The organism is Sciscionella marina DSM 45152, from assembly GCF_000379465.1.
GTDB lineage: Bacteria > Actinomycetota > Actinomycetes > Mycobacteriales > Pseudonocardiaceae > Sciscionella > Sciscionella marina.
In genome coordinates, this window is record NZ_KB905384.1 from 1 (window position 1) to 57671 (window position 57671).

At 63.7% G+C, this 57671-nt stretch carries 46 protein-coding genes and 5 pseudogenes (1 of these 51 running past the window's edge); 33 read left to right on the forward strand and 18 right to left on the reverse strand.

The genetic code is table 11. The features are described from left to right. The coding region (locus tag A37U_RS49535) for a transposase (protein WP_169526847.1) at nt 1-289 on the forward strand (289 nt) is incomplete at its 5' end. Nucleotides 290-335: 46 nt separating this feature from the next. Here the strand turns inward: A37U_RS49535 and A37U_RS53550 are convergent. Continuing rightward, a pseudogene (locus A37U_RS53550) lies at nt 336-1611 on the reverse strand (IS256 family transposase). Nucleotides 1612-1926: 315 nt separating this feature from the next. Between A37U_RS53550 and A37U_RS43270 the strand changes: the two are divergent. From A37U_RS43270 to A37U_RS0112065, 8 genes and pseudogenes are all read left to right on the forward strand, one after another. Next, on the forward strand, nt 1927-2469 hold the full coding sequence (locus tag A37U_RS43270) for a transposase family protein (protein WP_157182766.1): 543 nt from the start codon (nt 1927-1929) through the stop codon (nt 2467-2469). A gap of 263 nt (nt 2470-2732) precedes the next feature. Continuing rightward, nucleotides 2733-2963: a hypothetical protein gene (locus tag A37U_RS0112040; protein WP_020496898.1), complete on the forward strand. Its 231-nt coding sequence runs from the start codon at nt 2733-2735 to the stop codon at nt 2961-2963. An 87-nt stretch (nt 2964-3050) separates the two neighbouring features. Continuing rightward, nucleotides 3051-4724 carry a class I adenylate-forming enzyme family protein gene (locus tag A37U_RS0112045; RefSeq protein ID WP_020496899.1) on the forward strand — a complete coding sequence of 558 codons (1674 nt, stop codon included), beginning with the start codon at nt 3051-3053 and terminating at the stop codon, nt 4722-4724. Next, nucleotides 4714-5520 carry an enoyl-CoA hydratase/isomerase family protein gene (locus tag A37U_RS43275; protein ID WP_020496900.1) on the forward strand — a complete coding sequence of 269 codons (807 nt, stop codon included), beginning with the start codon at nt 4714-4716 and terminating at the stop codon, nt 5518-5520. The genes A37U_RS0112045 and A37U_RS43275 overlap by 11 nt, the downstream gene beginning before the upstream one ends. A gap of 6 nt (nt 5521-5526) precedes the next feature. Continuing rightward, nucleotides 5527-6447 (forward strand): enoyl-CoA hydratase-related protein, encoded by a 921-nt coding sequence (locus A37U_RS0112055; RefSeq protein ID WP_020496901.1) that lies wholly within the window; start codon nt 5527-5529, stop codon nt 6445-6447. A 649-nt stretch (nt 6448-7096) separates the two neighbouring features. Continuing rightward, nucleotides 7097-7636, forward strand: a pseudogene (locus A37U_RS53555) (hydantoinase/oxoprolinase N-terminal domain-containing protein); the annotation flags it as partial. A gap of 57 nt (nt 7637-7693) precedes the next feature. Next, nucleotides 7694-9166, forward strand: a complete 1473-nt coding sequence (locus A37U_RS0112060; RefSeq protein WP_240437575.1) for a hydantoinase/oxoprolinase family protein — start codon at nt 7694-7696, stop codon at nt 9164-9166. 38 nt (nt 9167-9204) lie between these two features. Then, nucleotides 9205-11160, forward strand: coding sequence for a hydantoinase B/oxoprolinase family protein (locus A37U_RS0112065; RefSeq protein WP_020496903.1), 1956 nt, complete (start codon nt 9205-9207; stop codon nt 11158-11160). A 289-nt stretch (nt 11161-11449) separates the two neighbouring features. Here A37U_RS0112065 and A37U_RS0112070 read toward each other — a convergent pair whose 3' ends face one another. From A37U_RS0112070 to A37U_RS52875, 4 genes are all read right to left on the reverse strand, one after another. Next, on the reverse strand, nt 11450-12184 hold the full coding sequence (locus A37U_RS0112070) for a TetR/AcrR family transcriptional regulator (protein ID WP_026197132.1): 735 nt from the start codon (nt 12182-12184) through the stop codon (nt 11450-11452). 4 nt (nt 12185-12188) lie between these two features. Beyond that, the gene (locus A37U_RS51400) at nt 12189-12332 is read right to left on the reverse strand and encodes a hypothetical protein (protein ID WP_157182768.1); all 144 of its coding nucleotides are present in this window, start codon (nt 12330-12332) and stop codon (nt 12189-12191) included. A gap of 162 nt (nt 12333-12494) precedes the next feature. Then, nucleotides 12495-13529 carry a transposase gene (locus tag A37U_RS43280; RefSeq protein WP_169526849.1) on the reverse strand — a complete coding sequence of 345 codons (1035 nt, stop codon included), beginning with the start codon at nt 13527-13529 and terminating at the stop codon, nt 12495-12497. Between the two features lie 637 nt (nt 13530-14166). Further along, the gene (locus A37U_RS52875) at nt 14167-14511 is read right to left on the reverse strand and encodes a group II intron maturase-specific domain-containing protein (protein ID WP_205622913.1); all 345 of its coding nucleotides are present in this window, start codon (nt 14509-14511) and stop codon (nt 14167-14169) included. A 64-nt stretch (nt 14512-14575) separates the two neighbouring features. On the opposite strand from A37U_RS52875, the gene A37U_RS52880 reads away from it, so the two are divergent. Further along, complete coding sequence (locus tag A37U_RS52880; RefSeq protein ID WP_020496907.1) at nt 14576-14827, forward strand: hypothetical protein; 252 nt, start codon at nt 14576-14578, stop codon at nt 14825-14827. 21 nt (nt 14828-14848) lie between these two features. Here A37U_RS52880 and A37U_RS0112095 read toward each other — a convergent pair whose 3' ends face one another. From A37U_RS0112095 to A37U_RS51410, 4 genes and pseudogenes are all read right to left on the reverse strand, one after another. Beyond that, nucleotides 14849-15838 (reverse strand): tyrosine-type recombinase/integrase, encoded by a 990-nt coding sequence (locus tag A37U_RS0112095; protein WP_020496908.1) that lies wholly within the window; start codon nt 15836-15838, stop codon nt 14849-14851. After that, entirely contained in the window at nt 15835-16764 is a 930-nt protein-coding gene (locus A37U_RS0112100) for a tyrosine-type recombinase/integrase (protein WP_020496909.1), read from the reverse strand. The genes A37U_RS0112095 and A37U_RS0112100 overlap by 4 nt, the downstream gene beginning before the upstream one ends. Next, nucleotides 16761-17213, reverse strand: a complete 453-nt coding sequence (locus A37U_RS49080; protein WP_020496910.1) for a tyrosine-type recombinase/integrase — start codon at nt 17211-17213, stop codon at nt 16761-16763. The genes A37U_RS0112100 and A37U_RS49080 overlap by 4 nt, the downstream gene beginning before the upstream one ends. Before the next feature lie 370 nt (nt 17214-17583). After that, nucleotides 17584-17754, reverse strand: a pseudogene (locus A37U_RS51410) (IS30 family transposase); the annotation flags it as partial. Here A37U_RS51410 and A37U_RS49555 point away from each other — a divergent pair. From A37U_RS49555 to A37U_RS43285, 3 genes and pseudogenes are all read left to right on the forward strand, one after another. Beyond that, nucleotides 17755-17931, forward strand: a pseudogene (locus tag A37U_RS49555) (IS30 family transposase); the annotation flags it as partial. A gap of 332 nt (nt 17932-18263) precedes the next feature. Continuing rightward, on the forward strand, nt 18264-20249 hold the full coding sequence (locus A37U_RS0112115; RefSeq protein WP_083933411.1) for an Atxe2 family lasso peptide isopeptidase: 1986 nt from the start codon (nt 18264-18266) through the stop codon (nt 20247-20249). A gap of 274 nt (nt 20250-20523) precedes the next feature. Continuing rightward, nucleotides 20524-20970, forward strand: coding sequence for an FAD-dependent oxidoreductase (locus tag A37U_RS43285; RefSeq protein ID WP_157182770.1), 447 nt, complete (start codon nt 20524-20526; stop codon nt 20968-20970). Nucleotides 20971-21051: 81 nt separating this feature from the next. Here A37U_RS43285 and A37U_RS43290 read toward each other — a convergent pair whose 3' ends face one another. Further along, nucleotides 21052-21693: a TetR/AcrR family transcriptional regulator gene (locus tag A37U_RS43290; protein ID WP_063712781.1), complete on the reverse strand. Its 642-nt coding sequence runs from the start codon at nt 21691-21693 to the stop codon at nt 21052-21054. A gap of 78 nt (nt 21694-21771) precedes the next feature. Here A37U_RS43290 and A37U_RS51415 point away from each other — a divergent pair, with 78 nt between their 5' ends. Further along, nucleotides 21772-23283, forward strand: coding sequence for a GMC family oxidoreductase (locus tag A37U_RS51415; protein WP_026197134.1), 1512 nt, complete (start codon nt 21772-21774; stop codon nt 23281-23283). A gap of 122 nt (nt 23284-23405) precedes the next feature. Here A37U_RS51415 and A37U_RS54850 read toward each other — a convergent pair. The 3 genes and pseudogenes from A37U_RS54850 to A37U_RS0112160 all read right to left on the reverse strand — a co-directional run. Next, nucleotides 23406-25645 (reverse strand): annotated as a pseudogene (locus A37U_RS54850) (Tn3 family transposase); the annotation flags it as partial. Then, entirely contained in the window at nt 25542-25790 is a 249-nt protein-coding gene (locus A37U_RS52570) for a hypothetical protein (RefSeq protein ID WP_020496916.1), read from the reverse strand. The gene A37U_RS52570 and the pseudogene A37U_RS54850, both read right to left, overlap by 104 nt. A gap of 109 nt (nt 25791-25899) precedes the next feature. Further along, nucleotides 25900-26595: a GntR family transcriptional regulator gene (locus A37U_RS0112160; protein WP_020496917.1), complete on the reverse strand. Its 696-nt coding sequence runs from the start codon at nt 26593-26595 to the stop codon at nt 25900-25902. A 183-nt stretch (nt 26596-26778) separates the two neighbouring features. On the opposite strand from A37U_RS0112160, the gene A37U_RS0112165 reads away from it, so the two are divergent. Genes A37U_RS0112165 through A37U_RS0112190 form a run of 6 tightly spaced genes read left to right on the forward strand, consistent with a single transcriptional unit; the run spans nt 26779 to nt 32247 of the window. Next, nucleotides 26779-27570, forward strand: coding sequence for an ABC transporter permease (locus A37U_RS0112165; RefSeq protein ID WP_051111624.1), 792 nt, complete (start codon nt 26779-26781; stop codon nt 27568-27570). A 28-nt stretch (nt 27571-27598) separates the two neighbouring features. After that, on the forward strand, nt 27599-28570 hold the full coding sequence (locus A37U_RS0112170) for an ABC transporter substrate-binding protein (RefSeq protein WP_157182772.1): 972 nt from the start codon (nt 27599-27601) through the stop codon (nt 28568-28570). Further along, nucleotides 28567-29316: an ABC transporter ATP-binding protein gene (locus tag A37U_RS0112175; protein WP_020496920.1), complete on the forward strand. Its 750-nt coding sequence runs from the start codon at nt 28567-28569 to the stop codon at nt 29314-29316. Before A37U_RS0112170 ends, A37U_RS0112175 begins: the two co-directional genes overlap by 4 nt. Further along, the gene (locus A37U_RS0112180) at nt 29313-30638 is read left to right on the forward strand and encodes a M20 family metallopeptidase (RefSeq protein ID WP_020496921.1); all 1326 of its coding nucleotides are present in this window, start codon (nt 29313-29315) and stop codon (nt 30636-30638) included. The genes A37U_RS0112175 and A37U_RS0112180 overlap by 4 nt, the downstream gene beginning before the upstream one ends. Continuing rightward, complete coding sequence (locus A37U_RS0112185) at nt 30635-31255, forward strand: VOC family protein (protein ID WP_020496922.1); 621 nt, start codon at nt 30635-30637, stop codon at nt 31253-31255. Before A37U_RS0112180 ends, A37U_RS0112185 begins: the two co-directional genes overlap by 4 nt. Before the next feature lie 11 nt (nt 31256-31266). Beyond that, nucleotides 31267-32247, forward strand: coding sequence for an LLM class flavin-dependent oxidoreductase (locus tag A37U_RS0112190; RefSeq protein ID WP_020496923.1), 981 nt, complete (start codon nt 31267-31269; stop codon nt 32245-32247). A 376-nt stretch (nt 32248-32623) separates the two neighbouring features. On the opposite strand, the gene A37U_RS0112195 is transcribed toward A37U_RS0112190, so the two are convergent. The 4 genes from A37U_RS0112195 to A37U_RS43310 form a co-directional block, all read right to left on the reverse strand. After that, on the reverse strand, nt 32624-33337 hold the full coding sequence (locus A37U_RS0112195) for a hypothetical protein (RefSeq protein ID WP_157182773.1): 714 nt from the start codon (nt 33335-33337) through the stop codon (nt 32624-32626). A gap of 146 nt (nt 33338-33483) precedes the next feature. Further along, on the reverse strand, nt 33484-34587 hold the full coding sequence (locus A37U_RS43305; RefSeq protein ID WP_020496925.1) for an SDR family oxidoreductase: 1104 nt from the start codon (nt 34585-34587) through the stop codon (nt 33484-33486). Then, entirely contained in the window at nt 34587-36287 is a 1701-nt protein-coding gene (locus tag A37U_RS0112205; RefSeq protein WP_026197138.1) for a GMC family oxidoreductase, read from the reverse strand. Before A37U_RS0112205 ends, A37U_RS43305 begins: the two co-directional genes overlap by 1 nt. Before the next feature lie 565 nt (nt 36288-36852). After that, nucleotides 36853-39603, reverse strand: a complete 2751-nt coding sequence (locus A37U_RS43310; protein WP_020496927.1) for a carboxypeptidase regulatory-like domain-containing protein — start codon at nt 39601-39603, stop codon at nt 36853-36855. Nucleotides 39604-39736: 133 nt separating this feature from the next. Between A37U_RS43310 and A37U_RS43315 the strand changes: the two genes are divergently transcribed. The 7 genes from A37U_RS43315 to A37U_RS0112245 all read left to right on the forward strand — a co-directional run bounded on the left by A37U_RS43315 (nt 39737) and on the right by A37U_RS0112245 (nt 49168). Beyond that, the gene (locus tag A37U_RS43315) at nt 39737-40264 is read left to right on the forward strand and encodes a MarR family winged helix-turn-helix transcriptional regulator (RefSeq protein ID WP_020496928.1); all 528 of its coding nucleotides are present in this window, start codon (nt 39737-39739) and stop codon (nt 40262-40264) included. 1176 nt (nt 40265-41440) lie between these two features. Continuing rightward, complete coding sequence (locus A37U_RS0112220) at nt 41441-42910, forward strand: LLM class flavin-dependent oxidoreductase (RefSeq protein WP_240437560.1); 1470 nt, start codon at nt 41441-41443, stop codon at nt 42908-42910. A 107-nt stretch (nt 42911-43017) separates the two neighbouring features. Further along, nucleotides 43018-44550, forward strand: coding sequence for an ABC transporter substrate-binding protein (locus A37U_RS0112225; RefSeq protein WP_020496930.1), 1533 nt, complete (start codon nt 43018-43020; stop codon nt 44548-44550). A gap of 1 nt (nt 44551) precedes the next feature. Then, nucleotides 44552-45505, forward strand: a complete 954-nt coding sequence (locus tag A37U_RS0112230) for an ABC transporter permease (RefSeq protein ID WP_020496931.1) — start codon at nt 44552-44554, stop codon at nt 45503-45505. Beyond that, on the forward strand, nt 45502-46356 hold the full coding sequence (locus tag A37U_RS0112235) for an ABC transporter permease (RefSeq protein WP_020496932.1): 855 nt from the start codon (nt 45502-45504) through the stop codon (nt 46354-46356). The genes A37U_RS0112230 and A37U_RS0112235 overlap by 4 nt, the downstream gene beginning before the upstream one ends. After that, a complete protein-coding gene (locus A37U_RS0112240; protein ID WP_020496933.1) occupies nt 46353-47990 on the forward strand; it encodes a dipeptide ABC transporter ATP-binding protein in 1638 nt (545 codons plus the stop codon). The genes A37U_RS0112235 and A37U_RS0112240 overlap by 4 nt, the downstream gene beginning before the upstream one ends. Further along, nucleotides 47987-49168, forward strand: a complete 1182-nt coding sequence (locus A37U_RS0112245; RefSeq protein ID WP_020496934.1) for an acyl-CoA dehydrogenase family protein — start codon at nt 47987-47989, stop codon at nt 49166-49168. Before A37U_RS0112240 ends, A37U_RS0112245 begins: the two co-directional genes overlap by 4 nt. Nucleotides 49169-49536: 368 nt before the next feature. Here the strand turns inward: A37U_RS0112245 and A37U_RS51420 are convergent, their stop codons facing one another. Next, entirely contained in the window at nt 49537-49713 is a 177-nt protein-coding gene (locus A37U_RS51420; protein WP_157182776.1) for a hypothetical protein, read from the reverse strand. Nucleotides 49714-50183: 470 nt separating this feature from the next. Here A37U_RS51420 and A37U_RS54855 point away from each other — a divergent pair, with 470 nt between their 5' ends. From A37U_RS54855 to A37U_RS0112270, 6 genes are all read left to right on the forward strand, one after another. Then, a complete protein-coding gene (locus A37U_RS54855) occupies nt 50184-50567 on the forward strand; it encodes a transposase (RefSeq protein WP_420806233.1) in 384 nt (127 codons plus the stop codon). Then, complete coding sequence (locus A37U_RS48250; RefSeq protein WP_020496935.1) at nt 50516-50839, forward strand: hypothetical protein; 324 nt, start codon at nt 50516-50518, stop codon at nt 50837-50839. The genes A37U_RS54855 and A37U_RS48250 overlap by 52 nt, the downstream gene beginning before the upstream one ends. Nucleotides 50840-50845: 6 nt before the next feature. Beyond that, entirely contained in the window at nt 50846-51028 is a 183-nt protein-coding gene (locus A37U_RS0112255) for a hypothetical protein (protein ID WP_020496936.1), read from the forward strand. 131 nt (nt 51029-51159) lie between these two features. Then, nucleotides 51160-52764: a TIGR02677 family protein gene (locus tag A37U_RS0112260; RefSeq protein ID WP_083933417.1), complete on the forward strand. Its 1605-nt coding sequence runs from the start codon at nt 51160-51162 to the stop codon at nt 52762-52764. Then, the gene (locus A37U_RS43325) at nt 52761-53954 is read left to right on the forward strand and encodes a TIGR02678 family protein (protein WP_020496938.1); all 1194 of its coding nucleotides are present in this window, start codon (nt 52761-52763) and stop codon (nt 53952-53954) included. Before A37U_RS0112260 ends, A37U_RS43325 begins: the two co-directional genes overlap by 4 nt. A 2-nt stretch (nt 53955-53956) precedes the next feature. After that, on the forward strand, nt 53957-57671 hold the 5' portion of the coding sequence (locus tag A37U_RS0112270) for a TIGR02680 family protein (protein ID WP_040587437.1). 383 nt of this gene lie beyond the right edge of the window; 3715 of the gene's 4098 nt are visible here — the first part of the coding sequence; it begins with the start codon at nt 53957-53959; its stop codon lies off the right edge, out of view.

Genomic DNA, 57671 nt, shown 5'->3' on the forward strand with positions numbered 1-57671 from the left:
TCAAGGATTCGCGGAAATGCTCAATCCCCGGCAACACAACAAAAACCGGTTCCAACACTGGATCACAACAGTCCGTGCTACCGATCTCTTTTACCTACACTCCTTCACCCGCGGACTAGCCAAGGACGAGGCAGCAATAGTCGCTGGCCTGACCCAGACCCATAGCAACGGCCCCACCGAAGGCAACCTCAACCGCATCAAAATGATCAAAGACAAATATACGGCCGAGCCAACCTCGACCTCCCCAGAAAACGAGTCCTCCTCGCATAGAACCAATCACGAAAAATGAGCCAGAGCCGGAACCTTTGTGGGCGGCCCGGTGATCGCCTACTTGGTTACTGGGCGTTGATGCGGTCTCCGTAGTGGAGGGGCAGCGTGTTCAACACCTGTTTCCAGGCTACCGTCTTTCCGGTGATGTTGGTACGATTTTTGAGGGGTTTTTGATCACGAGATAGAGAGCTTTCAGCGCGGCTTGTTCGGTGGGGAAATGGCCCCGCCGGCGAGTCGCTTGCCGGAACCGCGCATTCAGGCTCTCGATCTGGTTCGTGGTGTACACGAGTTTGCGAACATCGGGTGGGAATGACAGGAATGGGATGAAGTTCTCCCAGCCGCCACGCCACATGCGTATCATCGCCGGATACAAATCCTCCCATTCCGCGGCGAAATCTTCGAACAACGCTTCCGCCGCTTCGAGCGTCGCAGCGGTGTAGAAGCCCTTGACGGACTTGGTGATCTGTGCCCACTACCGTTTCGAAGCATAGCGAAGACTGGCCCGCACAAGATGCACGACGCACAATAGCACGTCGGCCCGTGGCCACAATGAATTGACCGCCTCGGGCAGGCCTTTCAACCCGTCGCAGGCAATCAGGCAGATGTCCTCGACACCGCGGTTCTTCAAATCGGACAGGTGGTTCACCCAGTCCTTAGCTCCTTCGCCGCCGGTACCCACCCACATACCCAGAACGTCCCGCTCACCAGCGGTGTCGACGCCCACGGCGACGTACACAGGCCGGTTCGCGACAGTTCCCTGGCGGATCTTGACCATGATCACCTCGATCATCACGATCGGATACACGCGTGCCAATGGACGGGCCTGCCACGATTTCAGCTCGTCGGACACCCTGTCGGTGATCGAGGAAATCAGATCACGAGACACGTCCGCGTCGTATATCCCGGCCAGGTGCCGCCGGATCTCTTCGGTCGTGAGCCCCTTTCCGTACAGTGAGATGATCGTCTCATCGAAACCTTCGATCCGGCGGGCGTGTTTCGGCGCGATCTGCGGAGTGAACGTCGCCTCCCGATCCCGCGGCACACCGATCCGCACCTCACCGATATCCGTGGAAACCGTCTTCGGAGCGGTTCCGTTCCGCTCGTTCGTTGTAGCTTTGCCCTCGCGTCACCTTTCTCATACCCGAGGTGTTCGTCCAGCTCAGCGTTCAACGCCGACTCGAGCACGGTTTTCGTGATCTGCCGCAACAACCCACCCGGACCGGTCAACGACACACCCGCATCCGGTGCCGTCTCCAACAACTCCCGAGCAATACGCACATTCAGATCACCACCAGCATCGCCCCCGATGGTCGGCGCAACAGCCTCAACTTCGTTACTCACTATGATCCTTCCGAGCCAGGGCCAAAGCCCAACCTTTCCATGATCACCAGCACCGCCCACAAACCGGCGGACACTCCCGACCCGATCACCCTGGACACTGGGACGAGCGTCTCTGGCGCTGATCTTGTGGGGTGTTTCTGCATGTTTTCTAGCCTAGCAGGGTGGATGATGATGACTGTGCATTGTAGACAGTCGAAAAGTGTTGTGGCCCAGCACATCTGGGTTGATTGTCGAGAGTGTTGAGCGGCCCGAAGGGGTATTGGCCCTGCGGGCGCTGGTGCGTGGTTTGTCAGGCCGCTGCCTGCACTGCGAACCGTGTCCACGGTGGTGCACGGGCGGTATGTGCGCCGGATCGCGGATGCGCCGGTGGCGGGGTCCCTTGTGGTGATCGAGCTGGTTGTGTGTCGTTTCCGTTGTGCTGCAAGGGATTGTGTGGCGGTGACGTTCGTTGAACAGGTCTCGGGGCTGACCAGTGCGCATAGCCGCTATACCCCGTTGCTGCGGCGCATGCTGACTGGTGTTGGGCTCGCGCTGGCCGATCGGGCCGGAGCCCGGCTGGCGGCAACACTCGGTATGGCTTGTAGCCGGGACACGTTGTTGCGCCTGGTCCGCGCCCAGTCTGCTCCGACGGCCAGGCAGGTTGCGCTGGTCGGTGTCGATGATTCCGCCTTAGGCAAGCGGCACAGCTACGCGACTGTGCTGGTCGGCATGGATAGCCACCGCTCGGTCGATGTACTGGCCGATCGATGCGTCCCGACAACAACGACCTGGTTGCGCGAACATGTCGGAACCGACATCGTGTGCCGGGGCGGTTCCTCGGTTTTCTACGTGACCGGGCGAGGTTGCGCGGTGCACTAGATGGCGCTACAGTGCTGATTGGAACGACCAGTCTATTACCGCAGCCTGGCGGCCAGTGGCAGCTTCCTCTGCTTCAACGGAAGGGGAAAGCATTCTATGACGACTAAGCTAAGAGACTCTTGCCGGCGGATCTCGTCTACCTCGAGAGAACCTGTCACCGAGGATGAGCAGCGGGTGGACATCGACGCCCCGTTTCCGGGTTCGTCGATCGATCGACGTCTGGTGGATGCCTTAACTGAGTCGTGAAAGGTTCGGGAGTTCTAATGAGCATGATCGGTGCGACTTTCATGGACGTGGTGCCCATCGACCAAGGGTCTGTCACCACGATCAAGGTGCCGACCGATGTGCGCAACACTGAACGCGGTGGCATTCAAGGCGCGTGCGAGGTCGGCACCGCCGAGGCGACCGTCTTCAACCACGCGAGCGCGCATGGGCTGAATGCGGTCATCGGGTATGGCACAGCTGAGGAGCCGAGCATGACTACGGAGTCGTGATCGTCAGTGATCCAGGGTGGTACCCGGACCGGCTGCGCATTGATGTTGAGGCACAGCGACGCGAGAAGCGCGAGAGGAGCAAAGGCGATGCGGCACGCTGAGGCGGGAGCCCAGGACGTTAGCACCGACAAGCGTCCTTGGCTCAAGCTATATGACCATCCTGAGCACGCTGAGGTCGACGTCGAGGAGGCGACTGTCTACGCAGTGATCATGGACGCCCTCGCTCGGTATCCGGACTATCCGTGCCTCCATCACCCTGGCGGTTCTCTCACCAAGGGCGAGGTCAGCTCCCTTGTGTGTGCCTTCGCCTTCGCGCTCCGGCACCGGGGTGTCAGCCCCGGGGAACGAGTGGCGCTCTACCTCCAGAACGTGCCGGAGTTCGTCATCGCGCTGCTCGGTATATGGCGCGCGGGCGCGATCGCCGTGCTCGTCAACCCAATGAACAAGCAGCGCGAGCTCGACCTGATCCTTCGGGACTCGGGGGCCGCGGCCGTGGTTTGCCAGTCGTCGCTCGCGCCCATGGTGGCGGTGGTGCGCCGGTCGCTGCCGCTGCGGCTGGTCGTCGTCGTGAATGACGTAGACGCCGATCACCCCGACGATGCCTGTGACTTCTGGGACGAGGTGCGTTCGGCGCCGGACGGCGGTGGCGAGGCCCATGCCCTCGCCCCGGGGGACCCAGCTTGCCTGACCTACACCTCGGGAACCACCGGCCCCCCCAAAGGGGCGATCAACACGCACGGCAAGATCCTGTTTAGCTCGCGAACTTTCCAGCGGTGGATGCCGCTGACGCGACAGGACACGGTCCTCGGGATCGCCCCATTGTTCCACATCACGGGGCTCGTAGGTCACGTGACGGCGTCCCTGGTCAGCGGAGCGCCTCTCATCGTACTCGGGCGCTTCACTCCGGAGGCTGCTGTCGACGCAACTGCCCGTTACAAGGCCACGTTCGCTGTCGGCGCTATCACGGCCTTCCAGGCGATCCTGAACCTGCCGGGCGTCGAGGCCAAGGATCTCGCGTCACTGAAGAAAATTTATTCCGGTGGAGGGCCCGTAGCGCCGGCGCTGACGGCCGCATTCGAGCAGAAGTTCGGCACCTCCATCCACACGATCTACGGGCTGACGGAGTCGACGTCACCGGCCATCATCACGCCGTCGCGCCTGCGCGCGCCGGTTGACTCCACGACAGGTGCTCTCTCCATCGGCGTTCCTGTCTACAACACGATGGTGCGGGTCGTCGACGAGAAAGGGCGGGAGGTCGCCCCCGATGAGAGCGGCGAGCTTGTCATCCGGGGGCCTCAGGTCGTGGATGGCTATTGGCGCATGCCCGAGGAGTCCGCCCACGCCGTGCGCAACGGATGGCTCTACACAGGCGATGTCGGCTACCGGGACACGGCCGGTTGGTTCTACCTCATCGACCGCAAGAAGGACCAGATCAACGCCAGCGGTTACAAGATCTGGCCCCGCGAGGTCGAGGACGTGCTGTACGAGCATCCGGGGGTCCGGGAAGCCGCCGTCGTGGGTGTTCCGGACGCCTATCGCGGCGAGACGGTGCGTGCTTACATCAGCGTCAGGGACGGACACGATGCCCCGACCCCGGACAAGCTCGTTGAGTTCTGTAAGGAGCGGATGGCGGCCTACAAGTACCCACGCCAGGTTGTCATCCTCCCCGAGCTACCTAAGACGGCGAGCGGCAAGATTCTCCGTCGATCGCTGCGAGACCAGGCGCGCCAGTCCGAGACTGGAGGCGAGGATGGCTGTTGACCTTACTATCGATGGCGACGGCCTCGCCATCGTGACCATCAACCGACCCGATGCGAGAAACGCACTGTCTCCTGCCGTCTTAAACACCACGCTCGAGCGGCTCACGACGGCGCGGCACAGCGGAGCGACGGCGCTGGTTGTGCGCGGTGCGGGGAAGGTCTTCTGCGCTGGCGGCGACCTCGGATACGTATCCGCGGCGCTCGACTCCACCCCGGAGACACTCCTCGGGGAGCTGGCGGACAGCCTCAACGAGCTCGTCCTCGCGCTCCGCGAGTTCCCGGGCCGGGTGATAGCGGCGATCGACGGCGTAGCCGCAGGGGCGGGAGTTGGGCTGGCATTCGCAGCCGATATTCGGGTATGCGGCCGCTCCGCGCTTCTGGTGCCTGCCTTCCTCACAGCCGGCACGACACCCGACGGTGGAACCTCCTACGCGCTAGCCCGCACGTATGGACCCGTCGCGGCCACGTCGATTCTCGCGCGGAACCATGCCATCGACACCGACGAGATGACCCGCATGGGGCTAGCGGACTGGGTTGTGCCAGACGGCGCCGCTAGCCAGCACGCCGTGTCGCTCGCCAGCGAGTTGCCGCCCATCTCGGCAACAGCGCTTCTCGAGACCAGACGACTGCTGGACCGCGCCAGCGGCATCACCCTGAGGGAACAGCTGACCCTGGAACGAGCAAGCCTCTCCCGGATGTGGCGCACCACGGACTGCCTCGAAGGCGCCCGAGCCTTCCTCGAGAAGCGCGTGCCGCAATTCGGCCCCGCCATGCCTCCTACACGACTTGGGAAATGAGTCACCATGCATAGCTACGAACACCTTCTCGTGAATCGGGTCGGCACGAGCGGACGAATATTAGAGGTCACGCTAAACCGACCCGAGGTACGCAACGCGCTGGCGCCCCAAACATTCCGCGAGTTTCTCGCCGTTCTTCAGGCCGCGGAACCCGAGCACGAAATCCGCACCGTTCTGCTCAAAGGCGCCGGGCCTGTCTTCTCGGCCGGGCACGACATCGGATCTGGGGACCTGTCCGGCGCAACCTACGCCGACGACACCCGGTTTAGAACCGCGGACCAGGCTAATCGGCCGCTGCCGACCAACCTCGCCTCTGCGCTCCGCCAGATCACCGATGTCATGCTCTACTTTTGGCGGTACCCGAAGGTCACGATCGTCCAGACCCACGGTCATTGCGTCGCCGGAGGCCTCGAGTTAGCGATGATGGCAGACCTGGTGGTCACCGCCGACAGCTGCGTGTTTGGCCATCCGGCACATCGAGGCGTGGGTGTCGCACGGAACGCGATGCTGCTCCCCCTCATCATGGGGATGCGCAAGGCCAAGGAGCTCATGTTTACCGGCGACAGCTTCACCGGGACTGTCGCCGAGGAGATGGGGATAGTTAACTACGCCTGGCCCGAGGACGAACTAGACACCCGCGCCCTCGCGCTGGCTGAGCGGGTAAGTAATCTCAGCTCAGATCACCTCGGGCTGATCAAGGCGGCGGCGAACCAGTTCTACGAGAACATGGGACTCTACAGCTCCGTGTATTCGAGCACACGGCTCGACGCGATGGCACAGTTAACCGAATCCGCGTACGAGTGGCAGGACAATCTTCATACGACTGATCTAAAGACGGCGCTGCGCATTCGGGATGAGCCGTACGGGAACTCCAGTACACGGACAAAAGATCAGGCAACTGATGACGAACACACGCCGCCAGACTGAACTCGCACCGATCCGTATGCCGCGCCGGAATATGTCCGATCATGCGTCAGCGTGATCATTCAACGCGGCCGGAAGAGTCGAGAGAGTCAACCGAACAACCTCAGCGCTCAAAATAGGCACGAAAGGAAGTGACACGCCACACCGAGTTCAGCTAAAATACATAATATCTTGACTCAGCATTCGCCTAGAGGATCCCGAAAAAGGTATACGACAAATACTTAAACACACAACAAGCCGGGCGAATCAATAAGTTCAACTGCCCGAAAATTCCGGGGACGCTCAAAGCGCACGTTCGTAGCAATTGTGGGGACGCGGATATGCACGGGTCACGATAATCTCTGGAAAGGGAGGCACAAGGTGAGGCCACACGTACGACCGGAAGAGCTACACCTCTACGTTATCAGGGAACCTGTGAAGGGTACCTGCCCTGAATGCAGCTCGCAGGAACTGGCACGCTATCCCGTACTTAGCGAAGGTGGGTGGTGGACAACTATCAAGTGCCAGGGGTGTCTTTACTCCGTAGAGCGCGAACGCGGAGGCTTGTTTGGTTCGATGTCTCTTCTTTCTGATCTTTTGTAGACCCCGACACGCCTACCGGTGCGAATCGACGAGATGCTATCCAATAGTAACAGTGCGGAGAGGACAAATTATGCCAACCCACAACCTAGTAGGTGTAGACGTCGGCGGAACGTTCACTGATTGTATCGCATTTGAGGCCGGCACGATCAAAACCTTGAAATTGCCGACAAATCCGGACCATGAGGAAGAGCCTGTCGTCGAGGGTGCGGGTCGCCTGGGTCTGAGAGATGCGGCAATGTTCAACCACGCAAGTACCGTAGGGTTGAACGCGATTCTAACGCGACGGTTGCCCAAGATTGCATACCTCACGACAGACGGACATCGTGATGTGCCGGATATAGGGCGGGCGCTGCGTCCATTGGAGGTTCTTACAGACCCTGGCTGGCGCCGTCCTCTTGGCGACGCCGGAAATCGCCCCCTCGTTCCTCGATACCTTCGGCGAGGAGTCAAGGAGCGAATCACACACGATGGCTCGGTACTGATTTCTTTGGATCGGGAACAAGCTCGTCATCAGCTGGCAGTCCTCCGAAAGTGTAATGTGCAGGGCGTGGCCATTTGCCTTATTAACAGCTACGCGAACCCTGAACACGAGCTTATTCTGCGGGACCTAGTGCGCGACGTCTTGGGATCAGGCATACCATGTTCGGTCTCTTCGGATATTTCACCCTTGGCAGGAGAGTATCCGCGCGCATCAACGACCATCGTGAATGTTCTTATGAAAAGTATTTATGGAAACTACTCCGCAAACCTGCATCAGCGTCTAGAAGGTGAAATGTTTGCAGGGGAGACAAATTTTGTCGATTGCGCCGCCACCTTGCTACCTCAGGACGTCGCCTTGGAGGAACCACACAGGCTTATATTTTCTGGGCCTGCGGCAGGTACCCGCTCGGCGGCGCACTGGAGCGCACTTATAAAACAAGAGAACCTCATCTGCGCCGATGTCGGCGGCACTTCCACAGATTTTAGCATAGTTTCCGACGGAAAGCCCGTGGTGAATACCACTTTCGAGGTTGAACACGATCTTCTCGTCAGTACTCTCGCTAACGAGATTGTGAGCGTAGGTGCGGGCGGCGGCAGCATTGTGTCTGTAACCCCCAATGGGGAGATCCAGGTTGGGCCGGCTAGCGCGGGCGCCAACCCTGGACCAGCGTGCTATGGACGCGGCGGTGCTGCTCCAACAATCACCGATGCATGTCTGTTGATCGGGCTGCTCAACGAGGAAGAGTTCTTGGGCGGTGAGATGCAACTGGACCACAGAAAGGCCCAGCTGGCTTTCGAGGAGCTAGCCGCTCCAGTCACCACGTACGAGCGAATTCAACACGCGTATTGGCTCGCTATCAACCATCTCAGCGAAGCCATCAATGACATGGGAGTGCGTTACGGTATCGATCCCCGTGATTACTCAATCATGGCGTATGGATCGGCGGGACCGATGCTGCTGCCTGCCCTCCTTGAGATATCCGGTGTTAAGGCGGTAATAGTGCCACCCCAACCCGGTGTGTTCTCCGCGCTCGGTGTGTTGAGCACAGACCGTGTGTACACGGACAGTCGCTCAAGCTACATGGTCCTGCAAGGCGAGAAGGCCACCCGCATAAACGCGGTATACGAGGCGATGGAGGACGCGCTGTTGAGACAGGCGCGGGCCCAGCGCGACGAAGTAACCATTCTGCGAACGTTCGACGCACGACTGGTGGGCCAGACTTGGGAGATGCCTTTTGTTCCATTACCGGATGGAGATATCACAGCAGGTGCCGTAGAACAGATGGTCGCCAACTTTCACCGAGCCTACGAAGAAAGAAGGGGGAACCGATTCGACGATATTCCGGTAGAAGGTGTGACCTATCGGGTACAGGTGACCGTGCCGACGGAAAAGATCACCTACGATCCCATCGAAAACGCGCGCGGTTCTGAACTGCAGCCTGACCCGATCAAGCGTACGTCTCTGCGGCATCTTGACGCTCATGCCCGTGAGATACAGGCTGCAGAGTACCGCAGGGAACACTTGAAAGCTGGCTGCACCCTGGAGGGGCCAGCCGTTATTCGCGAAGACGCGTCCACCACACAAGTGTGTGTCGGACAGCGAGCGACAATCGGTAGTTTTGGTGAGATTATGATCACGCGGTCCGTACAGTCCAGTTAGTTAACAGTGTCACCGCCGGACAGATAGGGAGATGTGACATGACGACGAACGAAGCGCAGGCGAAATTAATTGGGGAGTTAGCCCCAGACGAGTTCTATCGACGGTATAATTGCGATAGATTGACGGCAACAATCCTCTCTAACAAGTACCATTACACGGTCGAGCACATGTGCAACGGATTGTTGAACACGGCATTTTCGCCGATTTTGGCTCAAATGAAGGACTTCGCCACGTGTATCGTGGGTCCGCCCTCCATGGACTACCCGATGACCGCGGTGAGCAACAGCCTTGTACTGTTTTTAGGAACGATGGACGTGGCCGTGCGAAACTCGTGCGAGGAGTACGGCGTCGAGAATGTACGTCCGGGTGATGTGCTGATAGCCAACGATGCCTACCGTATCGGGAATCACGTTAACGACATGTGCCTGTTGCGGCCAGTGTTTCACGGTGAGACGGAAGGCCCGGTCGGGTTTATTGCTCTTCGGGCACACATGCTGGACGACGGGGGTATAGTTCCGGCCGGATTCAGCGCTACGAAGAAGAATGTATATGAGAATGGCTTGGTTCTGGCGCCGCGATTGATTTACCAAGACGATAAGCCCGTTAAAGAAACATTTGATCTACTCTTCGATAATGCGCGATTCGGTGACCTGCTGTTTGCGGACCTGTCGAGTATGCACCAGAGCCTGTTGGTCGGCGAACGATTGCTATTGCAAGCCATAGACCGCTATGGTCTCGACGCCTACCTCGGCGCAGTGCAATATGGATGTGACGTAGGGGCCGAAACGATGCGGACGGCTATTACTCAAGTTCCGGACGGTGACTACGAGGGTGAGGACTATCTGGACGCTGACGCGATCGACGATTCCGAGGAATACAAGGTCAGGGCAACGGTCCGAATTCGGGGTAGCCGCGCCGAGGTGGACTTATCTGGCAGTTCCCGCCAGGCCCGTAGCTCGATCAATGGGAGCTGGCTGGAGGCCAGAACCGCGGCCGCAGTGGCGGTGAAATACTTCCTTGATCGAAAATCGCCCTTTACGTCTGGGGCGTTGCGGGACATCGACATCGTGTTGCCCGAGGGCACGATTACGAGCGCATTGCCGCCAGATGGTGCGATCTTCCTCTATTGGGAGGCCTCCCACTTGGCAGTCAGTGCCATCCTCCAAGCACTTGAGAAAGCCATGCCGAGCCGTGCGCTCGGCGGCGATTACGGCTCAACGAACATCCACAATGCCAACGGTCTAAACCCGGACGGCACACCATGGGTAGCCATGGCCAACTCGGGCGGCTTGTTCGGTCCTTGGGGCGGAACCGCCGAAGCGGACGGCGAAAATTACATGATCATTTACCAGCTCAACATTCTGGATACCCCAACTGAGTCGCTTGAAGCTGAAACTCCCGCCGTGGTTTTGCGGAAAGAATACGTAGCCGACTCGGTAGGACCAGGGGTGAACCGAGGTGGAGCCGCAGTGCTCAGGGACACGTTGTGGCAGACCGACGCCGAACACTTCGCAGCGCCGCTGCGCACCAAACGTCCGAGCGGCTTTGGCGTGAACGGTGGCCGTGCCGGAACCTGCGGTGGCACATGGCTGTGGGAATCAGACGCATTCGACGTGGCCCGCCGACAGGAAATTCCGGGTACGTCCAGGAACGTATACCAGAACTCCACACCCGTCGCTGGGGTACTCGACCCAGACACCAAGAGCCTCGACCCCGACGGCCAGTACTTCTACTTCGCCCGGACACCAATCTGGAGAACTGCTCCGGGTGCGATCTTCCGCTACATCACCAACGGTGGAGGCGGCTGGGGGAACCCGCTGGAGCGTGACCCTGAAAGAGTTCTCCGCGACGTGCGCGACGGGTATGTGACGATCGACGGCGCAGCCAACGATTTCGGGGTGGTCATCACTGGAGATCCCGAGCAAAACCCCGAGGGTCTTGAACTTGAGATCAAGAAAACTGAAAAACTACGAGCTGGGATGGCACCTGACTGATGTCGGCGACTCAACTGGACAGAAGGACCGATGCCGCCAAGGCCCCTTGGAGTGGTTACCAGACGGAATTTCGGAGTGGGTAAGGATAACTGGCCGATGGTTTCGATCATGGCACTGAGAACCTTGCCGGCGCGGAGCGGGCTTAGACTGGCTGCACTGAACCAAACTTGGAAGGGTGAGCGAACAGCGTTCTTGACAAACCTGCCCCCGGGGGCAAGGCACGCCATATCGGCACAGGAAGCGGACGTCATGCCCGGCGCCCGTCGGAAGAACTCCGCCCGAGCGGACGTCAAGGCACCGGTTCGGCCGCCGAAACGTCGGGCGCGGCGAGCGGCCAGCCCGCGTGACGCGCCCGGAAAGTGTCGAGCTCCCCCTCGACGTCGACTGGCGCGGCCGACGAGGCGCGCATGCCGTTGAAGAGGATTTCACAGTAAGTCTTTGAGAGGTAGGCGGCCGTCCAACGGCCGCCCTGGCGGAACCACTGCACGGTGCGGTTGTGGAGGTTAAAGAACGCGAAGACCGCCAGCCGCGGCTCGACCTGCACAAAGACACCCTCGTCGATCGCCTCGGAGACGAGGCCCAGAATAACACCCTCGAGTTGCGCACGCATGGCGTTGAATCGGTCGCGGTGCTGGTCGCTCAAGAACCGGTAGTCGTGCTCGTACACCCATACGTGGCTCGGTTTTTCGGCGATGGTGTGCAAAAACGTCTCCGAGATGAGCCGCAGGCGGGTGAGCGGATTCTCTGCCGTGAGTCCGGCAATGAGAGCGGCGTTCTCGTACAGGGGTGTAAGCACGCTGAAAGCGATTTCGACGAGAAGCTCTTGCTTGGACCCAATGTAATGGTACAAGGCCCCTCTGCCGCTTAGATTGCTCTTCTCAACGAGCACAGACATGCCCGTCCCCGCGTATCCGTTCTGGGCGAACGTACGCGCAGCGACGTCCACGATCTCGGCCCGCCGCTCCGAGAAATCCCGCGCGGGCCCGGGTGGTCGGCCGCGGGCAGGTCGATCCGAGTCACTCACGTTCTCACGCTGCCTCATTATGGAGATAGCGCACGCCGAGGATCTCGCGGACCTTGGCAAGGACTTCGCGCAGCGTTGAGCGCACGGAGTCCTCGTAGACCCGGAGCCCCGATCGCTGGTCGGATACGAGCACTGTCCTATCGGTCATGGTCACAGCATACAGCAGGAAACAGACCACTAATTGTATGAGGGCCGGACGTTGGTGACGCCGTCCTGGAGCCGAAAAGTTGGCTGCCGCCCGCCTGCTCCGCTGTGCGGGCGGGCGGCAGCTCCTCTCTGTCAAGTGGTTGCTGGAATTTTGTCCGATTGATCAGCTTCGAGGTGGCGGTAGATCACGGTGGCAAGTCGTCGTTTGAGTCCCCTGAGTCAAGTTCTTTTGGCGATGAGCTGTCGGCGTTGATGATGTATCGACGGGTTGTAGGGGGGCCTTGTTGTGCCAGCAGGCCCAGATGACGCGTATCCAGGCGCGGGCGACGATGCGGGTGGCGTGGGGGTTGCGTTTACCTCGTGCCCGCGCGGTGGCGTAGAGCTCTGCGGCCCAGGGTGATTGCATCCGGGCGTTGTGGGCAAACGAGGTGATCGCTTTGCGCGCGCGGGTGTTCGCCGCCCATCGGAAGTAGACGCCGCTGCTGTTTCCGGATGCCCGGGTGACTGGAGCAGCGCCGCATTCGGTCGCGGCTTGTTCGGCGGACTCGACGCGGTCGAGGATGGGGCCGAATTCGGCGAGTAGTTGGGCGAGGTTGATTATTCCAACGCCGGGCAGTTGGTTGAGCAGCTGAGTGCGCGGGTGTGCAGCAACGCGTTCAGCGATTAACTTCTCGGTGGCGGTGATCGTTGACTGGATCGAGCGCAGCAGGGTGACCTGGGCGCCGATGATGGTGCTGAGTGTGTCTGCTGGCAGACCGATGGGAGCGATCGGTGCAGTGCGCAGCCGCTCGAGCAGCTCAGCGGCGGGCTTTCCTCCGCGGTAGGAGTGTCGGCGACAGAACGCAGCCATGCGTGCCTCACCGAGATGGGCAGCGGCGTGCGGCGTTGGGTAGTCGGTCAGGAAAGCCAGCGCGATCTGCGAAGCCAGCGAGCGGAACAGGTTGCGCGGTCCGGCCCAGTGCGCGTCGAGAATGGCGGTGAGCTGGTTGACCGTCGCGGTCCGGGCGCGGACCTGGTCGTCGCGCAGCCGCACCAACGCTTGCAGCTCGCGTAGGCCGGGCTCGATCGGCTCCAGGCGTCGTAGCCGGTGGCCGTCGGTGCGTAGGTAGTCCGCGAGCTTGTAGCCCTCGCCAGGATCGGACTTCGCACCGGAAGCACTCCACCGTGGTCGAGCGGCGTAGAACGATGTGGGGTGCACCGGGACCAGGGTGTCCCGCCTCGAGCAGCCGATCCACGACCAGCCCACTGGTGCGCTCGATGATCACCGGCAGCTCGTCAAGATCGCCGTGCTGGCGCAAGCGGTGGATCGTGGCTGCCCATCCGGGCTCGGTGTGAGCGAACGCCCATCGTTCCAGCACCGAACCACCGTCATCGAGCACGGTGACATCGTGGCTCTGGCTCGCCCAATCCCAGCCGATGTAGGTCATCCTGGCCTCCAACATGGAGTCGATGGTTGACTCCACGGTGTCGAGGCCCTTGCCGGTTCCTCATTGTTCGGCCCTCGGTCGGGCATGTCCCTAACGCCGGTCAGGGGCCTCGGCGTGTCCGGGGTGGCAGCACTAAAACTGGCCGCCCCAGCGGCGCGGCATCGAGGCCATCCCCCGACACGACCGAGCAGCCACGGTCAGGCACCTCACCCGACCGCATGACCATAGTTCCCCAATGAGGCATCGTAGGGCTTCCCTGTGCCCTTTGCCGGATTCTCGGTTGGGTCGGCCCGAGGCGCGGTGTCAGTCTTTCGACTGGTCCGTTTCCTCGGGCCGCCCGCCGAACTCGGCGTGCCCATTACTGAGCACCGGGCTCTCCACAAGTCCCGGTCGGGCGGTTGGTGGTCTTTAGCCAGTAACGGTCCACGGTGTCGGAATCTTCGTTCCTCGGTAACGGTAGCGAATAATCCGCATCCGGCCTGGCTCGAAGAGGTAGTATTGACCGTCGACCGGCCACCATTCGCCGCCGCAGAAGCGGCGACGGAGTTGTTTCCAGGTGATCTTCCGGTGTTTTCGCCTAATCCATCCCATTACCCGTTCCCAGGTGTACTTGGACAGGTATTGGAACGTCGAGGCGGACACCCCGGCCCGGAGATATGTGGCCCAGCCGCGCAACACCGGATTGAGCCGGCGCAGCACGACCGCCAGGGGTTCGTTGTTGTTCTGCCGACAGATCGTCTTGTCCTTGGCCATGACGGCTTTGAGGGCCTTCTTAGCCGGGTAAGTGTAGACGTGCCGCTGGGGTGCCCCGTTTGTGGTGACGCTGGATGCGCCGACCGAGGAAATCGAGGCCCTCGTCGATATGGGTAATCCTCGTCTTGGCGTCCGACAGGCGCAGACCCATCGGCGCCAGAACCGCCGCCACCACATCCCGCATTTCTTCGGCGTGGTCACGATCGCCGGAGATCATGACCAGGAAGTCGTCCGCTTATGGGGACCGGTGGATTATGCCGACCGCGGTGTGATGGTGCTGGCCGGCGAGGTCGTCCGGCCGGGCCGGTCGGCATAACCCGGGGCCTTGTGCTCGGAGTCAGAGGGTGTCGAGGAAATCGAGCAGGGTGTCGGTGGGCCGGTAGCGGCCGGGGCTGGTGTTCGGTGGTGTGAGTCGGCCCAGGGCGTTCTCCTTGATGCTCATGTCGGCGTGCAGGTAGGCGTGAGTGGATCCGGGGTCCTCGTGGCCGAGCCATAGTGCGATGACCGAGGTGTCGACCCCGGCGTGCAGCAGCGCCATGGCTGCGGAATGCCGCAGGGTATGTGGGGAGACGGTTTTGCTTGTCAAACTCGGGCAAATGCTTGCAGCGTGGGCGGTGTGTTTGGTGACCAGCTTGGCGACCGCGTCTCGCGAGAGCGGTCGGCCCTCGCGGGTGGTGAACAGCGGATCGATCGGTGCGTTCGTGTGGTCGGTGAGCCATTCCTGCAGTGCGGCAACGGTGTGACGCGTCAACGGAGTGGCCCGATCCTTGCGGCCTTTGCCGTGGCATCGGACGTGAGTGCCAGGGCCGAGGTGAATATCGCTGTGGGTCAACCCGATCAGTTCGGAGACCCGGAGCCCGGTCTGGCAGGCCAGTACCAGCAGAGCGTGGTCGCGGCGCCCGAGCCGGGTGCCGCGATCCGGGGCAGCGACCAGCGCGTCGATCTCGTCGGTGGTGAGATAGGAGACGATGGGTCGATCCCGACGTTTGGGTGGGATCGCTAGGACCCGGGCGATGTCGGCGGCATGCTTGGGTGCGTGCAGAGCGGCGTAGCGGAACAGCGACCGGACCGCGGCCAGCCGCGCGTTGCGGGTTGCGGTGCCGTTGGACCGCTCCGCCTCGAGATAGGTGAGGAATGCGGTGATCAGTCCAGCGTCGAGCTGCCTCAGATCGAGCGTGCTGGGTGGGGTGGCTGTTGCGCGGGCGGCGAATTGCAGCAGCAAGCGCCAGGTGTCGCGATAGGCGGCGACGGTGTTCGGACCGGCGCGGCGCTGACGCAGGAGTTTGTCGGTGAAGAATGCTTGCAGGATCGGTGCCAACGCGGTCATCGCTGGCCCCCAATGGTTTCCAGGCGTTCGGCGGCTATGGCCAGCAGCTCGGGAACCTGCTGCTGATACCAATAGGTCGACTTCGGGTCGACGTGGCCGAGCCAGGTCGACAGGATCGGCAACCTCGCCTGGACGTCGCCGCCTTCACGGTAGAAGCCGATCATCGTGGTGACGGTGAACGAGTGCCGCAGGTCATGTATCCGAGGTCGCCGTTGTCCGGGTGACACCGTGATGCCGGCCGCGTCGATCAGCTTGGTGAAGGTGCTGGGGATGTTTTCCGTGTCCAGACGAGTGCCTCGGGTGGAGACGAAGAAGCTTGACTCGGACCGATTCGGGCACTCCTGGTTGCGTAGCCGCTGGTAGTCCCGCAGTGCGGTTACGGTCGTGTCGTGCAGGAACAGACGCCGGGACTTTCCGAACTTTGAATCCAGGATTACCAGTTCGGCTCGGTCGAGGTCGACGTGTTCGTCGTCGAGGTAGCAGGCTTCGCGTTTGCGCATGCCGGTCACCGTGAGCAGCCCGATCAAGGTCTGCCAGGTCGCCGCCCGCAACGGTGGCCGCAATCGCCCGGCGGCGCCGATGAGGGCCGTGATTTCGGCGGGCGAATACAGATACGGTGCAATCCGGCATTTGTGGTGTGGCAGAGCGTCTTCGGGCGGGATCTCGCTGGCGGGATCGAGTGTCTGGTAGTGGCGAGCGAAGATCCGCACCGTCATCAACCGCCGCGCCAAGTAGGCGTCGTGCCGGCTGCCGCTGCGGGTCGTGGTCGCCCATTCCAGCGCCAGCTCGCCGGTGACGCGATCAATACCGGCCGTTTCGCAGTAGTCGACGAACGACATCAGTTGCGCAGCTTGGGTGGTCAGTTTGAATCCCAGCGTCCGCCGCATCGTGAGGTAGTTTTCGGCGGCGCGGCGCAACCGGCTCATGACCGCACCTCGATCGGCCAGGGACGCGCCAGCGGACGCAGCGCGTTCTCGTCGACCTTCGCGTAAATCGTTGTGGACAGGTGGCTTCGGTGCCGGAGAACCTGTCCGACTTCCTGCAGCGACGCTCCGGCTCGGAGCATGTCGCTGGCCAGCGAGTGGCGCAGACGATGCGCCCCGACCCGTGGCAGGTCCGCGTGAGCGCAGGCGCGGCCCATGATCGCCCGCACCGCCGACCCGTTCAACGGCCGATAATAACCGACCATGAACGTCGTGATCCGACGCGAATCCAGTTGCCGCACAGCATCATCCACAGGTTCCGGCAACCCGGCCAAGAACTTGCCGGCCTGGGTTCCGTAACAACGGGCAGTCTCCGGCGACAACCCCCGATCCACCGCCAGCCACGAACGGAACTCGGCCACCAGCACATTCACCGACGCCTCGGCACCCATGCGATCTCTCCCGTCTCGAGTGGTCTGCTCTTCCGCAACCACTCGAAACCCGCCACCACCCCGATCACAAGGCCCCCGGGTTATGCCGACCGGCCCGGCCGGACGACCTCGCCGGCCAGCACCATCACACCGCGGTCGGCATAATCCACCGGTCCCCATAAGCCGACTTATGCCGACGTCGGCATAAGTCCGCATACCGGATCAACCGGTAGTTGGCCTGGCCACGCAGACGTCGCTTGCGGCGCTCCCACTCGCGGGTGGCCGCCCTCGACCTGGGCGAAGTACTCGTCCAGGATCGACAAAGCCACGTTGGCCAGCAGCGGGGAGAGTACGCCCCCAACGCAGTTGGGGGCGTAAAGACTCGGCGGTGTCAAGTGGTGGGTGCACCACCGTGCTCGAGGAGGAGTTTGTTGAGGACTTCGGTGGGTTTGAGCCAGTCGAGTGTTTCACGGGGCCGATCATTCAGTTCGTCGGCGACGGCATCTAGTTCTGCTTGACTGTGCACCGAAAGATCGGCTCTTTTCGGGAAATATTGGCGCAGCGCCAATATTTCCCGAAAAGAACCGACCTATCACGGTGGAGCGTCGAGGAGATCGAGGCCGTCGCAGCCACCCTCAACTCCCGACCACGAAAAACACTCGGCTGGAAAACCCCTGCAGAAGCACTCAACGAGCAGCTACAATCACTCCGGCAAACCGGTGTTGCGACGACCGATTGAATCCGCCCAATACACGTGTTCGTAGATACACGAACACACACCCGGACGCAGCTGGCAGCGCTAACCCAACCAGCGACTCCGGACATCGCTTGAGATTTCAGGCCACACCAGACAAACGGTTCACCCAACAGCGGCCCACACCGCCGACCGCGGGTGGGTAGCGCAAAGCTGCAAGCGCTGAGGCGAGATCTGGGGCAGTCCGTCCTGACGGTCCATCTGATGAACACACTCATGCCCGTGCTCGACAAGCTGGGACAGAACGCGACATTATAGGCTGTGAAGACTCTTCCGCGAAAACAGCTTCGGTCTCGACTGTGGTAAGGCAACTAAACATGAATCCTTTGGAAATTTTAGACGCTGCAAATTCTGATGACTGTCGACCGGTGACGGCTGAAGCGTTGCTGGAAATCGCGGATGTGTCCGGGCTGACACTGTCACCGGATGGGTCGTGGGTGGCTTTTCGAGTACAGTCCGCTCGAGCTACAACCAACGACTACTGTGCCGAATGGCATGTGGCTCCCACAGTCCGTGACCGATCCAGTTACAAGCTCGCCGACGCGGGTACGCCGGTAGTCGAGGACGGCTTTCTGGAGGGGGCTACACATTACGGTGGGTACAATCCCGTCGCGGCATGGTCTCCGGATAGCCAACGACTGGCCTTCCAGGCTCATCACGACGGCCGGTTCCAGTTGTGCGAAGTGAGCCGCGATGGACAGGCTGCGGTGGTAGCTGGTTTGGATGGCGTAGTCCGCGCGCTACGGTACCGCCACGATGGCCGAAGCATCTTGGTCCGGTCCAGCCGGCCCGTGCCGGCCCCCATCCTCGCACCACGGCCCGCCAGCGGGAGCGGGGTGTTGATGACTACAGTGAGCCGTCCCGAGCTAGGGCTGGTTGGCCTTCCGGGAACCGCCGAGCCCGCTCCGTCGACCGATTGGGTGATCGACGTCGGCACCGGCGAGTGGTGGCCGGCTAGCGCGGCCGAGACAGTCGAGCTCGACGCGGACCGAGTCCAGGTTGATGGGGCACTGTATGCGGTGTCTTCGCCTGACCACTCCATGCTCGCGTTTCTCAGCGACGCCGAGCAGGAAAACCTCTACGTCATCGCTGCTGACGGTGACGGTGCTCAGCGGCTGGTGACGCGGCTACATGCGTGTCCACATCCATTGGACGATGTGGTGCCCGTATTGTGGTGGAGCCTAGATAGCAGGCACCTGTACTTCCAGGCTCGAAATGAAACCCATCAACGGGTGCTGTACACCGTTCCCATCGCCAGCGACGCACCGCGTGTGATCTCATCCGGTACCGGCGAACTATCGGAATGCAGGCTGGATCTCTCCCGTGGCATCGCCGTGGCTCTGGAGGAGCTGCCCACCCGACCAGCAGAGGTCATCGCGATCAATCTGCGAACCGGAGACCGACGTACACTCACGGACCTCAATCCAGCCTGGCGGACCTTCCAGTTCGGTGACATCCGCTGTATCGAAGCCACCAATCAGTTTCACGATCGAACCTGGGCGAACCTGGTCTATCCCGTCGACTATGTCCCGGGACATCGGTACCCGATGGTCGTGACCACGTATATGTCGTCCGGGTTCCTTCGCGGTGCATCGGGTGACGAGTATCCGATCCATGTCCTGGCCGCGCATGGATTTCTGGTCCTCGACCTCACCCTGCCCAGAAGCTACGAGTTAGACCCTCCAAGCCCTGACGACAGCCCCACTGAACGGTTCCAAGCCATGTGCAAAGACATGATCGGACCTGTTTCTACTATCCAGACCATGGTCGCGGCACTAGACCGCGAGGGCGTACTAGACCCTCATCGACTCGGGATATGCGGATTCAGTCACGGTAGTGACATCGCCACCTACGCTCTCGAGAGCACGAACCTATTCCGAGCGGCCGTACTGTCCGGCTTCAGCCATGACGATGAATACATTTACCACTTGTTCGGGCCCGGGTTCGAAGAACGCTGGTCCGACTGGGGTATGGCGGGCGGCCCACGCGGCCCCTCGGCCGAACACTGGCAACGACGTTCACCTGGCTTAACAGATTGCACCACCGCCATCCTCAGCCATGACACCGAGGCCGAATACCTTGCCAGCCTCTCAGCCTACAGCCAACTCATCCGTGCCGGCGTGCCCACCGAAATGTATGTCTACCCAGATGAAGATCACCTCAAGATCCAGCCCCGCCACCGACTGGAAATCTATCGCCGAACTGTCGACTGGTTCGACTACTGGCTGCGCGGCATTGAAGACCCCGAGCCGACCAAACACCACCAATACCAACGATGGGCCGCGCTCCGTCGCTGTGTTTGACAACCTATATCGGGGCTGGCCGGGATACGGTCCAAACCTTCCGCCGCCTTTCCCGTCGAGTGGGACTGTCCCCCATGCGCTGGCACGTCGCTGAGCGCGCTGCGGTGTTCTCGCGGTCGGGTTTGTTGATGATCGTGGCGTGTCCGAATACTGCGCACCGTGGATGGCCGGTGAGGCATGCCGCCGGTGCGGCTGTCGGCTCCGCCGCGCGAGAGCGAAATCGTGGGTGCTGCAGCGTGACCGCTGCATCGGACCAGGAAGCAGGAGTTGAGTGGTGACCGAGCGTGCTGTGATTGTCGGTGGTGGCATTGCTGGATCCGTTGCGGCGTTGGAGCTGCGGCGTGCTGGTGTGGCGGTGACGGTGGTAGAGGCGCGTTCGGCGGCCAGCGGGGGAGCGGTGGTGCGGATAAACCCCAACGGATTGGACGCGTTGCGTGCCATCGGTGCTCACCAAGCGGTGATTGCGGCTTCGTTCCCGCTGTTGCGGTTCGAGTGGTATGTGCCGACCGGGCGGATCGGGTACCGGATGACTGCTGATCCTTCTGCGCTGCGGGGGACGCCGCGGGTGATGGCCTGGGCGGACCCGGCGCGGGTCTTGCAGGGCGAGGCCGCCCGGGCTGGTGCGGTTTTCCGGTACGACGCTCGCGTGATCGAGACGAACGAAAGTGCCGACAGGGCGTGGGCACTGTTGGCCGACGGGGACACGGTCGAGGGTGTGTGATCGTCGGCGCTGACGGCGTTCGTTCGTCGGTGCGTGCCGCCGTGGTGTCCGTTTGGGGTTCCTCTGCGGACTACCGAGAGATCAGGGCGGCGTGGTGAGGTAGGGGCGCAGGAGGGTGCGCGCGGTGCGTGCGGCAAAGGCCTCGTCGAGGGGCTCGCCGGAGAGCAGCGCACGGGTTTGCACGGGGCCGTAGCAGGCGTCGACGAGAAGGTCGAGGTCGGCGATGTCGTGGAGTTCTCCTCGGGCGATGCCGCGGCGTAGTGCCGTCTTGGTGGTGGCTCGTGGCGGATTGATGAACTGTTCCCGGAACGTCTTCTGTAACTGGGGGTTGCGGCGCATCTCGTCGATGAGGCCGTAAAACACTCCGCCTTCGGGGCTGTTGTAGAGGGCGATGAGCCGGACGAGGAGGATTTCCACGTCGGTGACCACGCTGCCGGTGTCGGGTGCCGGGGGAAAGGGCCCCGGGTCGGGGTGGTTGGCCTCGCGGCGGGCCAGCAGGGTGATCGCCTCCAGGAACAGCTCCTGTTTGCCGTTCCAACGGCGGTAGAGGGTCGCGGTACTGGCACCCGCTCGGTCGGCGACTTTGACCATTGTGAACCCGCGGTAGCCCACCTCGGCGAGGACCTCGAGCGCGGCTTCGGTGATCGTCTGGCTGCGGGCGGTATCCAACGGACGCCCTGGAGGGCGAGGCGTGTCGCCATGGTCTTCATGCTGTTTCACCATGGTGGCAGCATATATCGAAATGCAGTATTTTCGTTTCGTGTAGGCGCTAGTAAAGCTCTGCAGGGAGGTGCCGCGAGGATGACACCAGCAGCGGATGTGGACACCGTGATCGTGGGGGCGGGCTCGGCAGGGGGCGTGCTCGCCGCCCGGCTCAGCCAGCAGCCGGACCGGTCGGTGTTGCTCCTGGAGGCCGGGCCGGACTTCGGTCCTGAGGGTGGCCAGCAGCCGCACGAGGTGTCCGACGCCGCGGATGTGGGCCCCACTCGGTATGACTGGGGGCATGTGGCTGGGCTCGGCGAGCTACAGCGGCGTTCGCCGGTGTTCGCTGGGCGTCTCGTGGGTGGCAGCTCGGCCACCAACAATGTGATGGCGCTGCGGGGCCAACCCGACGACTACGACGCGTGGGCCACTGCGGGCAACGCGGGCTGGTCTTACGACCAGATGCTAGAGGCGTTTGTCCGTGTCGAAAACGATGGCGACTTCGGTGACCAGAATGGGCACGGTGCGAGCGGGCCGGTATCGATCCGCCGGTATACGCGCTGCGAATTGCCGTCACACCAGCGGACGTTCCTGGATTCCTGCGCTGCCGCAGGTAATCCGGTGATTGCTGATCACAATGCGCGCGCTGCGGTCGGTGCTGGCCCGCTGCCGCTGAACGCGGTTGCCGGGGTGCGTCAATCCACGGCGCTGACCTACCTGGCCGCTGCCCGTGAGCGCAGTAACCTCACCGTCTGGCCCCACGCCACGGCCGACCGGGTCCTGCTCGCGGACGGGCGGGCCACCGGGGTCCAGCTCGCCGATGGGCAGCATGTCGCTGCCCGGCAGGTTCTGCTCGCCGCCGGTGCCTACGGCAGCCCCGCGCTCTTGCTGCGCTCGGGTATCGGACCGGCGGCACATTTGCGTCAGCTCGGAATCCCAATCTGGCGGGACGTGCCTGGGGTGGGCGCGAATCTGCATGACCACCCCTTGCTGCGGCTGCACTTCTCCGCCCACGGGCAGCCGCAGTCCCTGCCCTGTCAAACACTGCTGACGACACGATCTGATCCATCGCTGACCAGGCCAGACCTGCAGATTTTCCCCAGCGCCATCGCCGCAGGCGAGACCGGACCCGAGATGTCGTTGCTCGTGGCGCTGCTCCAACCGCGTTCCCGCGGCCGGGTGTTGCTTACCTCGCCCAACCCCACCGTCGCACCCGACATCGACGTCGGGCTACTGACCCACCCCGAGGACCTGCCCAGGCTGCGCGCTGGACTCCGGCGTGCACGGCAACTAGCAGGCACCAGTCCCTTCGCCGAGCAGCTCGTCTCGGAAATGTGGCCCGGCCACGAGTTAAGCACCGACCAGGCTCTGGACCAGGCCATCCGCGCCCAGCTCAATGTGTACCAACATCCGGTGGGCACCTGCCGGATGGGACCAGCCACCGACCCCACGGCCGTGGTCGACCCGCTTGGATGGGTGCACGGCGTCGACGGCCTGGCAGTCATCGACGCCTCCATCATGCCCACCATCCCCACTGCGAACACCAACCTGCCCACCCTCGCCCTCGCAGACCACTGCGCGCACCACCTAGAAACCACCCCACCGCACTGACCTCCGAAACTAACCCGCCATGTTCGGATAGGGATCGGCAAATGAGCCGGTCAGTCGTCGCGGATCGCTGGATCGCGCAAGGGCCGCAGGCCACGAGCGGGCTGCGACGGGGTGAAGGCTTAGCGGCCGAGGCAGTTGAGGTGCTTGTCCTTGAGCGGTGACAGCCGAGCCTTGTCCGCATCCTGAATGACATGACCGGCGGCTTCGAGTTCGGCGACCGCGGCGTCCAGATAGCGGGTCGTCCACAGCACGACCGCGTTCAAGACCAGGCCCAGAGCGGCAAGTTGGTCCTCCTGGCCCTCGCGGTAAGCCTGCACGATGTTGCCGCGTTTGCCATGACAGATCGCCCGAGCCAGGCGGTGGCGGGATTCCTGCACGGTGAGCTGGCGGTTCATCCGGCGCCGATAGGACTCGTCGACAGGGTCGCACAACGCCAACAGGTGCAAAGTCTTGTCGATCCGGCCGTACTCGGCGAAGGCTTGCCCCAGCGGGGAAAGCCTGCCTTCGCGGCCGAACATGCGCAGCAGGTCGTAGGCACGAACCTGGTTCGTGACCAGCGACCCGGCCACCCGCAGCATGTCCGGCCAGTGGGTCTCGATCTTGGACAGGTTCACCTTGTTTCGGGCGACCGCGTTCAGCGGACCATAATCACCGGACTGCTCGCCCGGGCATGTCGGCGCGCCAGAACCGCTGGTCGGCCAGGTCTCGCAGTCGTGGCGAGAAGCGGTAGCCGAGCATCGTGAACAGCCCGAACACCATGTCCGAGTAGGAGGCGTGGTCAGTCGCGATCATCTCCGGTTTCCCCGCCGTCGAGGTTGAGGAGGGTGTCGAGGATGAACAGGCTGTCTCGCGGGGTGCCGGGCACCACCATCGCCCCGATCCCGGACACCTGGTCGTTGACGGCGTTGAGCCAGGTGATGCCGCGTTTGTAGCCGTAGTACTTCGGTGAGGGGGCGGCGTTGATGGTGCGGGCCGGAACCACGAACCGCAGCCCGTCCACCGAGGCCAGCAGCCCGCCACCCCAGCTTTGCGCCCGCGGGATCCGCGCCTGCGCGTCGATGAGTTTCGCGTTCGCCGCCGCGATCGTGTCCCCACGCAGGTAGTTCTGGTCCACGTGCGAGAGGCGGGATCGGGTCAGTTGCGGATAGTGCGGGTTGATCACCGGGGTCAGGCCGATGTTGCAGGACTCGGCGACCAGCAGCGCTACCAGGCTGATATCGAGCCCGGCCATGCGGCAGGTGCCCTCGGAAACGTGGGTGAACCCGTCGAGGAAACCGGTCCAGGAGTGCACCTCGAACAGCAGGTCCGGCAGGTCGATCCGGGGCAGCATCGCCTCTGTTGTCGTTCGCAGCCGGTCAATGAATCCGGCTCGTCGAGGGCGCCGAGCTTGTCCACGCTCAATCGGGCCCTCCCGCCTTCGGGTGGGATGACGACCTCGACCTTCGCCTCCGGACCGGCTTCGTCCATCCTGGCGGCCATCTGCCGCCACGCCGCGTCCAGCCCGCCCGTCAGCTCCGCCAGATGTTCGATGACTGGCGTGTCCAGTGACAGACCGGCCAGCACATCCTGGCGCACCGCGTCCCACCCGGCGCCGTCGAGCAACCTGGCCCGCGGATCCGACCACCGGTTCAATGGTGCCGCGTAGACGTCACGGCGAACCAGAGCTCGGTGCAGCTGCTCTAGTACACACACCACGTAGGCGTCCCGGTCGATCGCGCCTGCGGGTAGCGCCGGGTTCGCTAACACCGCCGGCCGCCATGCCCGCGGCACCAGATCAGCATCGACCTCGGCCGGTGACAACGGGCGTTTCGTCGTCTTGCGCCGCGCAAGACCTGGCAGCTTTCGAACCGCAGCCAGCACCCGCTTCCCTCCCCGGGGCAGCCGCCAACGCCGGGGACTCGCCCAGCAGCGTCAGGAACGGGCGGACGGTGTTGTAGCGCCCGGCCAGGGCCTTGCGCAGCGTGATCTCGGCCGACCCGTCGTCTTCGGGCACCAGCTTGTCCACCATCGCCATCGCCGCGGTGACCTGCTCGCGCGGCGCGACCTCCGCAAGCTTCGACCACACCAGCAGTGGGTCCAGCGCCACCCTGGACGCGGCGGCCTCATCCAGCAGCCGCACCAGTACCGCCAAGGCCCGGGTCAACGTCCGCGAAGCCCGCTCCAAGCCGGGCAGATTCGCCAGCCGCTCCTTCTCCGAGGCCCGCCGCGCCGGCGAGAGCAACCGTGTGGCCATCAGCAGCGCGAACAGATCCAGCGCGTCATCGATCGCGGCTGCCTCCAGGTTCCGCAGCACCGCGGTCACCAATGCCGTTCGCCGCGGTTCCGGTGCCCGCTCCAAGGAACTCGTTTTCCATCCGCAGCCGGCGGATCTCGTCTTCCATCTCCGCCACACGCACACGCTCGGACGGGCTCACCGGCTGCTGGGCGTCCGGGTTCTCGGTCTCGATCACCACCTGCACAGCCTCAGCCTTGAACTGAGCACTGAACCTCCGACGCTGCTCGGGCATACACACAACCTCTCAAACGAGAGGCCCTGACCAAGACCCGTGGTACACGTCACCAAGACCACCTGGTTACGAGACACCGTTTAGGTAGTCGCCGGTGACACATGGCATGTCAGGTTCTCTCGTGCACGGTCCTGGTGAATTCTGCGATCTTACTCTGGCGAACTGTGGTCAGGTGCGCGGCCATCGTGTCCTTCGCGGCCTGCGGATCACGTTTACGCAGGGCGGTGACAATCTCGTTGTGCTGGCGCTGACCGAGTGCGATCTCTTCGTATTCGGTCTGTTTCATCAACGGGTCGTAAATCCGCTGCACATCGAGAATCTGTTCGAGTAGCCCGGTAAGGGTCTTGCTGTTCGCCGCGGCCCGAAGCTCCGCATGCCAGGCAACATTGAGCGGGCGGATCTCATCTCGGATCTTGGCCGCACGTGCCCCTTTTCCCGCAGTGCGCAAACGATGGAGCAGTCTCTCGAGCTCCTCGGTGAGCTGCTCGATCCGGGTGAGCTGGAAGTCGTCGGCAGTGGTGGCGGCGCGTTCGGCAATGGCACATTCCAGCACAATGCGCGCATCGAACACCTCGATGATCTCCTCGGGACGCAGTTCGTGGACGACGTAACCGCGGGTGCGTCTGGTGATCAGCCCTTCCTGGGCGAGCCGTGCAAGCGCCTCACGCACAGGAGTTCGGGACACACCGAGTTGCTTGGATAGTGGGGTCTCGAGCAGCACACTACCCGGCGGCAGCTCGCCGTCCATGATCATCTGCCGAAGCCGCCGGTGCTGTTCGGCGGTGGCCCCCTCGCGCACGGTCATGCCGCCCTCCTACTAATGGATACGTTTCTATATTAATGCATCCGTCATAGAGACAACGACCTCAACCTCCGACGCGATTCCATTGTGTGGATGGACTATACGCGCAGCGTAGCTCGCGCCCACTATGCAAGATGGATACACAATTGATTGACCCGTATACGTTTCCTGCTTAGCGTTCTGACCATGTCGATCTCTTCCCGGCCGAGTCGGATCGTGTTGCTTGTCGGGCGGCTCGTGCTGCTGTTCGGGGTGCTTGCGATCTGTGAGCTGCTGGTCCGCGGAGGAATCGTTTCCAGTCTGTATCTCCCCGCTCCGACCGATGTCCTCGTGCAGGCATGGCAGCTACTCGGCGGGGGAAGCGGGTTCTATATGAACCTGGGCGTGACTCTGCGCGAGTTCGTGATCGGTTACCTGGTCGCGGTGGTCGCGGGGATCGCGCTCGGCCTGCTGCTCGGCCTTGTCCCGCTCGCCGAGGCGTTCTTCCGGCCGTTTCTCGCCGCCCTGATGGCGGTACCGAAGGTGACCGTGATCCCGTTGCTGACCCTGTGGCTCGGGCTGGGTCTCGGGCACAAGATCGTGATTGTGTTCTTGTTCTGCTTCTTTCCCATCGTGTACAACACGATCGCCGGGGTACAGCAGACCTCGGAGGATCATCTGAAGGTCGCCCGATCGCTGCGTGCTTCCCGAGTGCAGTTGATCGGCAAGGTGATCCTGCCCTCGGCTATCCCGACGATCCTCGCCGCGCTGCGCACCGAGGCGGCCGCGGCCATCGTCGGAGCAATATTCGGCGAAATGGTGGCTTCGAAAGCCGGACTTGGGAACGGGTTGAACGAGGCGACCACGCTCTACGACACTCCGAAGGCATTCGCCTTCATCATCCTGATCACCCTCGTCTCGGTACTCAGCGTGACGGTCATCGACCAGCTGGAACGGCGTGTGCTGCTGAAGTGGCGGCCGCGGCGATCCCTGCGTTGACCAGCCAACCAACACCAAAGGAGGCACTGTGTCTCGTCGAATCGTCACCGTGTGCTGCGCTGTACTCCTCGCCGCGCTAATCCCAGCCTGCTCCTCCTCACTGGAGAAAACCGCGAACGGGCTGGTGAAAGTCTCCTACGCCTCGTTCGCCGGACCGAGCGGGCTGCCCGCGAAGTTCGGCAAACTGAAGGGATTTTTCGCGAAGCAGGGTCTCGATGTCAGTTTCGTGAAGGCCACCGACCCGGTTGGACTCACCTCCAGCGGCGATGCGGACATCGCCGATGCGGACACCACCTCGGCGGTGATCGCCGCAGGCAAGTCCGCACCGATCAAGATCGTCTCCTCGATGTACCGGACGAAGGGACCGTTCTACCTCATCGGCGGCAAGGGAGTCCCGAATATCGCACAGTTGAAGGGGAAACGGATCGGAATCGGACGCAAAGGCTCCGGCATGGAGGTGACCGCTCGCTACATCCTCAAGAAGAACGGGCTCACCGAGAACGACGTCACGCTGGTCCCGAACGGCTCCTATGAGGCTGCCTATGCGAGCCTAGAAAGCGGGCAAGTGGACGCCACAATCATCCACGAACCCTTCGTCTCGCTCGCCGAATCCAGCGGAACAGGCCGCCTGCTCGCCAAGGGCTGGGATTACCTGCCGAACTTCCACACTGGCGTCGAGATCAGCAATACCAATTTCACCAGCAAATATCCGGATATCGTGAAGAAATTCCTCGCTGCCTACTTCGAATCGGCGAAATATGCAAAACAGCACGAGTCCGAGTTCTTGAACTACGCCATCACTCAGATCAAGGTGCCCAAGGCGGTCGAGCAAAACGCGCTGCGCCGCGAGGACCCGATCTGGACGAATATCCCAGCGGTCGACGCTGACATGGTGCGGCAGACCCAGGAAATCCAAAAGAGCTTCGGCTTCCAGGACACCACCTACGACACTTCCAAGATCATCGACAACAGCTTCCTCCCCTCCGGCGGCGGGAAATGATCGGCTTCGAGCTCTCCGGGGTCACCAAGACCTACGGCGAGACAACCGTACTCGACCACATCGACTTGAGCATCGAGCCAGGCGAATTTTTGGTACTGCTCGGCAGGAGCGGCTGCGGCAAGAGTACCCTGCTCGAATTGATGGCCGGGCTGCGCACGACGAGCACCGGAACCATCCATTTAGGGCAGGAACGGATCACCGGTCCGCACCAGAAGATCGGTGTGGTCTTCCAGGATTCCTCGCTGTACCCGTGGCGGACCGTGGCGCGCAACGTGGAGCTCGGTTTGGAGATGGCCGGGACACCGAAGGCGAAGCGCCGTGAACTGGCCCGCGCCCAGCTTGATCTGGTCGGTCTACCGGAAGTCGCGCAGCAGTACCCGCACCAGCTCTCCGGCGGCATGCGCCAGCGCGTCGGCATCGCCCGGGCACTGGCCCTTCAGCCGGAAGTGCTGTTGATGGATGAACCGTTCGGCGCGGTAGATCACCTGACCAGGCTGCAGCTGCAGCGCGATCTGCTGCACCTGTGGTCCACTGAACGCCGCACCATCGTGTTCGTCACCCATGATGTGACCGAGGCGCTCCTGCTCGCCGACCGCATCGTGCTGCTCGCTCCCGGCCCCGGACACATCGCCGCCACCTGGCGGATTTCCCAGGAACGCCCGCGTGAACCGGATGCACTCAGGACGGTTCACGCCGAGATCCATGAACACCTCGGTGTACCGCAAACCGTGAAAGGAATTGGATGACCGTCGAACCACGAACCCCCTATCCCGGGCTGCGCGAGCGCAGACAACGGGAACTCCAGCGAGTCCTGGACGAAACCCAGCCACCGCACTCGGCCCACGAAGGTGCGCCCGCGCAGGTACACGCACGTATCGCCGACCGAGTGGACGCGCTGCGCGGGGACCTCACCGCGCTGGCCACGGATCTGCACGAACACCCCGAGCTGGCCTACGCCGAACATCACGCGGCGGCCGCTATCGCGAGTGTGCTTGAGCGACACGGGGTACGCACCGAGGTGGGCGCCTACGGTCTACCGACCGCGATACGTGCCGTCTGCCACAACGATGGCCCCGGGAATAACGGGCCGACCGTGGCCGTAATCGCCGAATACGACGGGCTGCCGGGGATCGGCCATGCCTGCGGGCACAACATCATCGCGGCGAGCGCGGTCGGCGCGTTCCTCGCCCTCGCCGAAGAATTCGGCACCGTGGAGCTGATCGGCACCCCTGCCGAGGAGGGAGGCGGAGGTAAGCAGCGAATCCTGGACGCGGACGGGTTCGAACATGTGGATTTCGCGCTGATGGCTCACCCCGGCAATCTCGACGTCGCGGGCAGTCGTTCGCTCGGATTCCGCCAGGTCGCGGTGACTTACCGGGGTATCGCTGCGCATTCGGCTACCGGCCCCCATCTCGGGGTAAACGCGCTGGACGCGGTGGTGGCCGCCTACACCGGGATCGCTCAACTGCGCCAGCATATTCTCCCCTCGGATAAGGTCCACGGCATCATCACCGACGGCGGCCAGGCGCCCAATATCGTCCCGGAGACCGCCTCAGCGGTTTTCTACGTGCGATCCTTGGAACTCGACACGCTCGCCGAACTGCACACCAGGGTCGACACCATCCTGCGCGCGGCGGCGGACGCCACCGGAACCGCTGCGGATGTATCGTGGGATAACGCGCCTCCCTACCTTCCGTTGCGTACCAACAATACCCTCGAAGCGCGGTACGCGGTCGCGCTCTCCGGGCGACGTAGTGTGCTGCCGACCGCGGCGCGCCCCGTCGAGGAGGTGGCCTCTACCGATATGGGCAACGTGAGTCTCGCGGTTCCTGCCATTCATCCGATCATCGCCATCGCACCGCGCGGGGTCGCCAACCACACCGCCGAATTCGCCAAATATGCGGCTGACGCGCAACCGGCCATCCTGGATGCGGCGGTCGGTCTCGCCGGAACAGCGGCCGACTTCCTGCACGACGAACAGCTGCGCAGCGATGCCCGCGCCGAGTTCGACCGGTTGGGCGGGCCGGTTTCGCTGCGCGACGCACTCGCGAAGGAACAGACAGCATGATCGAGCCGACTCTGGACCACCTTGTCTACGCGGGACCAGACATCGACCGGCTGGTGGATTCCTTCACCGAACGCACCGGGATCACCCCGGTACTCGGTGGACGGCATGTCGGCCGCGGCACCCGAAACTATCTCGCCGGGCTCGGCGGTGTGGCGTATCTAGAACTCATCGGTCCGGATGATCCCGCACAACCGAAACCGAGCACCTTCGGTATCGACGAACTCAGCGAGCCGAGACTTGCCGCCTGGGTGGTCCGTCCCGACGATATCGAAGCCACCGTACGGCAAGCTCGCGCGCACGGTTACGACCCGGGCGATATCGGCCCGCTCTCCCGCCGCACACCGGAAGGCGTGTTACTGGAATGGCGGCTCACCCCGAATCGTGGTGACCGTTTCGGCGGGCTCGCTCCGGCGCTGATCGACTGGCTGGATGCTCCGCATCCGAGCACCAACGACCTGCCCGAGTTGCGTCTGCTTTCCTTGCGCGGTACCCATCCGGACCCGCAGGCTCCGCGAGCCGTCCTGCGCGCCTTGGACATACAGCTGGACATCGACACTGGGATACCTGGTCTGATCGCCGAACTCGACACCCCGAACGGCCGTGTCACCCTTACCTAGGAGGACTTGCCATGCCCCAACGATCGCTCGGTCTCACCCTGCCCCAACGCGGTACCTTCTTCGGGATCGCCGGGCTCGGCGAACTCGTGGAAACCGCGCATTTCGCCGATGAAACCGGTGTTTTCGACTCGGTATGGATCGGTGACAGCCTGCTCGCGAAGCCGCGACCGGAATCCGTGGCGCTGCTCGGTTCGCTGGCCGCGGTCACCACACGGGTCCGACTCGCCGTCGGTTGCCTTGCCACGTTCCCGATCCGGGATCCGGTGTTGTTCGCCGACCAGTGGGCCACCCTTGATCAGCTCTCCAACGGTCGCATGCTGCTGGCCGTGTGCACTGGGATCGTCAAGCCCAACGATGCATCCGCGAAGGAGGGCGCGCTCTATGGCATAACCGACTCCTCCCGCGCCGGACGGCTGGAGGAAAACACCGAGATCATACGCCGCCTGTGGACCGAGGACAAGGTTGGTTTCCACGGCAAGTACCGCTCCTTCGAGGACGTGACGGTGCAACCGAAACCGGTGCAGTCCCCACCACCGGTGTACATCGCCTCGAATCCGGTGCCACATCCGCTGGCCACCCGTGCGCTGCGCCGCGTCGCACGGATCGCGGATGGTTGGATGACCACCCGGAAGACGCCCGAGCATCTGACCGTGAATCTACCGGCTATCAAGGATTTCCTGCGCGAGGAAGGAAGGGATCCGGAAGACTTCGGGGTTTCCGCGTACCACAATCTCAACCTCAATCCGGATCGCGAGGCCGCCTACGAGGAAAGTCACCGGTTCCTCGGTGAGTACTACGGTCCGGTGTTCACCCCGGAGCAGGCGAGAAACTGGACCGCGGCGGGCACCCCGGAGCAGGCAGCGGCCGATATCCGGGCACTGTACGGGGACGGGGCAACCGAAGTGACGCTGCGGATCACTTCCTGGGATTGGCGCAACCAGCTCAAGCTTCTGGTGGACGAGGTGATTCCACGCGTTCTCTCTGACGACTGACGACCCGGCAAGCCGCGCGTTGGGGACCCCAAACCCACATTACCCCGAACTGCCGGCCGGGCAACCACCACCCGCTCGGCCGACTCACATCGGCACCTCTGATGATGAACGAAGAGACCAACGTCTGGCCGTCGTCATCGCGGACGTATAAACCGAGCGCGCCGCCCCTCGAGGATGCCCGTCTTCGCGTGCACCCTCCCACCACCTGGCAAGCCGACGAACCGGATCCACAGGGCACCGCCGAGCGCGGCCTCCGGTGGCACGCGGTTTTTCCTCGCTTCCCACATGTGCCCGGACAGCACATCGTGACGAAGACTGACCGGCACATACGATGACACGACGGCATTGAGTAACGGTCGGGGAAGCGATTATCCGCTTACCGGCTCGGGTGCAGGTGTATCGTGAGGTTGGTTACTGGCCGAATTACGTTGCCCGAGAGCGGGTCGGTTCCTTGGGTACTCGTCGATCGCCCGCCGGTGGTTGTGGTGATTCGGTGATGCCCGTTCGTTTTCGCTGTGCCGAGCAGTTCGGTGGTGTTGGCGGTCGCGGCGGCGGTGAGGGTGGCTGGTAGCGCGATCACGTTGCCGGAGAGGGTTCCTTTTTCGCCTTCGGTGGTGATGGGTCCGCCGCTGGAGGCGGCAGTATTGCTGTCACCGGTGCTGGTGGCCTTGCCGAGCAGCGCAGCGGCGTTTCCGGCGATGACGACGGGAACGGTAGCGTCGACCGAGGTCTGGTTCCCGGAGGCAAATCCGCCGTAGCCGCTGGTATCCACTGGGCTCGGCGCCGCGCCGATGGCTTTGGCCCCACCGGCATCGGCGTGTGCGGGACCGCCTATCGCGATGGCGTTCCCGCTGACGTTGACCGGCACGACGAGATTGGCCTGTTCATGGTCGAGGTGAGCGAAACCGCCGACATGTTCCGGATCGGGGTGGTCGTGTGTTGGCCAGGGTGGATGCAGTGGCATGGACGCCTCGTACAGTTTGTCGTAAAGGGGCTGGAGAGCCCTGACCAGATCCCGTGTGCGTAAGGTCAGCGAGTGGTCGGGTGTGCGCAATTCACCTACCGGTGTGCCGATCACGTTGCCGTGCAAGGTGATCGGTATCGTAATCGACCCGGTCAATGGCAGCAGGAGCCCGTCGTTACCGTGTGCTCCGTCTGCCGCGGCGATCCCCGCGACGGTGGCGTTCGCGCCGATGGCCAGCGCGGCCGCGGTGATCCCCCTTCGCCACCATGCCTTCATGATGCTTCTTCTCCCTCTGGTACTGAGGCACCGAACTGCTGGTCGAGATAAACACGGCACAGTCGCCGCAATGTTTCGGTGTTGAACGGAAATTCGAGTGGTCCAGCTGCCGCGTTCGCGGTGTCCTGCCGGAAGTGCTTGTGCCCGGTGATGTAGGAGCGGTAGAACTCGATACTCCTGTCGAAGTGTTCGTCGACTCGAGACAGCTCGCCGCGATCGGAAACGTAGCGGGGACGCGGCAGGTTCACGGCGTCGAAAACGGAGTCGATGACTTCGCCGACTGTCGGTGGACGATCGTTGGTCAGGTGCACGATCGTCGCGCTCGGGCGTGGCAGGGCGAGCCGGACTGCCTGTCGTGCCACGACATCCACTGGAACCAAGTTGGCTGGTACCGAGGGATCTGCCAGCAGCGAAAGCCGTCGTGGGCGGTCGGTATCGCGCCGTTCTAGGATTCTTCGGAATCGGGCCAGCCGGTCAAGGAAACCGTAGAGTCCGAACGCGCTCGAGGTGGCGAGGCTGACGCTGTGACCGACGATGATGCTGGGTCGCAGGATCTGCGTTTCGAAAGTATCCGCCGCCAGTACAGCGGCTTCTGCGGCAATCTTGCTTTCCTCGTACACATTGTTCACCACAGCATCGGTGCCGACAGGCTGCTCGAAGATCATGCCGGACCGATTCCCGGCCACATAGGCAGTACTGATGTAATGGAAACGACGGGCACCTGCGTTCGCGGCGATCGCAAGCGCACGTTCGGTACCGACCACATTAGCGGCGTAGATCGCCTCCCGGTCTCGTTCGGCGTAGCGAAGCGATGCCGCGCCGTGCCAGACACGATCGATCGCCCCGACCTCGGGGGCCGGATCTTGGAGTAGATCTCCGACCACGAGCTCGATCCTGCCCAGCAGCGGTGCGATCCAGTGCGACGGGTGCCCGTAATCGATCGCGGCCCTGGTCAGCACGGTGCGCAACCGTGTCCAGGGATCTACGGTGCCCGCGCGCACAAGCGTCACCAGGCGTGCGTCTGTATCTTCGAGGAGCCGCAGCACCAGCGCTGCGCCGAGGAAACCGGTGGCCCCGGTAACCAGCTGTCGTTCCGGCATTAGATTTCCCCGCCTGGCTTAACGACCGGGGTTTCCTGGGAAAGTACCGGGTTTCTCGCAAGTACCGGTTCGACGTGGCGATACGGTTCGTCTGGCGCCGGGCGCGGGTCCGGCTCGCCCGCGTTTGGCCACATGGAAACCGCGCGCTCCGCGAGGGCGGTGATCGTCAGGGCCGGGTTGGCCCCGAGGTTCGCAGGCACGCTCGACCCGTCGATCACGTGCAACCCCGGATGACCGAATACCCGGTGGTACGGGTCGATGGCTCCGGTCTCGGCACACTCACCGATCACGCAGCCGCCGATGGGATGCGCGGTCAGCGGAGCACCGACCAGTTCACCCCAGGTGCCACGCGGTCTGCCGCCTACCTTCGTAGCGATCCGGCGCGCCAACTCGTTGGCCGTGGGAATCCAGGTAGGAACCGGCCCCCCGTGGCCGGGTTTCGCAGTCAGTCCGCTGCCGAACAACCCCCGCCGCAGCCGCACCGTGACCGAATTGTCCAGCGCCTGCATGACGACCATGATCGTCGTACGCTCCGACCACCTTCTGCGCCAGAACAAGGTGAACAAATCGCCCGGTCGGCGGACGGCCTGCCGCACGAACTTCCACCACCGAGGACCGCCGGGGCCGCCATCGGTCAGCAACGTACAAAGAAACCCCATCACGTTGCTACCCGGACCGTAGCGAACCGGTTCCACGTGGGTGTGCGCATCGGGGTGGATCGAACTGGTGATGGCGACACCCTCGGTGAAGCCCGGATCGGGCTTTTGTGTCTCAGCAGTGAGCAGTGATTGTGAATTGGTGCGTGTCAGCTGCCCGAGCCGCGCAGAGAGCTCGGGCAATCCGCCACTTCGTCGGGACCGCATGAGTAGTTCCAACGTGCCCAACACCCCGCCGGCCAGAACCACCTGGCGCGCGGTGAGCACCCGCGTGCCGCACCACGGCTGCGCCGGAGTCGTTGTGACAAGCCGGTATCCGCCGCCTGAAATGAACCGGACATCGGTCACCGATGTCTCCTCGAAGATCCGTGCCCCGGCGTGCTCGGCGAGATACAGATAGTTGAGATCGAGCCTGTTCTTGGCGCCATACCGGCACCCGGTCATGCACTCACCGCAGAGCACACACCCGGTTCGGTCGGGGCCCAGCCCGCCGAAATACGGATCGGACACCCGTTCCCCCGCCCGCCCGAAGAACACCCCAACCGGGGTCAGCCGGAACGTATCGGCAACACCGATCTCCGTAGCAGCCTCGGCGAACAATCGGTCCGGCAACGTGCCACCCGGGTTCACGCGGACACCGAGCATCCGCTCCGCCGTGACATAATGCGGTTCGAGTTCCGTTTTCCAGTCAGTGATTCCTCGCCAGGAAGGATCCTCGAACGCCTGCTCCGAAGCACGATACAAGGTATTCGCGTACACCAGCGAACCGCCACCAACCCCGACACCGGAGAGGACGGCAAAATTCCGTAAAAAGGAAATGCGTTGAATACCGCGCAAACCGAGTTTCGGAGCCCACAGGAACTTCCGAAGCCGCCAGCTTGTCTTCGGTAGTTCATCGTCGGCGTATCGCCGCCCGGACTCGACCACAGCGACGCGATATCCCTTCTCCGTCAAACGTAGAGCACTGACAGCACCGCCAAAACCAGCGCCGACTACTACCACATCCCAATCGAAGCTCCCGGCTTCCGCGCCAGACTGGTCCATTCACACTCCTCCATCACGAACGGCTGACCTCACCCAGCGACTGGGGCCCACGTCACGCTCAAGCAACGAGCAAATGATATTGATCTCCGTGCCTGAAAACGTCAAGATAAACCAAATATTGAAACAATCCCAAAAGAAGCGCGATCAAAGACATACTCCAGGAACGCTCTATTCCCTATTCGAGAATATCTTGTTGCGATATTTGGCAAGCCCGCCGCTGAGGAGATCCGGATTCTGCAGGAACTCGCCGGCCACATAGCAAACCGTCTACAAGGGATGGCGTTAGAAACTGGAGGAAAGCTCCGGTGGTGCACGGTACCGACGCTCACGTGATCGGGTTTAGCGCAAGCATAATCGCTTCGTCGCGCTGACGGGGTGGGGCGAGAATTGTTGCAGCGAGAGCGCCTGTACGGGTCGACCCAAAAGAGCGTCTTCGACCAGGCTGTGCAAACGCTGCGCTTCCCCGATGTGTTCGCGTACTACCTTGGTGCGATAGCGAGTCAAATCCCGCCGCTGCCGGATCGGCTGTGGCGGGACGAAACTCGGCCGCACCAGACACACGCGATCAGGGGAACCTCAATTCGGAAAGGTTCGCATGTTCGTCGGTGGCGAGATCCGCTCTCGGTAAGACGAGATCGAGCTGATTGAGCCGGTCGCCGGACAACCGTGTTTTCGTGGTCACCGTGGCGTACCCAGTGGTGATCATGTTGTAGGTCCCCGGATCGAGGTCCAGTCGGTATCGCCCCTGACGGTCGGCGTGGGTGTGGGCGAGTAACCCGCCGTCCGAGGCGAACACGGCTACCGCCGCCTCAGGATGTGGTTCCCCATGCGGATCACGGATAGTGCCGTGCACGCTGCTCCGCGCCGCAGACTGTGTGGACAGGATGAAGTCGGCTGCGGCCGGTGCACGGACGTGAACGCGCACTCGACCGGCCACCGACTCCTGTCCGCTGGTGGTGACGGCGGTCAGGTAGTGACCGGCAGCGCAGTCGGAGAATCGGTAATATCCGGTCAAAGGGTTGGTCTCGGCATGTGCCGCCTCGTATCCCGATGGGTGCAACAAGGTCACTCGGGCGGACACGGGTTCGCCGCTGTCGGTGATGACCTGGCCGACCACCGTGTTACCGAGTCGCGTCTCCACGAGCGCGGTCTCGCTGGGAGTGGAAAGCTCCCGCAACGATTGGTGCACATGCGTCAGCGTGCGCAGCACCGGGCTGGATGCGCGCGCGCCGGGCACCGCGACGGTACGGCCGAACAACGCCACATCCGCCGCGACCAGCGGGTCGGAGGCGCTCGGCTGGTCGCGCCCGATGCGGACCCTGGCCAGTTCCTCGCCGGCGGTCGCAAGTGCGCGACACGCGGCGGCCAGCCCCCGCTGCCGTACCGGTGGGGCGTCCCGCAACGCGACAGTCAGCGCACGGGTGGACGTTGCGATACTGGCATACAGCGAAAGCCGGTGCCGCACCTGGCGCGGGCTATTGTTCCACAACAATGGGCGGGTCATGGGTTTCGCAACCAGACTCAACTGCCGCATCCGGTCGTCGAGCGTTCTCGACAGACCGGCCAGATCGGCCGACTCCCCACCGGCGACCGGATCCAGCCTGGTTGCGGCCGCGTGCAGCAGCTCAGCGAGCTGATGCAGGAAGGCATCACGCGCGGACCGGAACGTATCGCGCGTGGATAATGGCATCACCACCAGCGCGACCAGAAAGCCGATCCCGGCCCCGACCGCGGTCTCCTCGAGTCGCAGCAGCAGAAAGCCCGGGGAGAACTCGTGGAGTACGCTGTAGAGCTGGCCGAGCATGATCGTCAGGAAGAAGATCATGTACGCGTACGAGAGCCGCATCAGGTAGAAACCGCAGAACATGGATGCGACGATGACCACGATCGACCAGATCGGCTGCCCGGCAGTGAGCTCGGCGAATCCGATGGAAACCCCGAGCCCCACGAGGGTACCGAACACGCGGTTCCAGCCCTTGATGAACTGTTCGCTGCGCGTGGCCGTCCCCGCGAACATCAGGAACGCGGCCAGCACCGCCCAGTAATAACGGGTTTCGGACAGCTCGCGGCCGACCAGGATGGCCAGCCCGCCGGCGATCGCGACCTGCACCGCCTGCCGGGAGGACATCGCCATCCGCGCCAGCGGGTTCCACCGATGACCACGCGCGTGCACCTCCCGCGCGGCAGCCGGGGAGCCGGGCAGATTGCCCATCACCAGCTCCACGACCGGCTCGAACTCGTCGAGCTCCGCGTCGTCGTGCGGTGCCAAGTCGCCCCTGCTACGAGCGAGTGCAACGAACTCGAGCACGGCAGCAGCGAAATGCCGCGCCGCCCACCAGCCCTCACTGCCCGGTTCGGTTTCGCCGTCTCCCGCCGGTTCGCTGCGCTCGGCGAGCTCGTGGGCGCCACGGTTCGCGCCCTGATCATCTCGACGAGCCAGCCGATCCGCGACACGCGCCGCCATCAGGCGCAAGGAAGGTTCGGCAGACACCAGTGCCTTGGCCGCGGTGGCCATGCGGTCCATCGTCTGCTGCGCCTCGACCAGCTTGCGGCGTAACACCACCGGCGAGTCCCCGGCGGGCAAAGCGCCAGGCTCACCCGACATCGCCTCGACCATCAGCGCAATCTCGGCGAGGTTCGCGTGGCTACGCTGAATGCGTCGCCACGCCCTGGCCACCCGGGCCTCGTCCGGTTCCCGGTCCACGAGCAAGACAGCCACCGCGCGAGCCATCGCCCTGGTTCGAGCATCAAAGCCGCGCACCGCCCGATTCAGCGTGCGAGCCGGGTTTTCCCGTAACACCGTGATCGAGAGCAGCACCACCCAGACTGTGCCGATAACGATCGCGACCAGCAGCAGCGGCAACATGTCGAACGTGGCATGCAGGAACGACGAGAAGAAATACCCCATCCACCCCATGAACCCGTAGAAGAAATACGGGATACCGAACTTACGGATGAACACCGCCACGAACATGACCACCACGAACACGCCGAGCATCAGATCGGTGTTCCCCGAAACCGACACCCCGGCACACATACCGGCCCCCAGCGCAACAGGAAAGAACAATGCCGTGCGGACCTTGGGCCACACACCGGTCCCACTCAGCGCCTGTGCCCCCATCATCGCCACCATCGCGCCAAGCAACATCACGACCAGCATGAGCTTCGCGTCCGCCCCGATCAGCAAAGCGAAACCGTACTCCACCGCGAGCGCACTGGCCATGCTGATCGCCGAAGACCCTGCCATCCGAATCCGCCCGAGCCCGGGATCCGAAGCGACCAGCCGGTCCCACAGTTCAACGAGCCGCTCGGGCACGAATAACCACCCTTCCCGACGCTGGACAATCAGCGTCAACGACGAGACCGCGGCACCGAAGCGGCGCTGATTCCGTCGTCCAAACCAACCAGTCACCGGTACTTTACCGCCAACTATCGGTATAGTACAGGTTATGAGTGAAAGTGACGCACCGACCAGCGTTGATACAGTCGGACAACAGGACACACTCGATACCGTCGAGCTCGCCACCGCAGTCCTGGTTCGCAACTTCGAGCTCCTGCGTCGACGCAGCGACATTTACACCGAGCTCGACCGCTCCGAATACCTGCTGCTGCGCAGCCTCGAGTCGGCGGCTTCAGCCGACATTCGCTCGCTGGCCGCCGCACTCGGACTCGACCCCTCCACCGTCGGCCGACAGATCGCCACAATGCAACGCAAAGGACTGGTCACCCGACAGCTCGACCCGAGCGACCGGCGATGCAGCCTGATCTCCCCGACCGCCAAAGGCCAACACAAGATGGCCAACACCAAACGCAAACGCCGCCAAAGCCTCACCGACACCCTCGGCGACTGGACCGATCGCGAACTCCGCGAATTCGGCGAACATCTCCGGCGCTACAACCGCGCCATCGCCCAACAATATTTGGCAATTAGGCCCCAACCACGCCCAGCAGTGGAACCACTCGCGAATCAACCCTGACCCGACCGGTGAGCGGATTGTCAAGGTGACCGGCGGACACTCCCGCACACCTGCGCCTCAATCTCACGATTACGTTGCGCGCCTACCGCTTGACAGCATGTATCAAGTTACCGGTGTCGACGGACCGAAACGTCGACACCGCGTTTCATGACGTACAAATGATCGGACACGCGAAAGAATCGGAACATAACGGATGGTCTGATCGTTGCCTGCACAGCCCGGAGAGGACACCGGACATGGCGACTCATCAATTGCCGATCGAACAAGCCGAAGTCAGCGACGAAGCGACCAAGCGATTGTATCTCGTCGTCGGACGATTGTTCAGATCTCTGCGCAGGTGCGGTGATATCGACGGTCTCGGTCACGGCGCGGTCTCCGCGCTGGTCACCCCTGGCCAGCTCCGATGCCATGCGCCTCGGCGACCTCGCCAGTCGTGAGGGTGTTGCGGCGCAGACCCTTTCCAGGATGATCGCTGTGCTCGTGGACGAGTGCTATGTCGCGCGCGAACCCGTCCCGCCGATGGGCGGACGATCCGCTCACAGATCGGGAGAAGTGGCGGGATCGGGCTGCGAAGTTGGAATCCGGTAGCCCGGTATCACTACGTGAACTTGCACATTGCATTGCGCTAATCGGTGAGCGGGTCGAGCAGGAGAGCATCGAGGTGAGCAAACTAGTCGCGGAGTGGTGTAGAGCCCGGGAGTCCTCGAGTGTATCTCGCGGGCGATGCTGTTCAGGCCGAGTTGATCAATGTGATCGCTGACGCCGATAACCCTCGCGAGCCGCGAGTCTCAGTGAACGATCGCCGTGCCGGAAACTCATCGTTTCTGCTCGGGCTGCCAATTCGGGTCCCGACCCAGGAGCGCCACGATCCGGTCCATGGGCTTGTCATCGGCGGGTTCGGGAAGCGGGGCGCGGTAGGAGTCGGAGGCGCCGGTCAGCGGGGCGAGTCAAGTACGGAACCGTCGGCAGGCGCCGATCCTGACCTTTCGGGCCTCGGGCCATCAGCTCGACGAGTCACACATCGCCCGCGACCGATTCCTTGCGGTGACATGGGTGGCCGGCGGCGCGGAATCGGGCCGCGCTGGTATTCGATGGGATCCCGCGCAATTTTTACTCTGTATATCCGGGCGGATGAGAGGAGTAGTCGGTTTTCCGTGAATGCTCGGTGTTCGAAATATGAATATTTCGCCGTATTTCCAGAGTGTGAGACGTTCTGGAACGTTCGATGTGGTGCGTTTACGTTCTCTGGATAGCAGAAGGAAAGGGCGAGCCATGGCGCGAATCCTGCATTTCAACGGATTCGAAATGAACACTCCGAGTCATATCAACCACGGACTGTGGGTGCACCCGGGCAATCGGCGGCATGAATACACCGATATCGGGTATTGGCTGGATACCGCGCGGTTGCTCGAGCGTGGGCTGTTCGATGCGTTGTTCCTGGCTGATGTCGTCGGCACGTACTCGGTGTACGAGGGTAGTCGCGATTCGGCGATCGCGCGTGGGATCCAGTCGCCCAATAACGACCCTTTCCTTGTTGTGCCCGCGATGGCGGCCGTGACCGAGAATCTTGGTTTCGCGGTCACGTTCACGACGACGTACGAACCGCCGTTCGGGAACGCGCGTCGGTTTTCCACGCTGGACCATCTCACTCGGGGCCGTATCGCATGGAACGTTGTCACCGGGTATCTTCCGGACGCGGCCCGCAATTACGGTCTGGGTGCGCAGGTGGGGCATGACGATCGGTACGAGCTCGCCGAGGAGTTCCTGGAGGTCTCCTACAAACTGTGGGAGGGCTCGTGGGAGGAGGACGCGGTGCTGCACGATCGTGCGGAGCGGCGGTACAGCGATCCTGCGAAGGTTCATGAGATCAGCCATCGCGGACGTTATTTCACTGTCGATGGGCCGCATTTGTCGGAGCCTTCACCGCAGCGAACGCCGGTGATCTACCAGGCCGGTTCGTCGGATCGTGGGCGCGCGTTCGCCGCCAGGCATGCGGAGGCCATTTTCGTCGGTGCCCGCACCGAGCGGCAGGCGCGTGAGGTGATCGATGACGTCCGTGAACTGGCCGAGGCGAACGGCCGCGGACGCGACGCCGTGCGATTCCTTGTCGGCCTCAACGTTATCGTCGGTGAAACCGAGAACGAGGCGCGGCGCAAGCTCGACGAGATCCTGCGTTATCGCGACACGATCGGCTATCTCGTCCATTTCGGTGGCAGCAGTGGCATCGATCTCGCTGCCCTCGGTGCCGAGGAGTATCTGGGGTTCAAGGCGCGCGGACATGTCGAATCGGCGGAGAGGTCCTTCGCGGACAAACGTGTCCGCGAAGTGGTGGATCATTTCTCGGATCCCTTCGACGACCCGTTCTTCGTCGTCGGTGCGCCGGACCAGGTGGCCGACCGGATCGAGGAGATCGCTGAACGCACGGGCGTTGACGGGTTCAATCTGGTGCAGTACCTCTCGCCTGGCACGTTCACCGACTTCATCGAACTCGTGGTGCCGGAACTGCAGCGCCGCGGTCGTTATCGCAGGTCCTACACCGAGGGCACGACATTGCGTGAGCGCCTGCACGGCGAGGGCCCGCGCCTGCCCGCATCGCATCCGGGCGCCGCGCATCGCATCGGTGCGAGCATCGGCGCCGTCCCGTGAAGCGCGCGATATCCGCGGTGGTGGTCGGGTTGACGGTTGTGCTCACGGCCGGTTGCGCGGGGAACGCAGGCGTTGCCACATCCTCGTCTGGCCCGGTGCGCGGCGGTATGATCACCTACGCCGCCGATCGCGAACCGACCTGTCTTGATCCGCACAACAGCGGCGACATGCCACAGACTTATGTTGCGCGACAGTATCTCGATTCCCTGGTGTCCGAGACTGCGGGCGGGAGGGTCGTGCCGTGGCTTGCCACGGGCTGGACGATTTCACCGGACGGGCTCACCTACGATTTTACGCTGAAACAGGGCGTGAAGTTCACCGACGGCGTCCCGTTCGACGCGGCGGCCGTTGTCGCGAACTTCCACCAGATCCTCGATCCGGCCACCCAGTCTTCGACGGATCTACTCTATCTCGATTCGTATTTCGACCAGGCCATCGCGCTCTCGAACCACGCCGTGCGGATTCGGCTCAAGCGCCCTTATTCGCCGCTGCTGACCGCACTGTCCCAGGCGTTCTTCGGCATGGAATCACCGAGGGCCATGGCGCGCGGGCTCGCCGCGAACTGCGAGTCTCCTGTCGGAACGGGCCCGTTCAAGGTTGTGCAATGGAATCATGAGCGCGACGTGCAGCTGGTCCGCAACGACGGATATGATTCGGCGCCCGCTAACGCGCGGCATGCGGGCCCGGCCTACCTCGACGGCATCACATGGAAATTCCTCAAGGACAACACCAGTCGATATGGTGCGCTGGGGTCCGGTGAAGCGGACCTGATCTTCAACGTTCCGCCCGAAGACGAGGAGCTCGCAAGAGCGGACCAGTCGATCACGCTGCAGTCGTTCGTGCACTCGGGCTCGCCGTTCAGCCTGGACCTCAACACGCGCAGCCCGATTTTCTCCGATATCCGGGTCCGCCGAGCCTTCGTGCACGCCGCCGACGCGAAGGAAGCCGTGCAGAGCGCCTACGCAGGCGTCTTTCCTTACGAGGGCAACATCCTCAGCAGCGGCACACCGGACTACGACCGCCATTGGCACGAGACGTTGCCCTACGACCCGGTCGCGGCGAACCGGCTGCTCGACCAAGCGGGATGGACTCACCGCGACGCCGAGGGGTACCGCACCAAGGCGGGCCGTGAGCTTTCCGTACGCCTGCCGTACAACGCCGACAGCGCGGAGACACCACCCGCGGACTTGACGATTCTGCAGGACGTGCAGGCGATGGAGAAGCGAGTTGGTATCCGGGTCGTTCTCGACGCACGCGATGAGGCCAGTATGAATGCGGTCAAGGGCGATCCCAGGGCGTACGACCTGCTCGGCAACTACTGGAACAGCCCCACACCCGAGGTCATGTACATCAGGTTCTCCAAGGCGACCCTGGACGTGGGCAACGGCGAGAACACGCCGTTCACCTGGGACAAGGGACTGGACGACACATTGCTGCGCGCCTCGGCTACCACCGATCCGGCTACGCAGAAGCGGTTGTACCAAGCGGCACAAGGGATCCTCGCCGCGAAGGCATGGAGCATGCCGATGTATCCGATCCAGACCCGCCTTGCGGTGTCGAAAAGGCTCAAGGATGTCTGGATCGAGGTCTCCGAGGGAGAGCCGGTCCTTTCCGACGCCTATCTGAGCGCAGGAGGGTGACGTGAACGGCTCTGTCAGGCTGCGGGTACTGCGGCGCCTTGCCGAGGCCGTGCTGTTGCTTCTCGTCGTCGGCACGATCGTGTTCTTCCTCGAACATCTTGTGCCCGGCGATCCGGCACGCGCGATTCTCGGTGGTGCATCCGCGCATCCGAGTCCGCAGGCGCTGGCCGCTGTGCGGCACGAATACGGTTTCGACCGGCCGTTGCTGGCGCAGTACGGCTCGTTCCTCGCTGGTCTGCTACGGCTGGACTTCGGCGAGTCGTACACGCTGAAGCAGTCCGTGCTCAGCGCGATCGGTGGTCAGCTCGGGTCGACATTGGCGCTGACGCTGACCGCCCTCGGTATCGCCTGGGTCCTTTCGGTGGTTTCCACGCTCGCCGGCGCCGGGCGGAACGGGTGGTGGGCGCGGATCGGCGCCGGGGTCGAGGTCATTGCCGCGGCACTGCCGCAGTTCTGGCTCGGTGTGGTGCTGTTGCTCGTGTTCGCCGTGCGACTGCACTGGCTGCCGGTGATCGGTACCGGTGCGACCGGGCTCGTGCTTCCCGCGTTCACGCTCGGCATCCCGCTGGCCGGGTTCCTCGGCCAGGTCACCCGTGACGAGTTCGACGCGAAACTCAAGCAGCCGTTCGTGCTCTCCGCGCGGGCCCGCGGCATGTCCGAAGCGGGGGTCCGCGCCCGGCACGTCCTGCGGCATGCCGCGCTGCCCGGGATCACGCTTTCCGGGTGGGGGCTCGGCGCGCTGATCAGCGGCGCGGTGATCGCCGAGGTCGTGTTCGCGCGCCAGGGAATCGGACAGCTGCTCGTCACCGCGGTCAACTCACAGGATCTGCCGCTGGTCATCGGGATCACGTTCGTCGTGGCGCTGGTCTACGTCGTCGCGAACCTGCTGACCGACCTCGCCTATGTCGCGGTCGACCCGCGGCTGCGCACGACGATCGGGGCGAGCAAGGCATGAGTGTACTGACCGTCCCGAACGCCGCCAGGACGCGGCGAACTCCGCTGCACAGTGCCGGTTTCTGGGCAGCACTCGCGTTCGGGGTGCTCGTCGTGCTCGCCGCGGCCGTGCCAAGGCTGCTCACCGGACGGGATCCGCTGGACATCCACCTGGATCAAAGCTTCGATCCACCAAGCGTGGCGCATGTGTTCGGCACCGATCAGTCCGGGCGTGATGTATTCGCCCGTGTCGTATACGGGGCGGGCCAGTCGCTACTCATCGGGCTCGGTGCGACAGCTCTCGGTCTGGCCGGTGCGGTCGTGCTCGGGCTGCTCGGCGGACTCGGTGGACGCGCCCTCGACGCTGTCACGACACGGTTCATCGAGGTCCTGTACGCGTTCCCGGGGCTGTTGCTCGCGCTGATCCTCATCGCCGTGTTCGGGAACAGTGCGGGCACCCAGGTCATCGCCGTCGGGGTCGCGTCGATGCCCGGCTACGCGCGCATGGTGCGCGGACAGGTGCTTGCCGTTCGTGGCTCCGGCTATGTCCAGGCCGAACGCGTCCTCGGCCGTGGACCGGCCCGGATCCTGGTCCGAACCGTCCTGCCGAACGCCTTCCGGCCGCTGGCCGTGCTCATCACGCTCGGCGTCGGGCAGGCGATCGTCTGGGCCGCGGCGCTGGGGTTCCTCGGGCTCGGCGTGCAGCCGCCCGCACCGGAATGGGGCGCGATGCTCAACGCGGGCCGTGACTACGTGCAACAGGCATGGTGGCTCGATTTCTTTCCCGGCGCGGTCATCGTCCTGTTCACCCTCTCGCTCACGGTGCTCGGACGCGCCGTGCGTGCCGTCACCGAACCCGGAGGTCGCCGATGAGCAGCCCAGCCCGCCTGCGGGAGAGCCTTGCGACCGCGCAGCCGGTCGTTGCGGTCGAGCAGCTCTCGGTCGGTTTCCACGGGCACACCGTCGTCAAGGACGTGTCGTTCACCCTCAAAGCCGGGCGGTGCCTGGCGATCGTCGGCGAATCCGGTTCGGGCAAGAGCGTCACCGCGCGGACACTTCTCGACCTCAATGGTCCCGGCGCACACACCACCGCGCATCGGATCGAGCTCGGTGGCCAGGATTTGACGAGGCTGCGCCCGCGGGCGTGGCGCAGGCTGCGCGGACGGCGCGTCGGCTACGTGCTCCAGGACGCGCTCGTCTCGCTCGACCCGTTGCGCAGGATCGGTGCCGAGATCGCGGAACCGTTGCGGTTGCACAAATTCGGGCCACGCGTGGCCCGCGAGCAACGAGTACTGGAGTTACTCAGCGAGGTCGGCGTGCCCGAGCCCGAACTCCGGGCACGGCAACTGCCCTCGCAGCTGTCCGGCGGGCTGCGGCAGCGGGCGCTGATCGCCGCCGCGCTGGCACTCGACCCGCAGGTACTGATCGCCGACGAACCGACGACCGCGCTCGACACCACCGTGCAGGCACAAATCCTCGGACTGCTCGCCACCGCGAAGCAACGCGGGCGCACGATCGTCCTGATCAGCCACGACCTCGCTGTCGTGCAGCATCTCGCGGACGAGGTGCTGGTCATGTGCGCTGGGCAGATCGTCGAATCCGGTCCGACGACCAGGGTGATCCGCGCTCCGGAACATCCCTACACACAACGGCTCATCGCCGCGATCCCCTCGGCCCACACGAAAGGCACCCGCCTGTCCGGCACCCGGCCACCCGATGTAGCGCCCACGCCGAAACCACCCGAGGACGCCGTGTTGCTGCGCGCCGAAGGCATCAGCAAACACTACCGTGGTCCCGACGGGCGCGAACGCAGCGTCGTCCAAGAGGTCAGCTTCACGATACGACCGGGCGAAACGCTGGGAATCGTCGGCGAATCCGGCTCCGGGAAATCGACAACCGCGTCGATCGCGCTGGCGCTCACCGAACCCGACGCGGGCAGTGTCTCCTTCGCGAACCAACCGTGGAGTGAGATCCGCGAACGAGACCGCCGCCCAGTGCGGCGCCGGATTTCGGTGGTATATCAGGATCCGCTGTCCTCCTTCGATCCGCGGCATACCGTAGGCCGAATCATCGGCGATGCCCTCGCCGGACACGGCGAGTCCACGGTCATCGAACTGCTGGATGATGTCGGGTTACCAGCGGATATCGCGGCCCGCCATCCGCTCACACTCTCTGGCGGGCAGCGTCAGCGAGTCGCGATCGCTCGTGCGCTCGCCGGTCGGCCGGACCTACTGGTGTTCGACGAACCGGTCTCGGCCCTCGACGTCAGTGTGCAGGCCCAAGTACTCGACTTGCTCACCGATCTCCAGCGCGAACACGGCACGGCATACCTGTTCATCTCGCACGACCTCGGCGTCGTCCACCACCTCAGCGACCGTGTACTCGTCATGAAGGATGGCCGTGTCGTGGAAGAAGGGACGGCCGACGAGGTTTTCACCGCGCCACGCGAGCCCTACACGAAGGCCCTACTGGCCGCCTTGCCCGAACGATGGGGAGAACAGGCATGAACGAGTTGCTCAACCGGTTCGCGCCCGTCTTCGAGCGCATCGCCGAAGGTTCCGTTGAGCGTGAACGCGAACGAGAACTACCCCACGAACCGCTCGAATGGTTGCGCAACAAAGGTTTCACAGCCGTCACGGTACCGACCGAATACGGCGGTGCGGGCGCGGATGCCCCGGAACTGTTCGCCCTGCTCATAGCACTCGGCGAAGCCGACTCGAACCTGCCACAGTTGCTACGTGCGCATTTCACGTTCGTCGAAGGGCTCCTCCTCGACCCGGCTCGGCCCGATCGCGAAGACTGGTTCCGACGTATCGCTGCCGGTGAGATCGTCGGCAACGCCAGTCATGAGCGCGGCAGCGCTGCAGTCGGCAGGCTGTCCACCAGAATCACCCCGGATGAGGGGAACTGGTCGCTGTCCGGACGGAAATTCTACAGTACCGGTTCCCTATTCGCCGACTGGATCACCACGAGCGCCGAAAAACCCGATGGGGAAAGGGTTTCGGTTTCCGTGCCGGCCACGGAAACCGGAGTGGAGCGCATCGACGACTGGGATGGTTTCGGGCAGCGGCTGACCGGCAGCGGGACGACGATCTACACTGACGTGGCCATCGATGCCGAGCTCGTGCGACCAACCCAGGACACGCAAACCCGAACCGTGCTACCCGCGTTCCTGCAAACGGTACTGCTGGCCACACTCGCTGGCATCGGCCACGCAGTGGTGCGTGACGCCGCGGCGTTCGTCCGGTCCCGGACCCGAACCTACAGCCAGGGCACCGGGGCGACCGCGGCCAGCGACCCGCTCGTGCAGTCGGTCACCGGTCGCCTATCAGCGAACGCTTTCGCCGCGGAAACACTCGTCCTCGGCGCCGCGCACCGGATCGCGACCGCCCACGACCTCCTCGTCACCGGCAAGCCAGCCGACCCCGCGATCGAGAAAGCCGAACGCAGTGCCGTACAAGCACAATTGACCGTCATCGACCTCGTACTGTACAGCACCACGCAACTCTTCGACGTCGGCGGAGCATCAGCCACATCCCTGCACCGCGCGCTCGACCGACACTGGCGCAACGCACGCACCATCGCCTCACACAACCCAGCGATCTACCAAGAACGCGTGCTCGGCGACCACCTCCTCAACGACACCGAATTGACCTATTTCTGGTCCACCGGCGAAGCGCACTGACAATCCACCACCGACCTCAAGGACGCATTCCGGTCGGTGCGGTTGTTCTCACCGGAAGCCAGAACGACCTTCCGAAACGGTTCGAAACCAAGGTACTCAATCTCAGCGCCACACCCTCACACACGATCGAGCAAACAGCCCGGCGAACGGCTGCGGCGTTCGGCCACGGCAGGCGAGTATGACAACGGTGGTACCTGCAGCGAACGACTCCGGTGATTCTCGATGCCACACCCGGACTGCACACGGCGAAACGCAGGGCCACTGCGCAGTGCCGCCGTGCGTTGACGCCGTTGTCGGCCTACCGCCACGGTACGGACGGCGTCGTCGCCAGCGGTAACCCTTCTTGCCGACAATCGCTCGGTACTCGCTCAGATAGTTGCTTTCGGCAGTAGGCAACCTCGCTGCTTGCCGCCGTCGGCCTGCCGGTCATACCGGTTCAGGGAACCAGTGAGCATGCGGATTCCCATGTTGAAGGGACATTTGAAACACGCAGGTGCAGTGACTTCCACCACCGCCACATGCTCGATCCTGACCACTGCGGCCACGTGGCATACCATAATTCGCTGCACCGCAAGAATGCGCACCCTCCTACTCGAAGGAAGTCAGGCCGGCGTCTGCTGCGCTCGCCGACCTCAACTCGGTGCTTTGGGCTGGAGTACGTAACTCCGCAGTGGGAGCTGCGGACGGAAGTTCAACGGCGTCGGCGGCTACGTCCACGAACGGCTGGCGCTCTTCGGTAGCCGCAAACATGGGGTCGTGGTGCGGAACTGAACCATTCGCTTCACCAACGGGTGGGCCACCCGACGCGGAGCATACCGCTGGATCGGCACCGCGCGCAGGACGACGCCGATGCCAGTCGGTGATGATGCCAGAAGGCCGTGCGGGAGAACCGTAGGAACGGTTTTGGATTACGGGGCAGGAAATGGAGCGCTACTCAACCGCCAGCCCAAGCCTACCTAAAGATCCTGGTGAGCTGCCCCTGGCGTCGTGGAGGCATGCACAATGAGGGGTGGGCATGTCAGAGTCACGACGGAAGTTCGATCCGGAGTTTCGGGACGGTGCGGTGCGCTTGGTTCTGGACACGGGCAAGTCGGTCGCCGAGGTTGCCCGTGACCTGGGAATCAACCCAGGTGCACTGGGCAACTGGGTGACAAAGGATCGTGAGCAGCACGACGCGGTCAATGGGATACCCGAGGATTCGGCTGCTGAGGTGAAGCGGTTGCGCGCTGAGCTGGCGGCGGTGCAGATGGAGCGTGACGTCCTCGAGCGATCAGTGCTCGCGTGGGTGAAGGGGCGACGAAATGAACGTGGCCCGCATCACTCGCCGACCAGAGGACCAGCCATGGTGTGCCACACACGATCTGCTGCGCCCTGCTGGAATATGCCCGCGACCACCTGACCGCGGCCGGGCGCTGCCTGACCACACAGGCGCCCGGCCTGGCCGAGCTGCACGCGTCGGTCGACGGCGCCATGCAGGTCACCACCGCCCTGGCCGATCTCGTCGCCACCTTGATCCACCAGGCACCCGCCGCCCTCGGCCACCGCAGTGACCTGGTGCTCAACGAGTTTCTCGCCGACCTGCGCGCCATGCACGGCTGCCTGTCTACCGGCCCGCTGCTCCTCGCGCCCGCCCGCGACGACCTGCACCACCTCCTCAGCAGCCAGCACTGAGGACCCATGCACGATGACACAGCCGCTGCCTATGACCGCGCCGAGCATCCGCGCCTGGCCCGCCCCGAACCCACAACCGACGAACAGGCCCCGCACGGCGTCGCCAACACGCTCGAAGCCGATCCTGGCGACGCCGTCGACCAGCGCCGCGACGCGCCCGCGCTCGACCAGGACGAATCGTGGCCTTAAGAGGCTCCGGCAATTGGGCCCCTGCGAGTCGGTCTTGTTGGACTGGTGATGGGGCGGGCACGGGGGTAGATGATCATGGGCCATTCCACGAATGGGCACTCCGTGCCGGTGGTGGTCGGTAGCCTTGCGGTATGGCTTCGGACAACCGGCGAACGGGCGAGGAGTCGTTTTCCGATGTGACCGCACCTGCAGAGACCGCTGGTCGGGTGCTGAGCCATGCGGACAAGCTCCGGCTGGAGTCGTTGCGTTATGCGACCCGGCGGGAGGCGGAGACCTATGTGGCGATCATGCGCACGTTTACTGGCGGGATCAGTGGGCTGTTGTCGGATCAGTCGGCTGCCGAGGTTCGGCAGCGGTTGATCGTCGAGCACAGTATCGAGCTCGATCTGGATATTGTCGATGTTCGGTTGTCCCGGTTGGTGGAGTTGGGGAATCTGGCGCGTAGTCCCCGGGAGGCCGAAGCACGCTCGATCAAGGAGTATCTGCAGCACCGTGCTCGTTACCAGCTCACTCAGCGCGGCGAGGCCGTGCACCGGATGGTCGAGGAACTCCTGCAGCGCGCCGAAACCGCTCATGAGGTTTCCAGCGAAATGCTCGGCGGGATCCTGGAGGGGCTATGGGTGCTGAACCGGATCGAGACCGAGACGTTGGCCGAGTTGGCGCCCGACGAGGTGGCTCGTCGGATCACGACACTGTTCGCGCAGTTCGAGCGGCTGGTGGATTCCACCCGCGATTTCTACACCTACCTGTCGGAGGTACTGCGGCGGTTCGATCTGAACCCGGATGAGTTCAAGGCGTACAAGAATCTCCTGATCGATTACCTGCATCGCTTCGTCGAGGAGATAGGGTTGCATATGCCGCAGATCGGTGAGGAGATCATCACGCTCTGGCCGAGCATCGACGCACTGGTGGACCAGGCGAACGCGGGCCAGCGTCTGGTGGGTCTGGATGGCACGCGAGCTCGCCGGGATCGGGGACTCGATGTCGGGGACTGGCCGAGCTTGGCGTTGTGGTTTCTCGGCGAGCCGGGCCGGGAGGCGGACGCGGTGCAGGTGCGAGGGCTGGCGACCCAGGCGATGAACGCGCTGTTGTCGAACCTGCGCAGGATCGTGGCTGACGGCACGGGGGAGCGTAGCCGTCATCAGGATCTGGTTACGCTCGCTCGCTGGTTCGGCTGCAGCGACGATGCGGGCGCGCATGCCCTGTGGGTCGCGGCTTTCGGACTGTATCCGGCCCGTCACTTGGGTTTTCGTTCCGATCGTGAGGGTGCGTCGCCTTCGCCGACCACATCGTGGTGGCAGGGTCCCACGGCCGATGTTCCGGTGACGTTGCGCAACCACGGTGACCGTACGGTGCGTGGCAGGGTCGGTAAGCCGGCGGATTACTCGACCGCCAAACGGCGCCGTATCGAGGAGAGAGAAGCCGTGGAGCGCCGCCGCCGGGCCGCGCTGGCCGAGCTGGAACAGTGGAGCGGCGGCCAGATCTCCGATGACGCGCGTGCCGCGCTGCTCGATCTGTACGGCGCGGCCCTGCTGTCCGCAGGCGGACCACTGGCCGAAGGGGAGCGGACTTCGGCGTACGCCGAGACCGGTTTGTGTCTGGTGGTGCGCAGTGTCCTTGGCGGACACACAGTTATCAACAGTCCACAGGGGCGGCTGGAGCTGGTCGATCTTGCCCTGGAGATCGTCCCCGCGGCCGGGGCGTCCGAGGGATCGCGCGCGGAGGCGGATCGATGAGCGGTGGCTACGAGGAGGAGGATCGGCGGCGCGCTGCCCGGTTGTTGCTGCGTAAGCCGATGCTGGCCGCGGATACCGATGGGGACGAGTTCCGGCTGGTGCGCAAACATGCGCGGGAACTGACCCGACGATTCGCGGAGAACCTCGGTTATCGCCTGGTTGTCGAACCGAGGGTGGCCCGGCTGTACAAGGCAGGACTCGGCCGCGACCCGAGCCGCCCGCTGTTGCGCCGTGGTGGTGATCGGCCGTTCGATCCGCGCGGTTATGCGCTGCTGTGCGTGACCATGGCCGCGCTCGGCCGGTGCCGGGACCAGTTGATGATCGACGAGCTGGTTGGCGAGGTGCGTGGCACGATCGCCGAGGCGGAACTCGATGTGGACCCCGACGTGCCCGCCGACCGGCGCGCGTTGCATGCTGCGTTGCTGGTGCTGGTCGAATGGGGTGTGCTGCGCGAGCGGGACCACGATGGTGGCGGGTTGGAGCGCTGGGTGTCCGACCGGAATGCGCGTTCTTTGCTCGATGTGGACCGGGACAGGCTGCGTTTGTTGCCCGCGGCGACCGTGGCGGACACACGCTCCCCCGATGATCTGCTGGACGTCGCCGCGTTGCCCTCGGCTGCTGGCGGTGCCCGGGTCGCGGTGCGGCGGCGGCTGCTGGAGTCGCCGGTGATGACTACGGACGAGCTTACCGAGGAACAGGCCGAGTGGTGGCGGCGCAGCCGTAACCGAGAGCAGGAGACGCTGCGCGAGCTGTTCGGTGTCGAACTCGAATTGCGGGCCGAGGGCGCGCTGGTGATCGGTCCCGATGACGAGCTCTCCGACGTTGCGTTTCCCGGCCGGGGTACGGCCAAACAGTTCGCACTACTACTGGTCGAACGACTGGTTCGCTGGTGTGTGGACTACGGCGCGGACGGCCCATGGTGGCAGGTGCCGGTCGAGGTGGTGACCGGTGAGTTGGACGCGCTGGCGACTGAATACCGCGTTTATCTGAACAAGCCGCATCGGGAAAATCCGGACAAGTTGCACGCGGAAGTGTTCGAGGTGTTGAACGCGATGGGGCTGGTGCGCCTCGCCTCGGGCGCCCTTGGCCCGGAATGGCTGGTGCACGCAGTGGCAGCCCGTTATGCCCCACAACCTGAGGTCGTCGGCCCGCAGGCCTCGCTGTTCGACGACACGAACGGAGAAGCGTGACGATGTCCCGATTGATGGCGGTCCCCGAGGAAGTCCTGGCCGACCCGCATCGGTATCGATTGGCCCGGGCCGGGGTGTTCAACGTTTGGCAGTACGACGGACAGATCTTCGAGTTCGCCGATGGGCGGATGCTGTTGCGTGGCGCGAACGGAGCGGGCAAGTCCAAGACACTGGAGATGCTGCTGCCGTTCGTGCTGGACGGCGACAAGCGGCGACTGAGCGCCTCGGGTGGAGGGCATCACACTAGTTTGCTGTGGCTGATGCTGGAGAACGGATCCTTCGGTGCGCCGAGTCGTATCGGTTACGTGTGGGTGGAATTCGCGCGCACCGATGAATCCGGGCACCGGGAGGTTTTCACTTGCGGGGTCGGTATCCGCGCCTCGGAATCGGCGAAGTCGGCTCCCACGTGGTTTTTCACCTCACCGCATGCAGTGGGAGACGGGCTGGATCTCGCGGACGGTTCAGGCCCGTTGCCTCCGGACCGGTGCCGCGAGGCCGTGGAACCGGACGGCGTGTACTTCGATCAGCATTCCGGGCGGGCCTACAAGGAGCACGTTGGCCGTACCTTGTTCGGCTTGGAACCCGGTCGGTACGACGAGCTGCTGCGGATGCTGTATTGGCTGCGGCGCCCGCAGGTCGGTGAGGACATCGATCCGCGTTCCCTGGCCGAGACACTGTCGGTCGCCTTGCCACAGCTGGACGAGGAACTGCTGCGCTCCACCGGGGAGAGCCTCGATCAGCTCGCTGACTTCGGCGACCAGATCGACAACTTGGCCCGAGCGACCAGGGCTGTGCGGTCGTTCACCGAGACCTACCGACAGTACGCGGCCACGGTGGTCGGTGAGCGTGCCCGCGCCGTGCTGGGAGCGATCACCGAGCAGCGCAAACGCCAAGCCACCTTGCGGGACCGCGAGGCCGAACTGGCGGAGGCCGATGAACAGTTGACCAGTGCCGAAAACGCTGATGCCGATGCCGAGGAACGACAACGCGAGACCGGCGCCCGCAAGACGCAGCTGGAATCGAGCCCGGAGGCGCGCAGCCAGGAAATGCTGCGGCAGAAGGACCGTCGCGCCACCGACCTCGCCAATGCCGCTAGCCGCGCTGAACGAACCGCACGAGACGTGGAAACGGAAGCAAACCTGTTACACGAGGACGTCAGCACCGACGCCGGGCAACTCGGTGCTGAACTGGCCACAATCGCCGGGAACGCCGACAAGCTCGCCAGAAGACTGGTGGACCAACGTGTCGGCATCACACTCGCGGTGCCTGGATTCGAGAAACCCATGCAGGTGACGGACTCCGAGCGGCTGCGGACTGCGCTCGAGGACCACGCGGCACGGGTCAGCGAATGCCGCCCTGCGATCGGAACCGCAAGGGCGGCTGTGCAGGTAGTCGGCGAAGCATTGACCGAGTCAGAGAAAGCCGAAAGCGAACGGCAAACAGCCGAGGAACGCCTAAATGATGCTGAACAAGCGGCCAATAAGTCTGCCGAGCGATTGCAGGCCGCCGAAGAACACGCATCCAGTGCCGAACACGCGTTCACCGTACAGCTCACCACATGGCGCACAGACGAGCGAGCCATCCCGTTCGAACTGCCCGAGGAACTGGACACGGCGATGCTGCACGAGCTGCCCAGCCGTGCCCGAGCGGCAACCGAACCGCACCTCGCCGAGCTGCGTGTGCGCCAGTCTGCCGCCTCGGTGGAACGACAGGGCGCCGAGGGGCGGCTCGGCGAGTTGCGGGAACAACGCGCGGCCATCGAGGTCGAACCGGATCCGGCGCCTGCATCACCGGCACTCTCACGCGCGCAAAGGGATCCGGCGACCGGCGACCCGCTGTGGCGGCTGATTGACTTCGCGGACCAGGTAAGCGCCGAACAGGCTGCCGCGCTGGAAGCTGCACTGGAATCCTCGGGGCTGCTGGACGCCTGGGTGCGATCCGATGGGGCGGTACTTGACGCGCACACCCACGACGTCGTATTGGCCGCCGGTCCAGCCGCCTCGGGAACGACGCTGCAGGAAGTATTGACACCCGCGCCCGTGGCGGAATCACCAGTGTCGGCCGACATCGTGCGAGCAGTGCTCCGACGTGTGCAGCTCGGCGGGACCGATGGCGAACAACAGGTACGCGCTGGCCTCGATGGCACGTGGCGGCTGGGGCCGCTTGATGGACGGGCTGGGAAACCGGTCGCCCAATACATCGGGGTTCGGGCTCGGACCGCGGAACGCGCTCGTCGCCTCGCCGCTATCGACGAACAGATCGACCACAACGAGGCGATCCTCACGGAGGCCGAGCGGATCCTTGAGCAGGTGGGCACTCGGATCGCGGACATTAATGCGTGGCTCGCCGCGCTGCCGCCGACCGACGAGCTCCGAGATGCGTGGTCGCAGGTTCGGTCCGAACAAGCCGTGCACACCCGGAACCGGGAAGAGCTCGGTATACGCGTGGATGAAGCGAAACGCAAGCGCACTGTCGCGGCCGCCGCCGCGCGGCAACTAGCCGAACTTGCTGAACTGCATGGTCTGCCGAGTGATCGGGTCGGTCTGACCGCGCGCGATAGCGAGCTCGCTGCACTCGACCGGCAGGCACACGACCACGTCGGGCGCTGCCGACGACAGCACAACCCACTGGAGAAGTGGGCGCGCGACCGTGCACGAGCCGATACCAAACGCGAGCAAGCCGTGCAGGCAGCAAACGACGCCAGGGCCGCCAGGGAAACCGCAGCCGAGGCCCGTACCGAGTACGAAACCCTGCGCGACACGCGGGGCGCCGAGGTACAGGAGCTCGAACGGCGATTGCGCGATGTCGAGCGCGAACTTGAGCAGGCTGGTGCCGACCGTAAGGCTGCGCAGGAGAAGCTGCGCCAATGGAGCAAGGAACGCGGCGCTTATGAAGAACAAGTCAATGGGGCGCGCAAGGCGGTCGAAGACCATACTCCGATACTGGTGGCAACGCTGCACACCTTCGGCGCGCTGCACACCGTGGAAGGCTTGCTGGACACAGTACTCGAACGGCCTGCCGATGGTGCCGAGGTCGCCGCCCTGACCACCGCCGGAGCATACGCGCCGGGAGAGGCCGTCCCGCAACCCGTTCAGCGGCTTGCCCGCCAGTTCACCAGCCGTGCTCCGGGGCAACCGGTCCGGGGCACGACCGTACTGGGCCGGTGGAACGAGCTGCTTGGCAGCGAAGCCGGCTCGACCGATCCCCGCTGGTTCGAACAGCAGGAGGTCATCGTGGTGCTCGGCCGCGATCAGGCGGGTGAACACCCGATCAGTGTGCTGGCGGGGCGGCTGGACGCCAAACTCGCGGCCGACCGGGAACTGTTCACCGAGCGCGAAGGCCGGATTTTCACCGAACATCTGCTTGGTGACCTCGGCGACGCACTACGGACCCACCGCCAGGAAGCCATAGAACTCGTGGCAGCGATGAACCGGCTCCTGAACAACGTCAGCACTTCGCAAGGCATCACAGTGCAGCTGGCCTGGCGACTTAAGGACGACGTTCTCCCCGAGGTACGGGAAGCCACCGAACTGCTGACCAAACCAATGGGTGCGCTGCTATCCGAGGAACGGCAGCGACTCAAGGACGCGCTTCATCAGCTGATCGAAACCTCCCGAGAAGAGCACCCCGAACTGGACTACGCCGAACACCTGCACACGGCATTGGACTACCGGGAATGGTCGGAATTCCGGGTCAGGATCAGCAGACCGGAAGCGC

Excerpts from the sequence above, each read along its gene's own strand:
- A37U_RS0112045 (WP_020496899.1), top strand. The coding sequence starts at position 3,051 with ATGCGGCACGCTGAGGCGGGAGCCCAGGACGTTAGCACCGACAAGCGT.
- A37U_RS0112175 (WP_020496920.1), top strand. The coding sequence starts at position 28,567 with ATGATCGGCTTCGAGCTCTCCGGGGTCACCAAGACCTACGGCGAGACA.
- A37U_RS0112165 (WP_051111624.1), top strand. The coding sequence starts at position 26,779 with ATGTCGATCTCTTCCCGGCCGAGTCGGATCGTGTTGCTTGTCGGGCGG.
- A37U_RS0112235 (WP_020496932.1), top strand. The coding sequence starts at position 45,502 with ATGAGTGTACTGACCGTCCCGAACGCCGCCAGGACGCGGCGAACTCCG.
- A37U_RS0112100 (WP_020496909.1), bottom strand. The coding sequence starts at position 16,764 with ATGAGCCGGTTGCGCCGCGCCGCCGAAAACTACCTCACGATGCGGCGG.
- A37U_RS0112115 (WP_083933411.1), top strand. The coding sequence starts at position 18,264 with ATGAATCCTTTGGAAATTTTAGACGCTGCAAATTCTGATGACTGTCGA.
- A37U_RS43325 (WP_020496938.1), top strand. The coding sequence starts at position 52,761 with ATGAGCGGTGGCTACGAGGAGGAGGATCGGCGGCGCGCTGCCCGGTTG.
- A37U_RS0112065 (WP_020496903.1), top strand. The coding sequence starts at position 9,205 with ATGACGACGAACGAAGCGCAGGCGAAATTAATTGGGGAGTTAGCCCCA.
- A37U_RS0112185 (WP_020496922.1), top strand. The coding sequence starts at position 30,635 with ATGATCGAGCCGACTCTGGACCACCTTGTCTACGCGGGACCAGACATC.
- A37U_RS43290 (WP_063712781.1), bottom strand. The coding sequence starts at position 21,693 with ATGGTGAAACAGCATGAAGACCATGGCGACACGCCTCGCCCTCCAGGG.
- A37U_RS43275 (WP_020496900.1), top strand. The coding sequence starts at position 4,714 with ATGGCTGTTGACCTTACTATCGATGGCGACGGCCTCGCCATCGTGACC.
- A37U_RS43305 (WP_020496925.1), bottom strand. The coding sequence starts at position 34,587 with ATGCCGGAACGACAGCTGGTTACCGGGGCCACCGGTTTCCTCGGCGCA.
- A37U_RS0112205 (WP_026197138.1), bottom strand. The coding sequence starts at position 36,287 with ATGGACCAGTCTGGCGCGGAAGCCGGGAGCTTCGATTGGGATGTGGTA.
- A37U_RS52875 (WP_205622913.1), bottom strand. The coding sequence starts at position 14,511 with ATGGCCAAGGACAAGACGATCTGTCGGCAGAACAACAACGAACCCCTG.
- A37U_RS0112245 (WP_020496934.1), top strand. The coding sequence starts at position 47,987 with ATGAACGAGTTGCTCAACCGGTTCGCGCCCGTCTTCGAGCGCATCGCC.
- A37U_RS0112095 (WP_020496908.1), bottom strand. The coding sequence starts at position 15,838 with ATGACCGCGTTGGCACCGATCCTGCAAGCATTCTTCACCGACAAACTC.
- A37U_RS0112180 (WP_020496921.1), top strand. The coding sequence starts at position 29,313 with ATGACCGTCGAACCACGAACCCCCTATCCCGGGCTGCGCGAGCGCAGA.
- A37U_RS0112055 (WP_020496901.1), top strand. The coding sequence starts at position 5,527 with ATGCATAGCTACGAACACCTTCTCGTGAATCGGGTCGGCACGAGCGGA.
- A37U_RS0112040 (WP_020496898.1), top strand. The coding sequence starts at position 2,733 with ATGAGCATGATCGGTGCGACTTTCATGGACGTGGTGCCCATCGACCAA.
- A37U_RS51400 (WP_157182768.1), bottom strand. The coding sequence starts at position 12,332 with ATGACCGATAGGACAGTGCTCGTATCCGACCAGCGATCGGGGCTCCGG.
- A37U_RS52570 (WP_020496916.1), bottom strand. The coding sequence starts at position 25,790 with ATGCCCGAGCAGCGTCGGAGGTTCAGTGCTCAGTTCAAGGCTGAGGCT.
- A37U_RS0112255 (WP_020496936.1), top strand. The coding sequence starts at position 50,846 with ATGCACGATGACACAGCCGCTGCCTATGACCGCGCCGAGCATCCGCGC.
- A37U_RS0112190 (WP_020496923.1), top strand. The coding sequence starts at position 31,267 with ATGCCCCAACGATCGCTCGGTCTCACCCTGCCCCAACGCGGTACCTTC.
- A37U_RS0112260 (WP_083933417.1), top strand. The coding sequence starts at position 51,160 with ATGGCTTCGGACAACCGGCGAACGGGCGAGGAGTCGTTTTCCGATGTG.
- A37U_RS43315 (WP_020496928.1), top strand. The coding sequence starts at position 39,737 with ATGAGTGAAAGTGACGCACCGACCAGCGTTGATACAGTCGGACAACAG.
- A37U_RS49080 (WP_020496910.1), bottom strand. The coding sequence starts at position 17,213 with ATGGGTGCCGAGGCGTCGGTGAATGTGCTGGTGGCCGAGTTCCGTTCG.
- A37U_RS0112240 (WP_020496933.1), top strand. The coding sequence starts at position 46,353 with ATGAGCAGCCCAGCCCGCCTGCGGGAGAGCCTTGCGACCGCGCAGCCG.
- A37U_RS51415 (WP_026197134.1), top strand. The coding sequence starts at position 21,772 with ATGACACCAGCAGCGGATGTGGACACCGTGATCGTGGGGGCGGGCTCG.
- A37U_RS0112225 (WP_020496930.1), top strand. The coding sequence starts at position 43,018 with ATGATCACCTACGCCGCCGATCGCGAACCGACCTGTCTTGATCCGCAC.
- A37U_RS54855 (WP_420806233.1), top strand. The coding sequence starts at position 50,184 with ATGTCAGAGTCACGACGGAAGTTCGATCCGGAGTTTCGGGACGGTGCG.
- A37U_RS0112160 (WP_020496917.1), bottom strand. The coding sequence starts at position 26,595 with ATGACCGTGCGCGAGGGGGCCACCGCCGAACAGCACCGGCGGCTTCGG.
- A37U_RS0112220 (WP_240437560.1), top strand. The coding sequence starts at position 41,441 with ATGAATATTTCGCCGTATTTCCAGAGTGTGAGACGTTCTGGAACGTTC.